This window comes from Kribbella sp. NPDC051718 (assembly GCF_040681515.1).
Classification (GTDB): Bacteria; Actinomycetota; Actinomycetes; order Propionibacteriales; family Kribbellaceae; genus Kribbella.
Map to the genome: position 1 here is coordinate 791,071 of NZ_JBFAYZ010000002.1, position 57,671 is coordinate 848,741.

General features: G+C 67.8%; 40 protein-coding genes and 1 tRNA gene (2 of these 41 only partly in view). 13 read left to right on the forward strand and 28 right to left on the reverse strand.

Annotation, left to right across the window (positions count from 1 at the left end):
- A protein-coding gene (locus tag AB0M15_RS10430) for a methyltransferase domain-containing protein (RefSeq protein ID WP_363816072.1) crosses the window boundary here: on the reverse strand, positions 1–501 show its 5' portion. The gene continues 282 nt to the left of window position 1, outside the view; 501 of the gene's 783 nt are visible here — the first part of the coding sequence; it begins with the start codon at positions 499–501; its stop codon lies off the left edge, out of view.
- 86 nt (positions 502–587) lie between these two features.
- Between AB0M15_RS10430 and AB0M15_RS10435 the strand changes: the two genes are divergently transcribed.
- Positions 588–1,457, forward strand: coding sequence for an aminoglycoside phosphotransferase family protein (locus tag AB0M15_RS10435; RefSeq protein ID WP_363816074.1), 870 nt, complete (start codon positions 588–590; stop codon positions 1,455–1,457).
- On the opposite strand, the gene AB0M15_RS10440 is transcribed toward AB0M15_RS10435, so the two are convergent.
- From AB0M15_RS10440 to AB0M15_RS10450, 3 genes are all read right to left on the reverse strand, one after another.
- Entirely contained in the window at positions 1,454–2,896 is a 1,443-nt protein-coding gene (locus tag AB0M15_RS10440) for an alpha/beta hydrolase (RefSeq protein WP_363816076.1), read from the reverse strand. The two genes, AB0M15_RS10435 and AB0M15_RS10440, sit on opposite strands and share 4 nt — an antisense overlap.
- A gap of 105 nt (positions 2,897–3,001) precedes the next feature.
- Complete coding sequence (locus tag AB0M15_RS10445; protein ID WP_363816078.1) at positions 3,002–4,375, reverse strand: alpha/beta hydrolase; 1,374 nt, start codon at positions 4,373–4,375, stop codon at positions 3,002–3,004.
- 152 nt (positions 4,376–4,527) lie between these two features.
- Positions 4,528–4,890: a nuclear transport factor 2 family protein gene (locus AB0M15_RS10450; protein ID WP_363816080.1), complete on the reverse strand. Its 363-nt coding sequence runs from the start codon at positions 4,888–4,890 to the stop codon at positions 4,528–4,530.
- Positions 4,891–5,005: 115 nt separating this feature from the next.
- On the opposite strand from AB0M15_RS10450, the gene AB0M15_RS10455 reads away from it, so the two are divergent.
- Entirely contained in the window at positions 5,006–5,797 is a 792-nt protein-coding gene (locus AB0M15_RS10455) for a helix-turn-helix transcriptional regulator (protein ID WP_363816082.1), read from the forward strand.
- 83 nt (positions 5,798–5,880) lie between these two features.
- Here the strand turns inward: AB0M15_RS10455 and AB0M15_RS10460 are convergent, their stop codons facing one another.
- Both AB0M15_RS10460 and AB0M15_RS10465 read right to left on the reverse strand, forming a co-directional pair.
- The gene (locus AB0M15_RS10460) at positions 5,881–6,873 is read right to left on the reverse strand and encodes a hypothetical protein (protein ID WP_363816084.1); all 993 of its coding nucleotides are present in this window, start codon (positions 6,871–6,873) and stop codon (positions 5,881–5,883) included.
- Positions 6,870–7,388, reverse strand: a complete 519-nt coding sequence (locus tag AB0M15_RS10465) for a SigE family RNA polymerase sigma factor (protein ID WP_363816086.1) — start codon at positions 7,386–7,388, stop codon at positions 6,870–6,872. The genes AB0M15_RS10460 and AB0M15_RS10465 overlap by 4 nt, the downstream gene beginning before the upstream one ends.
- Positions 7,389–7,576: 188 nt before the next feature.
- Here AB0M15_RS10465 and AB0M15_RS10470 point away from each other — a divergent pair, with 188 nt between their 5' ends.
- Entirely contained in the window at positions 7,577–8,785 is a 1,209-nt protein-coding gene (locus AB0M15_RS10470; protein ID WP_363816088.1) for a hypothetical protein, read from the forward strand.
- A 58-nt stretch (positions 8,786–8,843) separates the two neighbouring features.
- Here the strand turns inward: AB0M15_RS10470 and AB0M15_RS10475 are convergent, their stop codons facing one another.
- From AB0M15_RS10475 to AB0M15_RS10500, 6 genes are all read right to left on the reverse strand, one after another.
- Positions 8,844–9,314, reverse strand: a complete 471-nt coding sequence (locus tag AB0M15_RS10475; protein ID WP_363816090.1) for a hypothetical protein — start codon at positions 9,312–9,314, stop codon at positions 8,844–8,846.
- 83 nt (positions 9,315–9,397) lie between these two features.
- A complete protein-coding gene (locus AB0M15_RS10480) occupies positions 9,398–9,916 on the reverse strand; it encodes a hypothetical protein (protein WP_363816092.1) in 519 nt (172 codons plus the stop codon).
- Entirely contained in the window at positions 9,913–10,461 is a 549-nt protein-coding gene (locus AB0M15_RS10485; protein WP_363816094.1) for a SigE family RNA polymerase sigma factor, read from the reverse strand. Before AB0M15_RS10485 ends, AB0M15_RS10480 begins: the two co-directional genes overlap by 4 nt.
- Before the next feature lie 371 nt (positions 10,462–10,832).
- The gene (locus AB0M15_RS10490) at positions 10,833–12,176 is read right to left on the reverse strand and encodes a GGDEF domain-containing protein (RefSeq protein ID WP_363816096.1); all 1,344 of its coding nucleotides are present in this window, start codon (positions 12,174–12,176) and stop codon (positions 10,833–10,835) included.
- A 165-nt stretch (positions 12,177–12,341) separates the two neighbouring features.
- The gene (locus AB0M15_RS10495; RefSeq protein ID WP_363816098.1) at positions 12,342–13,883 is read right to left on the reverse strand and encodes a helicase HerA-like domain-containing protein; all 1,542 of its coding nucleotides are present in this window, start codon (positions 13,881–13,883) and stop codon (positions 12,342–12,344) included.
- A 66-nt stretch (positions 13,884–13,949) separates the two neighbouring features.
- The gene (locus AB0M15_RS10500) at positions 13,950–14,654 is read right to left on the reverse strand and encodes a L,D-transpeptidase family protein (RefSeq protein ID WP_363816100.1); all 705 of its coding nucleotides are present in this window, start codon (positions 14,652–14,654) and stop codon (positions 13,950–13,952) included.
- Positions 14,655–14,785: 131 nt separating this feature from the next.
- Here AB0M15_RS10500 and AB0M15_RS10505 point away from each other — a divergent pair, with 131 nt between their 5' ends.
- Both AB0M15_RS10505 and AB0M15_RS10510 read left to right on the forward strand, forming a co-directional pair.
- Positions 14,786–15,079: a type II toxin-antitoxin system VapB family antitoxin gene (locus tag AB0M15_RS10505; RefSeq protein ID WP_020388608.1), complete on the forward strand. Its 294-nt coding sequence runs from the start codon at positions 14,786–14,788 to the stop codon at positions 15,077–15,079.
- 24 nt (positions 15,080–15,103) lie between these two features.
- A complete protein-coding gene (locus AB0M15_RS10510; protein WP_363816102.1) occupies positions 15,104–15,667 on the forward strand; it encodes a LytR C-terminal domain-containing protein in 564 nt (187 codons plus the stop codon).
- Positions 15,668–15,670: 3 nt separating this feature from the next.
- On the opposite strand, the gene AB0M15_RS10515 is transcribed toward AB0M15_RS10510, so the two are convergent.
- The 5 genes from AB0M15_RS10515 to AB0M15_RS10535 all read right to left on the reverse strand — a co-directional run bounded on the left by AB0M15_RS10515 (position 15,671) and on the right by AB0M15_RS10535 (position 18,831).
- Complete coding sequence (locus AB0M15_RS10515) at positions 15,671–17,179, reverse strand: potassium/proton antiporter (RefSeq protein ID WP_363816104.1); 1,509 nt, start codon at positions 17,177–17,179, stop codon at positions 15,671–15,673.
- A 340-nt stretch (positions 17,180–17,519) separates the two neighbouring features.
- A tRNA-Ser gene (locus tag AB0M15_RS10520) sits at positions 17,520–17,610 on the reverse strand.
- A 13-nt stretch (positions 17,611–17,623) separates the two neighbouring features.
- Positions 17,624–18,058 carry a tRNA adenosine(34) deaminase TadA gene (gene tadA, locus AB0M15_RS10525; RefSeq protein WP_363816593.1) on the reverse strand — a complete coding sequence of 145 codons (435 nt, stop codon included), beginning with the start codon at positions 18,056–18,058 and terminating at the stop codon, positions 17,624–17,626.
- A gap of 28 nt (positions 18,059–18,086) precedes the next feature.
- Positions 18,087–18,566, reverse strand: a complete 480-nt coding sequence (locus tag AB0M15_RS10530; RefSeq protein ID WP_363816106.1) for a tRNA adenosine deaminase-associated protein — start codon at positions 18,564–18,566, stop codon at positions 18,087–18,089.
- Between the two features lie 94 nt (positions 18,567–18,660).
- Positions 18,661–18,831 carry a hypothetical protein gene (locus AB0M15_RS10535; RefSeq protein WP_363816108.1) on the reverse strand — a complete coding sequence of 57 codons (171 nt, stop codon included), beginning with the start codon at positions 18,829–18,831 and terminating at the stop codon, positions 18,661–18,663.
- Positions 18,832–18,977: 146 nt separating this feature from the next.
- On the opposite strand from AB0M15_RS10535, the gene upp reads away from it, so the two are divergent.
- A complete protein-coding gene (gene upp, locus AB0M15_RS10540) occupies positions 18,978–19,619 on the forward strand; it encodes a uracil phosphoribosyltransferase (protein WP_363816110.1) in 642 nt (213 codons plus the stop codon).
- Between the two features lie 70 nt (positions 19,620–19,689).
- On the opposite strand, the gene AB0M15_RS10545 is transcribed toward upp, so the two are convergent.
- The 3 genes from AB0M15_RS10545 to AB0M15_RS10555 are packed head-to-tail and all read right to left on the reverse strand — an operon-like array spanning position 19,690 to position 38,587.
- Positions 19,690–20,514 (reverse strand): SGNH/GDSL hydrolase family protein, encoded by an 825-nt coding sequence (locus AB0M15_RS10545; protein ID WP_363816112.1) that lies wholly within the window; start codon positions 20,512–20,514, stop codon positions 19,690–19,692.
- Between the two features lie 36 nt (positions 20,515–20,550).
- A complete protein-coding gene (locus AB0M15_RS10550) occupies positions 20,551–23,088 on the reverse strand; it encodes a right-handed parallel beta-helix repeat-containing protein (protein ID WP_363816114.1) in 2,538 nt (845 codons plus the stop codon).
- A gap of 25 nt (positions 23,089–23,113) precedes the next feature.
- Positions 23,114–38,587 (reverse strand): hypothetical protein, encoded by a 15,474-nt coding sequence (locus AB0M15_RS10555; protein ID WP_363816116.1) that lies wholly within the window; start codon positions 38,585–38,587, stop codon positions 23,114–23,116.
- A gap of 153 nt (positions 38,588–38,740) precedes the next feature.
- On the opposite strand from AB0M15_RS10555, the gene AB0M15_RS10560 reads away from it, so the two are divergent.
- Both AB0M15_RS10560 and AB0M15_RS10565 read left to right on the forward strand, forming a co-directional pair.
- Positions 38,741–39,652 carry a hypothetical protein gene (locus AB0M15_RS10560; RefSeq protein WP_363816118.1) on the forward strand — a complete coding sequence of 304 codons (912 nt, stop codon included), beginning with the start codon at positions 38,741–38,743 and terminating at the stop codon, positions 39,650–39,652.
- A 47-nt stretch (positions 39,653–39,699) separates the two neighbouring features.
- Positions 39,700–40,008: a hypothetical protein gene (locus tag AB0M15_RS10565; RefSeq protein ID WP_270134663.1), complete on the forward strand. Its 309-nt coding sequence runs from the start codon at positions 39,700–39,702 to the stop codon at positions 40,006–40,008.
- Between the two features lie 153 nt (positions 40,009–40,161).
- Here the strand turns inward: AB0M15_RS10565 and AB0M15_RS10570 are convergent, their stop codons facing one another.
- The 3 genes from AB0M15_RS10570 to AB0M15_RS10580 are packed head-to-tail and all read right to left on the reverse strand — an operon-like array spanning position 40,162 to position 46,228.
- Positions 40,162–44,655 carry an FtsK/SpoIIIE domain-containing protein gene (locus AB0M15_RS10570; protein WP_363816119.1) on the reverse strand — a complete coding sequence of 1,498 codons (4,494 nt, stop codon included), beginning with the start codon at positions 44,653–44,655 and terminating at the stop codon, positions 40,162–40,164.
- Positions 44,646–45,722: a hypothetical protein gene (locus AB0M15_RS10575; RefSeq protein WP_363816121.1), complete on the reverse strand. Its 1,077-nt coding sequence runs from the start codon at positions 45,720–45,722 to the stop codon at positions 44,646–44,648. Before AB0M15_RS10575 ends, AB0M15_RS10570 begins: the two co-directional genes overlap by 10 nt.
- Complete coding sequence (locus AB0M15_RS10580; protein ID WP_363816123.1) at positions 45,719–46,228, reverse strand: sigma-70 family RNA polymerase sigma factor; 510 nt, start codon at positions 46,226–46,228, stop codon at positions 45,719–45,721. Before AB0M15_RS10580 ends, AB0M15_RS10575 begins: the two co-directional genes overlap by 4 nt.
- 365 nt (positions 46,229–46,593) lie before the next feature.
- Here AB0M15_RS10580 and AB0M15_RS10585 point away from each other — a divergent pair, with 365 nt between their 5' ends.
- Positions 46,594–47,463 carry an RICIN domain-containing protein gene (locus AB0M15_RS10585; RefSeq protein ID WP_363816125.1) on the forward strand — a complete coding sequence of 290 codons (870 nt, stop codon included), beginning with the start codon at positions 46,594–46,596 and terminating at the stop codon, positions 47,461–47,463.
- A gap of 22 nt (positions 47,464–47,485) precedes the next feature.
- On the opposite strand, the gene AB0M15_RS10590 is transcribed toward AB0M15_RS10585, so the two are convergent.
- Both AB0M15_RS10590 and AB0M15_RS10595 read right to left on the reverse strand, forming a co-directional pair.
- On the reverse strand, positions 47,486–48,400 hold the full coding sequence (locus AB0M15_RS10590; RefSeq protein ID WP_363816127.1) for a 1,4-dihydroxy-2-naphthoyl-CoA synthase: 915 nt from the start codon (positions 48,398–48,400) through the stop codon (positions 47,486–47,488).
- 29 nt (positions 48,401–48,429) lie between these two features.
- Positions 48,430–49,443, reverse strand: a complete 1,014-nt coding sequence (locus AB0M15_RS10595) for a LacI family DNA-binding transcriptional regulator (protein ID WP_363816129.1) — start codon at positions 49,441–49,443, stop codon at positions 48,430–48,432.
- Between the two features lie 147 nt (positions 49,444–49,590).
- On the opposite strand from AB0M15_RS10595, the gene AB0M15_RS10600 reads away from it, so the two are divergent.
- Complete coding sequence (locus tag AB0M15_RS10600) at positions 49,591–51,603, forward strand: Xaa-Pro dipeptidyl-peptidase (protein WP_363816131.1); 2,013 nt, start codon at positions 49,591–49,593, stop codon at positions 51,601–51,603.
- A gap of 44 nt (positions 51,604–51,647) precedes the next feature.
- The gene (locus tag AB0M15_RS10605; RefSeq protein WP_363816133.1) at positions 51,648–53,963 is read left to right on the forward strand and encodes a glycoside hydrolase family 95 protein; all 2,316 of its coding nucleotides are present in this window, start codon (positions 51,648–51,650) and stop codon (positions 53,961–53,963) included.
- Positions 53,964–53,969: 6 nt separating this feature from the next.
- Here AB0M15_RS10605 and AB0M15_RS10610 read toward each other — a convergent pair whose 3' ends face one another.
- Positions 53,970–54,737 (reverse strand): hypothetical protein, encoded by a 768-nt coding sequence (locus tag AB0M15_RS10610; RefSeq protein ID WP_363816135.1) that lies wholly within the window; start codon positions 54,735–54,737, stop codon positions 53,970–53,972.
- A gap of 67 nt (positions 54,738–54,804) precedes the next feature.
- A complete protein-coding gene (locus AB0M15_RS10615) occupies positions 54,805–55,737 on the reverse strand; it encodes a helix-turn-helix domain-containing protein (protein WP_363816136.1) in 933 nt (310 codons plus the stop codon).
- A 286-nt stretch (positions 55,738–56,023) separates the two neighbouring features.
- Here AB0M15_RS10615 and AB0M15_RS10620 point away from each other — a divergent pair, with 286 nt between their 5' ends.
- Both AB0M15_RS10620 and AB0M15_RS10625 read left to right on the forward strand, forming a co-directional pair.
- On the forward strand, positions 56,024–56,353 hold the full coding sequence (locus AB0M15_RS10620) for a PadR family transcriptional regulator (RefSeq protein ID WP_328332275.1): 330 nt from the start codon (positions 56,024–56,026) through the stop codon (positions 56,351–56,353).
- Positions 56,350–57,627 carry a hypothetical protein gene (locus tag AB0M15_RS10625; protein WP_363816139.1) on the forward strand — a complete coding sequence of 426 codons (1,278 nt, stop codon included), beginning with the start codon at positions 56,350–56,352 and terminating at the stop codon, positions 57,625–57,627. The genes AB0M15_RS10620 and AB0M15_RS10625 overlap by 4 nt, the downstream gene beginning before the upstream one ends.
- A 20-nt stretch (positions 57,628–57,647) precedes the next feature.
- Here AB0M15_RS10625 and AB0M15_RS10630 read toward each other — a convergent pair whose 3' ends face one another.
- Positions 57,648–57,671, reverse strand: partial view of a GNAT family N-acetyltransferase gene (locus AB0M15_RS10630; RefSeq protein ID WP_363816140.1) — the 3' portion only. Its footprint extends 693 nt past the window's final position; 24 of the gene's 717 nt are visible here — the last part of the coding sequence; its start codon lies beyond the right edge, outside the window — the gene reads right to left on this strand; it ends in the stop codon at positions 57,648–57,650.

Consider the following 57,671-nt stretch of genomic DNA (forward strand, 5'->3'; position numbering starts at 1 on the left):
GAAGGCGGTGAGGATCCGGCCCATCCGCGCGTCGTCGGTGGAGCGCCAGACGATCGAGCCCCAGTCGGTGTCGAGCAGGACCACGCGACCGGCGGGGCGTAGTACCCGGCGGATCTCGTTCAGAGCACCCGGTACGTCGTCCAGGTACTCGAAGACCTGGGTCGACACGACGACGTCGAAGCTCTCGGCGCCGTGCGGGATGCGCCCCGCGGCGGCCAGCTCCAGCTCCAGCGTCGGCCCGCCGTCCACCTTCGCGCGCTTCCCGGCGATCGCGAGCATGCTGTCGCTGATGTCGATCCCGCAGACCCGCCCGTCCGGGCCGACCTCCGCCGCCATCTCCGCGGCCAGCAGTCCCGGCCCGACGCCGACGTCCAGCACCCGGTCACCCGGCCGGAGCGCGAGCGCGGTCCGGACCACTCGTCGCTGCTCGATCACGTCCGGTGTCGTGTAGACCGACTCGATCTGCCGCGACACCTCCGGATCGAACTGCAGGTTACTCATACCGTTCCGCCCATGCTCCACATCATGGAGTGCCGAACCGGTAAACGGGGAGACCATTTGCCCACCAGATCGCTACGGTTGCCCAAATGATCGAGCTGCCTGACGCCTTCCTGGCGATGCCCCGTTGGTGGACCGAAGGCCGCGAATGGCTGGCCGGACTGCCTGCGGCGGTCGATCAGCAGTGCGAGATCTGGGGGCTGACGATCGACGGCCCTGTCTCCCACGGGTCGAACGCGATCGTTGTCAGGGTCAGCCGCGACGGCGAGCAGCTGGTACTCCGGATGTCCCCGCCGGGCCCCGACCTGCCCGAGCACGCCCGGGCGCTCCGCTGGTGGGACGGCCGCGGGACGGTCCGGCTGTACGACGTCGACCTCCCGCGCGGCGCCATGCTGCTGGAGCGGCTCGGCGACTCCTTGCTCGACCAGCCCCTCGGCGAAGCGATGGCCGTCCTCGGTCGGTTGATGCGCCGCACCGCCGTCCCCGCGCCCGCCGACGCGCTGTCGACCGCAACCAACGTGAGCAACCGTGCTCCCCAGCTGCAGCCGGACTGGGAGCGCCTCGGCAAGCCCTTCGACCGGGCCCAGCTCACTGAAGCGCTCCGAGTCACCAAACAGCTGTCCCACACGACGAGCGATCTCGCCGCCAACGGCGACTTCCACGCCGAACAGGTACTACGGGGAGCCCGCGAACCGTGGATCGTGGTCGACCCCGTCCTCTACCGCGGCGACCCCGAATGCGACCTGGCCCGCACCCTGCTCACCCGCGTCGACGAGATGGCCGATGGCGCCGAGATCCGCCAGCACTTCGACACGATCGTGCGGGAAGCCGAGCTCGACCCCGAGCGGGCGAGGAACTGGGTGGTGTACCGAGCGGTCGACTACTGGCTCTGGGAACTCGCCCACGGCCTGACCATCGACCCCGAGCGCTGCCGCCGAATCCTCCAGGCCGTCATTTAGCTGCAGGTGGACCGCTTGGGCGGCAACCGCCCGTCGAGCAGATAGTCAGCGATCGCCGCACGAGCACAAGGCGAGTTGAAGTACGCCGTATGCCCGATCGCGTCATCAGCCAGCAACAGGTGGCTGCCCCGGAGCTGATGCGCCAGCCCACGCGCGTTGCTCACCGGCGTCGACGGGTCGTGCGTCGTCGACGTGATGAGGATCGGCGGAGCGTCCTTCACCGGCGTCGGCTGCCACGGGTTGCTCGGCTCGATCGGCCAGCCGGAGCACGCCGCGGTCATCGCCCACGCCTCGACGGCGGCACCAACCCGCGGCGCGACGGCCTTGGCCAACGCGATCCGGGCCTTCGCATCGGCGTACCCCTTCAACTGACCGGGGAAGTCCATGCATGACACCGCGGCGTACGCCGTCTCGTAGTCGCCGAGATAACTCACCTGCGCGAACAGCGTGCCGTCACCCTTCACCGCCTGGGCGATGCCCTCGGCCAGCGGCGGCCAGGGATTGCCGATGAAGTCGGTCCTCGGCAGCAGCGCCGGCAACGTCATCCGCATCGTGTCGCCGGTGACCGGCGGGTGATCAGGCACCTGCAGCGGAGTCTTGTCGGCCTTGGCGACCAGCTTGTCCCAGACGGCGCCGACGTCCTGCCCGTGCAACGCACAAGAGGTGTCCTTGTCACACCACGCGGCGAAGCGGTCGAAGGTGTCCTCCATGCTCATCGCTTCCTCGAGCGTGAACCTGGTCGGCGACTGTGCGTGGTCGACGATCCCGTCCAGGACCATCCGGCCGATGCGGTGCGGGAAGAGTTGGGCGTACGTAGTGCCGAGATAGGAGCCGTAGGACAGACCGATGTAGTTGAGCTTCGGTTCGCCGAGGGCGGCCCGGATCGCGTCCATGTCGCGGGCGGCAGTGCGGGTGTCGAGGTTGCGCATCAGGTCGCCGTGTTGCTTGAGGCAAGCATTGCCGGTCGCGCGGCTGGAGGCGACCATCGCGTCGTACTCGGCCTTGTTCTTGGGAAACACCGGTACGCCGGGGCGCAGGATGGGCCCACAATCCAGGGCAGTGCTGAGCCCCGCACCCCGAGGGTCGAAGCTGATCAGGTCGTAGCGATCCCGATAGTCCGGGAAGGTCACATCGGCCAGGCCCTCGGCGAAGATCGACGCCCCGGCGCCACCGGGACCGCCGGGGTTGAACGTCAACGAGCCGAGCTTGTGCGCCTGATCCTTCGCGGGCACCCGAGCGACGTAGATCTGCGCCTTCACCCCGTCAGGCTTCGACCAGTCCAGCGGGACGGTCAGATAGCCGCACTGGACGACGCCATCCGGTTTGCACGCACTCCAGTTGATTCCGGCCGGCTTGGCGATCGCGCTGCCGGGCACCGAGACGAGAGCGGCCGTGGCGACCACCGTTGCCAGAACTCCTTGTTTCCAACGCTTTTCCATACCGTCGACCTAAGCTCAGGGATGGGTCAGTGGACATCCCCCATCCGTCGGGCCGCCGGACCCGACGAAAGTCGTACACGACCCCTGACCCACCCCTGACCTAAATCAGCAGGTAGAGCGCTTGGGCGGGAGGTTGCCGTCGATCAGGTACGACGCCATCGCGGCCTGGGCGCATGGCGCGTTGAAGAACGTCGTATGGCCGTACGCCCTGGCGACGAGCACGTGGCTGCCCTCGATCTGGCGAGCCAGCCCCTTGGCCTGCGGCAACGGCGTCGATCCATCGACCGTGGTGGACGTGATCAGAATCGGCGGGATGCCCTTCACCGGCGTCGGCTGCCACGGGTTGCTCGGCTTGATCGGCCAGCCGGAGCAGGCAGCGGTGATCGCCCAGTCCTCGACGGCCGCACCGACGCGCGGTGCGATCTTCTTGGCCAGGTCGATCCGGGTCCTTGCATCGGAGTATCCCTTCAATTCGCCGGGGAAGTCCATGCAGGACACCGCGACGTACTCCGTGCCGGGATCGCCGACGTAGGTGAGCTCAGCGAACAGCGAGCCGTCCCCCTTGGCCGCAAGCGCGATCGCCTGGGCGAAGCCGCCCCAGACATCGCCGGCCCGATCGACCCGCGGCAGGAAACTCGGCAGGCTCATCCGCATCACGTCGCCGGTGACCGGACCGTACCCGGGCACCTGCAACGGCGTCTTGTCAGCCTTGGCGACGACCTTGTCCCAGACCGCGCCGGCGTCCTGACCGTGCAGTGCACACTTGCTGTCCTCATCGCACCAGGAGACGAACTTGTCGAAGGACTTCTCCATCGCCTTCGCCTCGGCCAGCATCAGCGCGGTCGGGCCCTGCGCGTGGTCGAGGATTCCGTCGAGCACCATCCGGCCGACGCGGTGCGGGAAGAGTTGCGCGTAGGTAGTACCGAGGTAGGAGCCGTACGAGACGCCGAGGTAGTTGAGTTTGGCGTCGCCGAGTGCGGCGCGGAAAGCATCCATGTCGCGGGCGGCTGTGCGGGTGTCGAGATTGCGCATCAACTCACCGTGCTGCTTCAGGCATTGCTGACCCGTCGCACGACTGGACGCGACCATCGCGTCGTACTCGGCCTTGTTCTTCGGAAACACCGGTACTCCGGCGCGCAGCACCGGCCCACAAGCGAGCTGGCTGCTGCCGCCCGACCCGCGCGGGTCGAAGCTGACCAGGTCGTACCGATCCCGGTACTCCGCGAACAGCTCGTCAGCCGCCCCGTTCGCGAAGGCCAACGCACCCGGTCCACCGGGCCCGCCCGGGTTGAACATCAACGATCCGAGCTTGTGCTGCTGATCCTTCGCCGGCACCCGCGCCACTGCGATGCCGATGGTGGCGCCACCCGGCTTCGCCCAATCCAGCGGCACGGTCAGCTTGCCGCACTGCTCCACCCCACCCGGCTTGCATTCACTCCACTTGATCGCTGCCGGCGCGGCCGTTGCACTATTGGGCACCAACACTGCCCCAATGGTGCCCACGGCAACGACCATTGCCGAAAGTCCTTTGTTCCAACGTTTTTCCATACCCTGAACCTAAGCGTCAGGTCCCGGGACCAGTATCCGCCCAAACCCTGACCGGCCCCTGAATCCAGGGGCCGGTGCCACCCTCAGTGGGCCGGGGCGAAGTCGAGGAAGCCGATCACCTCGGCGATCTTGCCGTCCTCCGTGAGGGTGACGACATCGGTGCCGCCGGCGACGGGCTGCTGGCCCGGGGCGGCCAGGTGCCACGACCAGCGCAGGTGGTTGTGGTGCTCCTCGACGGTACCGGTGAGAGAGAAGGCGTGGCCGGGGAACATCTGGTGGGCGGTCTCGACCATCTTGGTCAGGCCCTCGTGGCCGGTGACCTCGAAGCTCGGGTCGGTGAAGGCGCCGTCGGGGGCCCAGGTCTGCTCGATGACGGCGGCCCGGGCGTCGGCGTCGGCCTCGTTCCACATCGCGAAGTACTGGTTGGCGATGGTGCTGGCGTTCATGGGGTTCTCCTCGGTTCGGTCGTTCTCGATGACCAGAAGCCTGCCGCCGGATGCGGTAGTGGTCGATGACGTCGGAGGTAATGAGGGTGACCACCTCAGCGGTTACCGTCGGGGCATGACCGCGACGATCGACGAGACGTTCCAGCGCCCGGTGGGTGAGCTGCTGCGCGGCTGGCGAGAGCGCCGACGGCTCAGCCAGCTGGACCTGGCCAACCAGGTCGAGGTGTCCACCCGGCATGTGAGCTTCGTCGAGACAGGACGGTCGAAGCCGAGCCGGGAGATGGTGCTGCGGTTGGCCGAGCATCTCGAAGTACCGCTGCGGGATCGCAATCAGCTGCTGCTGGCGGGCGGGTACGCGCCGATCTACACCGAGGCGTCGCTGCACTCACCGGCGATGCTGGCGATCCGGGAGGCGCTGCGGCGACTGCTCAAGGCGCACGAGCCGTACCCGGCCTTGGTCGTCGACCGCTGGTGGAACATCGTCGAGGCCAACGCGGGCATCGCGTTGTTCACAGAAGGCGTCTCGGCAGAGCTGCTCAAACCACCGATCAACGCGCTGCGACTCACCTTGCACCCCGACGGCCTCGCGCGACGGATCGGCAACCTCCCCGAGATCCGCGCCAGCGTCCTGACCAGCCTCCACCGCCAGGTCGCCAGCACCGCCGACCCCGACCTCCAGGACCTGTACGACGAACTACGCCGGTACTCCGGCGGCGAACGCACCGACCTCGCCGCAGCCACCGAGGTCGTAGTACCGATGAAGCTCCAGCACGGCGATCACCAACTCTCCCTGCTGACCACGATCGCCACCTTCGGAACACCCCTGGACGTCACCGTCTCGGAGCTGATGATCGAGTCCTTCTTCCCCGCCGACGAGAAGACCGCCGAGTACCTCCGGGAGCGTTAGAAGCGGCAGATGGAGCCACCGGCGAGTAGAGGTCGATTCTCTCGTCTCGCTGGTGGCTCCATCGGCCTTTTCGGGGGGAAGGCCTACCGGTTGAAGGAGGGTGTACCGGTGGGCAACGGGTTGTGGGGCTTGCCGGGCCAGCTCGGGGTGGCGGTGGGCCACGACGGCTTGGGCAGGGTCGGCTTGGTGGTCGGCACCGGCGGCAGGGTCGGCTTGCCCGGGAGGGTCGGCTTGGTGGTCGGCACCGGGGGCAGGGTCGGCTTGCCGGGCTTACCTGGCAGGGAAGGCACGGTGGTGGGGACCGGCGGGAGCTGCGGCTTCTGCGGCTTACCGGGGAGGGACGGTGCGGCTGTCGGGACCGCGGCCTGAACGCACGGCGGTACCGGCGGGTGGGACGGGGTCGGGACCGGCGGCAGAGTCGGCTTGCCCGGGAGGGTCGGCTTCGTCGTCGGCAGGGAGGGCTTGCCCGGCAGAGTCGGCTTGGTGGTCGGTACCGGCGGCAGGGACGGCTTACCCGGGAGGGTCGGCTTGGTAGTCGGTACCAGCGGCAGGCTCGGCGTACCGTGCTTACCCGGCAGGCCCGGCTTGCCCGGCAGGGAAGGCGCAGTGGTCGGGACCGGCGGGAGCTGCGGCTTGCCCGGCAGGCTCGGCTTGCTGGTCGGTACCGGCGGGAGGGACGGCTTGCCCGGCTTCCCCGGCAGGGAAGGCGCGGTGGTCGGTACCGGCACGTTCGGCTTCTTCACCGGCGGTACCTCGACCTTGATGCTGGCCGAGACCTCCACCTTGCCCGGTACCTTCGGCAGGCAGGTCGGGTCGACCGACGGGGTGTCGGTGGGGACCGTGACCGGCACCGGCGGCTTACCGCCACCGGCGAGCAGGTTCTTCACGTCGGCAGGTCCCCCGACCGCGGCGGACACTGTAGCGACAGTGCCGGCGAGGGCAGTCACGCCCGCCGCGGCCAGTCCTCGGCGGATCCAGGCGAGCCGGCGGCCACGACGCATCAGGTCGGCCGGGTCGGGCTGCCAGGGCTCCAGGTCGTACTCGAGCGCGCTGCGCACCCGCTGCTCGTCGGTCATACGTTTCCTCCAACAGTGGTGTCGATCAGGTCGGGTGCCAGACGCAGCTTGGCCAGTGCCCGGGACGCGGTGCTCTTGACGGTCCCTGGAGCCATGCCGAGCAACTCGGCGGTCTCGGCCTCGGAGAGGTCCTGCGAGTAGCGCAGCGCGACCACGGCCCGCTCCCGGACGGTCAGACCCGCCAGGGCCGCGAGTACGGCCTCCCTGGTCTGCACCTCCGCGGAGAAGTCGGCGACCTCGCGCTGGTCCCAGTCGTTGTCGACCGGGTCACTCGGAACCTCGTTGGACCAATGCCGGCGAGACGCTGACAAGAAGCGGTTCACCAGCACCCGGCGTACATAGCGAAGTGGGTCACCGTCGAGCCGGTGCCACTTCGGGTAAGACCGCATCAACGCTTGCTGCACGAGATCCTCGGCGGTGTGCCGATCCCCGCACAACATCTCCGCGAACCGGAGCAATCGGGTCGACTGGGCCCGCACGAAATGCTCGAAGTCGGCGTCCGCGGTCCGGGTCATCGATTCTCCTCAGCTTCAGCCTCTGTCACACCCGTACAAACCCGCTGAGTCACCACTTAGGTTCTGTTCGTCACCAACTAATCTTCAGAAATTTATTCACGAGCTATACACGGAGACGGTTTGTTTGTCACATTGGGTGCACCGGGTGGCTGCACCCGGTGACCTTCACCGCCCCGGAGGTACCAGTCATGCATCTCACCGCCAAGCTGCGAACGGCTGCCTGCCTGGCCGTCGCCATCGCCATCACTCCGCTCGCGCTCGCGGCCGGACCCAGCTCAGCAAGCCCCGTCGACCCGGTCAAACCGGCTGCCCAGCCTGTGGACGGTTCGACCAACGTCCGCGTCGACGGGCAGCGGATCATCCTCGGCGACGCGCCGGCCTCGATGGGCTCGGTCGAAGTCCGGCAACGGTCGGGCATCGCCAACCTCGCCCCGATCCGATTCGCCTCGGCCACCTCAGCCGTCGTGGTCAACTACGTCGCCGGTACGCCGGACTTGTCGACGGCTGAGGTCGACGTACGGGCTCTGGTCGAAGACCGGTGGTCGGAATGGACATCGGCCAAGGCAGGGCAGCCGACTGCGTTGCCTGGCGCCAGCGATCAGGTGCAGCTCAGGATCATCGTGATCGCGCCGCCGCAAGGTGGTAGCCCGTGGATCAGCGATGTGAGTGTGCAGCCCACGGACAAGGCGTCCGCCGGCCGGATGGCGATTCAGGCGGCTCCGTTGAAATCGCATGTGTTCGCGACTCGCGAGGGGCTGGTCGGTGGTACGACCGCCAACGGGCATGTCATCGCCAGCCGGGATCACTTCGTCGCACTGCCGTCGCGGCGGGGGCTGGCGAACAACGGATCGGGCAACTACACGGTGAAGGTGTGCACGGCGAGCCGGTGCGCGTTCGAGCCGGTGTGGGACGTCGGGCCGTGGAACACGAAGGACGACTACTGGAACCCGAGTGCCACCCGGGAGATGTGGAAGGACCTCGCGCAGGGCAAGCCCGAGGCGCAGGCGGCGTACCAGAACGGCTACAACGGCGGGAAGGATCAGTTCGGTCGTACGGTCGCCAATCCGGCCGGGATCGATCTGGCCGACGGGGTCTTCTGGGATGCGTTGAAGCTGACGGACAACTCGTGGGTGGACGCGACGTACCTGTGGACGGGTGATGGTGGGCGCGGGACGGTGTCAATCACGTCCGGCTATTTGAATGTCCGCAACTCGGCCAGCTCCACTGGTGCTGTTGTCGGGATGGCGGGGAAGTCGGCGCAGGTGACGGTCGAATGCCAGACGACCGGCCAGAGCGTGACGGGATCGCAGGGCACGACCAATGTGTGGCTGCGCGTCCATACCGGGATGTATGTCTCGAAGGCGTGGATCTCGGCTGGTTCGTTCGGCGCCTGCTGATCCCGCTGTGTTCCGAAGTACCGGAGTGCTTGTGCTCCGGTTCTTCGGAACTAGAAATTCACTTCCCGGGCGCGCTCGGGGGCTGTTGCGGAGTGGGTACATACCTCGGCGCCTGGCTCGGCGTCTGCGGCGGCTCCGGGGTTGGCCAGGTGCTGGGAGTCTGCGCGGGCGGCTGCGGGGTCGGCCACGCGCTCGGTGTCTGCGCAGGTGGCTGCGGAGTAGGCCACGCGCTGGGCGTCTGCGCCGGTCGCGGGGTGGGCGCGTTGCTGGGGGTCTGCCTTGGTGTTTGGGTCGGCGGCTGTGGGGGCGTCGCTTGGCTTGGTGTCTGCGGAGGGGGTGGCGCCTGGCTCGGTGTCTGCTGCGGTGTTTCGGTCGGCGGCGTCGGGGCGTTGCTCGGCGTCTGGGCGCTCGGCTTGGGCGTGTTGCCCGGACCACCGTCCGCGGCGGCCGAGGCAGCCAGCGCGCCACCCGCGAGCGCCACCACCGCCACCCCGCCCGCCACGAGTTGCTTGATCAGGGTCTTCGTCATTTGTTGCCCTCCGCAAGGTTTTCTCACTGTCGGGCTCAAGGACGCGACCGGCCACCGGAAGGTTCTCCCGGAGCGGTAAGCGATCAGGGAGTGCCCGGCGTCTGCAGCGGTACCGGTCTGCTCGGCGTATTGGTCGAAGGCGCGGATGGCGGCTCGGGCGTATTGGTCGAAGGTGCGGCCGGCGGCTCAGGCGTACCGGCCGGCGGCGTTTCGGGTGGCGCCGGGGTATGGGCGGAGGGCGTGAAGGGCGTCGGTGTGTTGTTCGGAGGTACGACCGGCTGGTTGGTCGGCGGCTGAGATGGCTGACCGGGCGTCGGCGTACCGGGGTTCGGCGTGCTTGGGGTAGGACTCGGGCGCGGAGTGCTCGGCGTCGACGTACTGGTCGAAGGCGTGACCGGCTGCTCGATCACCGGGCTGCCACTCGGCCGCATTCCGACGATCACACTCACCGCGACCACAACCAGTACTCCGCCCGCGGACGCCCCGCCGGCCACGATGCCGCGCCGGCGTCGGCGGTGTGCCCCGGCGATCACCTTGGCCGGGTCGAGCGGCTCGATGCCACCCGGTGGACGCAAGGCCTCCCGCAGGTCGTCGTCGATCATGACTGCTCACCCACATAGCTGCCGCTCAGCTCGGGAGCGGCCCGCAACTTCTGGAGGGCCCGGGCATTCGCGCTCTTCACCGTTCCGACCGCGATGCCGAGGACGGCCGCGGTCTGCGCCTCGGTCAGATCCTCGACGAATCGCAGCACCACCACGGCCCGTTCCCTTCTCGTCAGCGTCGCCAGCGCCTCGGCGATCGCGATCCGGTGCTCCACCCCGGCGCTCGGGTCGTCGGCGTACTGCAGCGGCAGCGAGTACCCGGCCTGCTCATCCATCTCGGCGGTGCTCCCACTCGGCCGCTCCCTCCACAGCCGACGGCGAACCCACGACAGATGCTGATTGACGACTGCCTGCCGGACATACGCGAAGGGGTCGCCGAGCTCGATCCGGTCCCAGCGCAGGTAGGCCTTCTCCAGCGCCGTCTGCACCAGATCCTCCGCCAGCCCCGCATCCCCACACAGCATCCGCGCAAAATGCACCAACCGCGCCGACCTGGCCAGCACAAAGGCCGTGAAGTCCTCGTCGCGACCCACCGCCCCCTGCATCCACTCTCCCGCCCTCAGCCACCACGTCCCACCCCAAAAGACGCCCCCCACCACCGAAAGGTTCTGCTGCCACCAAAACCTCCCGCAGAACCCCACGCGCCCCGCGACCACTGACGGCCCGCCGGATCGGCCGGAGTCAGCGGCACCGGGGGGTCCACCAAACCCAGCAGAGCCAACGGCACGCACGTCCACCGGACCGGGCAGAGCCCGCGGCGCCGGGGCCTGCCGCAGTCTCCGGCGCCGGAGACCTGCTGGTCGCAGCGGTGCCGGAGCTCCACCGGAGCAGGCAGGGCGGAGATCTGCTGGCGTTAGCGGTGCTGGAGATTCCGCCGGAGCCGGGCGCAGTCCGCGGCGCCGGAGGTCTGCTGGGGTCAGCGGTGTTGGAGGTCTGCGGGGGTTGGGCGTGGGAGAGGCGTCGTGGCGGCTGGCTCGGAGTGGGGTTGGCGCGGGGGGAGGCGGAGGTCGGCGGCTAGGCGGACTCGGTCTCGGCCGGCGGCCTTGGCGGCGTACATGGCTCGGTCTGCCCGGAGGAGGAGGTCGTCGACTGTGCTGCCGTCGGCCGGGTAGACGGAGACGCCGATGGAGACGGTGAGGCGGAAAGTGTCTGGGTCCAGGTCGGGGTCATCCAGGACGCCGGCGCACATGGCCGCGAGCGGCGACGCGGCGACTGCTGAGCGGAGGCGGTCGGCCGTGACGATGGCGTCGTCGAGGTCCGTGTCGGGGAGGGCGATGACGAACTCCTCGCCGCCGAACCGGCCGATCACGTCCTTGGTACGGATCGCCGAGCGCAGGATCGTCGCGACCGCGCGCAGTGCTTCGTCGCCGACCAGGTGGCCGTGCCGGTCGTTCACCTGCTTGAAGTGGTCGATGTCGATCAGCAGCACAGCCATCGGCTCGCGCTGGGTGCGGGAGGTCCGGAGCATCTCCTCGGTCCGGCGACGCCACCAGTCGACCCGGCCGAGACTCGTCTTCGGATCGGTCTGCGCCTCGCTCTCCAACTGACCGAGCAGCAACGCCCGCTGAGCGGTCAAGGTGATCGGGATCGCGACGAAGGCGAACCACGGGCTGACCAGCGTCGCCGCCGCGAGCAGAGCGCCGAGCGTCCCGGCCGTCGCATCGACGCACAGATCGTCCTTGTCGCCGATCGCATCCTGCCGGCTGCTGCCCGGCACGATCAGCGAGATCGCCAGACCGCAGAGCAGGGTGTCCGCCGCGAGGTAGGCGAGCGCGCCGGCCGCCATCGAGACCACCAGACCGAGATCGCCGCCGCCGGTCAGATCCAGGGCCGATCGATAAACAGCATGAGCGGCACCGACGGCGAGCACGCAGACGCCGGTCGAGAAGACCCAGCGATAGGGGATGCACTTGCCGGCCCGGATCCGCCACCAGCTCCGCAAGAGGAGTACGACGATGATCGCCAGGGCCGGCTGGAGGATCAACGCGGCCGCGATCATCCAAGCGGGCGCGAGGTCCTTGTGCAGGGCTCCACCGCGCCGACGCCGGCTCTCGACCCGGCGCGCACCCTCGACCGAGATCAGCGCCGAGACAGTCAGCGCGAAGACGATCTCGAGTCCGCGCCACGACTGCACCCCGGAGAACGCCTCGGCGCCGTACGCGATCGCCACCAGGTCGACGAGCACGACCATGCCGAGCGCTGGGACCGACAGCGTCCACAGCGCCCAGGAACGTACCGCTCGCCTACTCTGCGCGACCATTGCCTCTCACGGTACGTCGAGTGAGGGTTTGGTCCCAATCCGCTACGGCGTGCTGTGGATAACCAGTTGGAAACGAAAATCACTCGTTGAGAAGTCAGTCGTTTGATCAAGGATCAATGATCGACGTACGCACGGTGACTATTGCACCACCGTCGAATAGTGCGGTCAGCGTTTGCGGCGGGCGGCGCCGAAGAGGCCTCTTACGATCTCGCGGCCGGCGGTGCGGGCGAACTGTTTGAAGGCTGAGGAGCCGACCACCTGCTCGACCATGGACTTCTCGTGCTTCTGGGCGCGCGGAGCGGGGGCCGCCTTGGGCTCGGGGGCCCGCTTGGCTTCTTCTTCGGCTTGCTGGGCGCCGGCCTGGACCCGGGCGGCGAGCTTCTCGTAGGCCGATTCGCGGTCGATGACCTCGGTGTACTTCGCGTTGCCGGCGGAAGCCTGCACGGCAGCAGTCAACTGCTCGGCGGAAGCCGGTGCCATCAGCGACTGCGGTGCCCGCAACCGGGTCCACGCGACCGGAGTCGGCGCGCCCTTCTCGTTCATCACCGTCACGATCGCCTCGCCGATGCCGAGCTGCGTCAGCACCTCGCCGAGGTCGTACGACGAGTTCGGGAAGGTCGACACCGTTGCCTTGAGAGCCTTCGCGTCGTTCGGGGTGTGCGCCCGCAGCTGGTGCTGGACCCGCGACCCGAGCTGCGCCAGTACGTCGTCCGGCACGTCCTTGGGCGTCTGGGTGACGAAGAAGACGCCGACCCCCTTCGACCGGATCAGCCGCACGGTCTGCGCGATCGAGCTCAGGAACGCCTTCGACGCGTCCGCGAACAGCAGGTGCGCCTCGTCGAAGAAGAACACCAGCTTCGGCTTGTCCACATCGCCGACCTCGGGCAGATCGTGGAACAGGTCCGCCAGCAGCCACATCAGAAAGGTCGAGAACAGCGCCGGCCGGTCCTGCAGGTTCGGCAGCTCGAGCAGCGACACGACTCCCTTGCCGTCCCGCTGCTGCATCAGGTCGGCCGTGTCGAACTCCGGCTCACCGAAGAACGCCTCCGCACCCTGATCCGCGAACCCGATCAACGACCGCAGGATCACCCCGGCCGTCGCCGCCGACAACCCACCGAGGTCCTTCAGGTCGTCCTTGCCCTCGTCGCTGGTCAGGTGCGTGATCACCGACCGCAGATCCTTCAGGTCCAGCAACGTCAGACCCTGCGAGTCGGCGTAGTGGAAGATCAGCCCGAGCGAGGACTCCTGTACTTCGTTCAGCCCGAGCACCTTCGACAGCAGCACCGGCCCGAAGGACGTGATGGTGGCGCGGATCGGAATCCCCGTGCCCTGCCCGCCGAGCGCGTAGAACTCGGTCGGGAAGCCGGTCGCCGTCCACTCCTGGCCGATCGTCTTGGTCCGGTCGAGCAGCTTGTCGCTCGACTGCCCCGGCTGCGAGATGCCGGACAGGTCGCCCTTGATGTCGGCGGCGAAGACCGCGACCCCCGCAGCTGACAGCTGTTCGGCCATCAACTGCAGGGTCTTGGTCTTACCTGTACCAGTGGCGCCGGCGACCAGGCCGTGCCGGTTCACCATCGAGAGCGGGATCCGGACCGCCGCGTCCGGTTTCGGCGTACCGTCCACCAGCAGCGCGCCCAGCTCGATGGCCGGCCCTTCGAACGCGTACCCCTGCTTGACGGTCTCCACGACGTCGGCTGTCTCGGCCATCTCAGCGTGCCTCTCGAACGTACGAAGGGAAAGCTTCCCCGTGCGTTCGAGATGCTAGTGGGATTGTCAGCGGATGACGACGACCCTGACGGAAGTCGCCGCGAAGGACCAGATCGTGGCCGACATCGAGGCCGAGACCCGGATGCAGCCGTGTGAGGCCTTGGAGTTGGTGCCGAGCAGCCAGTCGGCGTGGATCTGGGCGCCGTTGCTCTTGTACGTCGGGATCTGGTGGAAGCCGATCCCGCACGGCGCGAACCGGACGAAGTTGTTCAGATAGAGCCGGCCGCCGTCGGTGTTCTTCCGGATCCGGGCGGCCCGGCCGCACTTGGCGCCGCTCGTGTACGTCCCCGGCTTCAGGTACGTCGGGTTGTCGATGATGCCGCCCTGCCGCACCACCTTGCCCTTGGCATCGACCAGCCAGACCCAGTTCTGGCCCTGGCTGATCACGATCCGGCGACCTGTTCCGGTACGCCGGGGGACCGCGCGCACGTCACAGCGCTTGGCCGTGGAGGCCAGCAACCGGGCGTACGTCGTACTGTTGATCGCGCCGGTCTGGCTCAGCGCGTTGGCGGCCTGGAACCGCACCGTGGCCGCACTCGTCATCGCCCCGGCCTTGCCGTCGACGGGTCCAGGTGTGCAGCCGAGCTTGGTCAGACGGGTCTGGGCCGCCTTGGTCTGGGTCACGGTGAGCGCGTCGGCCGGAATCGTCGTACCGGCGACGACCACCGCGAGAGCGGCCGTCCCGACGCCTATTCGGGTCAGAATCCTCATTTTTCTCCCCCAACTAGTCCTTAACCCCATGAGACGCCCGAGGACCCCTTCTGGTTGAGTGCTCGGCGCGTCTTTTTCCGGTGACATTCCTGACCTCTCACCGACCCTCCTTCCCGGCTAGACTCCGGTGGGTGATCTTCAAGCGCGTCGGCGAGGAACGGCCTTACCCGGACCACGGGTACAAGCCGAAGGACTGGTCTGTGCTGCCACCGAGGCAGGTGCGGCTCGACCAGCTCGTGACGACGAAGGGCACCTTGGACCTGAACGCGCTGCTCGACGAGGACTCGACTTTCTACGGTGACCTGTTCGCCCACGTGGTCGAGTTCAAAGGCGAGATGTACCTCGAGGACGGTCTGCACCGCGCCCTGCGCGCGGCGCTGCAGCAGCGTTTGGTCCTGCACGCCCGGGTCCTGGTCGTGGACTGAGTCGATGAGTCGGGGGACTGTCAGATGAGCGCCTTCCACCCACAGCCGCGCCCACACTCGCGCATCCAGTGGCGGACGCCGATCACCATGGTGGTGCTGCTCGGCGTGCTCGTCGGCGGCGGCTGGTGGGGCTGGAACTCGCTGACCCAGAGCAGCGCCGAGCCGAACTGTGTCGACACCAAGATGGCGAACGACCGGCTCACGCCCAAGCAGGTCTCGGTGAACGTCTACAACGGCGGCGCCAAGGCCGGTTCCGCGGCTGCCGTCGCGACCATCCTTCGCAAGCGCGGGTTCCACGTCGCCAAGGTCGCGAACGAGCCGAACGGCGACAAGATCAGCGGCGTCGCGCTGCGCGGCACGGAGGCCAACGGTCCCGAGATGCGGCTCGTCGCCGGCCAGGTGAAGGGCAAGGTCAAGCCCACCGCCGACAAGCGCGCCGACCACACCGTCGACCTCGTCCTCGGCCAGGGCTACCCCGGCCTACGCGACCAGGGCATCCCGTCGATCACCCTCCCCAAGAACACCACCCTCTGCCTGCCCAGCATCCGCCCCACCCAGCCAGTCCCCTCCGGCCAGAACCCCAACTGAGTTTCAGAGCTGTTCGCGGCCTCGTTCGCCGAACCAGCCGGCTAGGCGGCCTGCTCGGCTGACGGCTCGGAGGCGGCGGACTGTGGGTTCCCGGAGGGCTGAGGGGGCGACGACGAGTACGGCGTCGCCTGCGCGGAGTACCGTCCGGCGCTCGGGGACGAACGCCTTGTGGTCGCGGATCACCAGCGACACCGACACGCCCGGCGGCAACCGGAGCTCGCCGATCTCGACGCCGGCCAGCCGCGACTCGCTCGGGATCAGTACCTGCAGCATGTCCGCGCCGAGCGACTCCAGCGGCGCCACGTCGATGTCGACCTCGTGCGCCGCGTTGTCGTCGAGCACCTTCAGCCGCTTCGCCAGCCACGGCAGCGACGGGCCCTGCAGCAAAGTGAAGAGCAGGACGAGTACGAAGACGACGTCGAACACCCGATCCGCCTGCGGCACCTTCTCCGCCAGCGGGATCGTCGCTAGCACGATCGGTACCGCGCCCCGCAACCCCGCCCATGCGACGAAGGTCTGCTCCCGCCACGGGATCTTGAACCACGACACCGACAACGTCACCGCCGCGAACCGCCCGACCACGGTGACCGCGATCCCGATCACCAGCGCGAGCAGTACGTCGTTCAGCTGGATCCGCCCCGGCGACGCGAGCAGCCCGAGCATCACGAACAGCCCGATCTGCGCCAGCCACGCGAACCCGTCGACGAACGACCTGGTCGCCATCCGGTGCGGCAACTCGGCCCGCCCGAGGATCAGGCTGGTCACGTAGACGGCGGCGAACCCGGACACGTGCAGGAGGACCGTGCCGCCGGCGTACGAGACGAAGCAGAGCGAGACGATCGCCAGCGGGTACAGACCGGCCGAGCCGAGCGCGACCTTGCGGAGCAATCCGACGGCCGCCCAGCCGATCACGAAGCCGAACAGAGCGCCGACCACGAGCTCGTAGACGACCAGGCCGGCGAAGTACGGCAGACCGTGCTCCTTGAGGCCGTCGGTGCTCACCAGAGTCACCAGAAGGACCGTAGGAGCGTCGTTGAGGCCTGACTCGGCCTCCAGCATCCCCCGCAGCCGCGGACGGACGTTGACGCGCCGCAGCACGGAGAAGACGGCCGCGGCGTCCGTGGGCGAGGTGACAGCACCCAGGAGTACCGAGATCTGCCAGTCGAGGCCCAGTACGAAGTGGGCGACACACGCGACCACGCCCACGCTGATCGCTACGCCGAGGGTCGCCAGTACGACGCCCATTGGCATCACTGGGCGTACTTCGTTCCAGCGGGTGGTCAGACCGCCCTCGATCAGGATGATCACCAGCGCCGCAAACCCCAGCGCATGCGCCAACTGAGCGTCCTCGAACTGGATCCCAGCCCCGGACTCGCCCAGCAATAGCCCCATCGCCAGATAGATCAGCAGCGACGGCAGCCCCAGGCGGCCGGACAACCGGACGGCAATGATCGCCACCAGCAGCACAGCAGCGCCGGCCAGCAGAATCCGGTCGAGATCGGTGACGTCCACAGCGGCCCTCTACTTCTCCGGGTCGGGGATTGCAGCTTAGTGGAGCCATGCCTCCGGCAACCAATCAAAAGCAGAAACCCCACGCACCCGTTCACAGGACCCGCTCCGTCGCGGTGGTCCTGCAGCCGCCGGTTCGCCATCTGCCGAGGCATCCGCACCACACCCCATCGCGCCCTGCGGGCTCCACGTCCCGCGGGCTCCACGCCTTGCGGACTCTGGGCAATGCGGGCTCCACGCCCTGCGGTCTCCGGGCCGTGGCTGGATCGGCGGAGCAAAAACGAGGACCCTGACGCATCACACAGCATCAGGGTCCTCGGTGTTTCTACCACCCGGGGGTGGTTGGCGGTGGCGGAGGGATTTGAACCCTCGGAAGGGGGGTACCCTTCACGCGCTTTCGAGGCGCGCTCCTTCGGCCGCTCGGACACGCCACCGCCGAAGAGGCTATCAAGACCTATGGCTTGTGAAGAAATCGCGTAGCCTCGCGCCCGCTTCGTCGGCCATCACGCCGCCGATCACCTCGGGGCGGTGGTTCAGTCTGCGGTCTCGTACGACGTCCCAGAGGGAGCCCACCGCGCCTGCTTTTTCGTCGTACGCCGCGAAGACCAGGCGCTCCAATCGGGACAGCACGATCGCCCCGGCGCACATCGTGCAGGGCTCCAGGGTGACGACCAGTGTGCAGCCGGTGAGGCGCCATTCGCCGACGTGCTGGGCCGCCTCGCGGATCGCGAGCACCTCGGCATGCGCGGTCGGGTCGCCGGTCAGCTCGCGCTCGTTGTGGCCGCGGCCGATCACCTGGGCGTCGGCGTCCACGACGATGGCGCCGATCGGTACGTCGGCGCTGCCGTGCGCCTTCTCGGCCTCTTCCAGCGCCAGCCCCATCAACTGGGCATAGGCGCGGTGTGCGGGGTTAGCCAATTGCTTCGATCGCCTCGTGGAACCGGTCGCCGAAGCCGAGCACCTCGGCGATCTCCTCGAGCATCTCCTCGGGATAGAGGTCGACGTCGTCGATCAGCGCGCCCAGATCCATCGCGGTCATCCCCAGGTCGGCGACGATGCCCAGGTCACCGGCCGGGACCTGCTCGTCGTCGTCATCGGCCAGCGGGATGTCGAGCTCGTCCACGACCTGCTTGGCCAGCGGCCACTCGGTGGCGGCGGTGACGTCGGAGATCAGCAGCCGGGCCCGGCCGCCGACCACCCGGAGCAGGATGAAGAAGTCCTCGTCGACCGAGATCATCCCGAGCACGCCCTGATCACCGGGATAGCGGCGCAGCGCCGAGACGAGCGCGGACAGGTCCGGTTCGCCCCGGAGTACCAGTGGAGCGACCAGCCACTCGCCGTCCTCGCTGTAGGCGGCGACCGCGAAGTCGAGGTCAGTGGTGGTCGTCATCGGCCCAGCCATGGGTTCGGACACCTTTGCATGGTCGCAGACTCGCAGCGTACTTTGCGCCTTTTTTCTGTTTTTTCTACTGTTGTTCGCACGCTCAGTGGTGATATGTGGCCCGGCGCATGGCGGCCCGGATCTGCCGGACCCGGGTGCGGCGGGGAGCCACCCGGGCGCGCAGGGCGCGGGCCTCGTCCAGTTCGCGCAGAAAGGCGGCGCGGCGGCGGAGCCGGTCGAGCTGTTCGGGTGACTTGCCGGTGGGTTCGGGCACGGCGACACCGTCCAGGGTCGATTCGGCTCTACCGATTTCTGGGGGGCGCCCCGGGGCGGGGGCCAACTGACCTAAAACGACTGCCTTTCCATCCTAAAAGGGCACAGAGTTTCCAGTGGCGAATCGCCGACGGTAGCGTTCACGGCATGCAGATCCTCGTCGTGGACCATCCACTGGTCGCTCACAAGCTCACCACCCTGCGGGACGAGCGGACGGATTCGCCGACCTTCCGGCGGCTGACCGAGGAGCTCGTCACGCTGCTCGCGTACGAAGCGACACGGGACGTCCGGACCGGCCCGATCAGCGTCACCACCCCGGTCGCCGAGGCCGAGGGCATCAAGCTGACCTCGCCGAAGCCACTGGTGGTCCCGATCCTGCGCGCCGGGCTGGGCATGCTGGAGGGGATGACCCGGCTGCTTCCGACGGCCGAGGTCGGCTTCCTCGGGATGATCCGCAACGAGGAGACCCTCGCCGCCTCGACGTACGCCGAACGGCTGCCGGAAGACCTGCATGGGCGCCAGTGCTACGTCCTCGACCCGATGCTGGCCACCGGCGGCACCCTCGCGGCGGCGATCCAGTTCCTGGTCGACCGCGGCGCCGACCACATCACCGCGATCTGCATCCTGGCCGCTCCCGAGGGCGTCGAGCGGATCGAGCGCGAGCTGGCCGACCTGGACATCCCCTGCACTCTCGTCATCGCCGGTATGGATTCACACCTCAACGACAAGGGCTACATCGTCCCGGGCCTGGGCGACGCAGGCGACCGCCTGTACGGCGTGGCGCAGTAAAAGAAAAAGAGGTTAGGGAGAGGGCCTGGGCGACGCAGGCGACCGGCTGTATGGCGCGGCTCAGTAGGCCTTACGAGGCCATTAAGTCGGCCAGGGCGCGGTAGCCGGCGTCCGACGGATGCAGGTCGCCGTCGCGGCAGAGCAGGGTCAGGGCGCAGAGGGCGGCACCGGTGTCGCCCTCTGGGTTGAAGATCGGCATCGGATCCGCGAACCGGGCCCGCTGTCCGGCCGCTGCAGCGGCCATCGCGACATTGAGCTGCCGGATGATCGGGTGGGTGAGCGGAAACGCACCGACGTTGCCGTCGAAGGCGCCGAGCACCACGATCCGCGCATCCGGCGCGGCCCGGTGAAGCCGCTGCAGGATGCCGGACAGGTTCGCCGCGATCCGCGCGATCGCCGCCGGCGCACCGTCCAGGATGCACTGCACGCTTCCGTTGCAGGAGGCAATGAACTCGTTGGCGTCGTTCCCCCACAGGGACAGCGTGACCAGATCGACCTTGCCCCGATGGTCGCGGAGGAAGTCCACTGCGGCCGCCTGCTGCGGCCCGGTGAACACATCGTGCAACGGGAGACCTGCCCCCGCCCACGGGCACTGCCCGGTCGCGAAGGTGGTCGTCGATTCGCCCGGGCAGCCGTAGTTCACCAGGGTCGGCCGCCGCTGCCCGTGCTGAAGACCGGCAGCCAGCAGATCGGCGTACCCGGTGTCGAACGCCTCTGCCGGAAGCCCGACCTTGAACCGCTGGAAGCCGAAGGCCAGCGAGTCGCCCAGCGAGAGATAGAAGCGCTCACCAGCTCGTTGCTCACTCTCAGCAGCCGATGCCGGGCTGCTCGTGAGCAGCAGGACGAATGCCGTGACGACGGCGACCAGAGCCGCCGATCTCCGTGCTGCAGCCATGAGTCGCAACCTCCCCCTTCGCGTACAAGTACTTTCTCAGGAGTTGGCGGTGTAGTCGATCGGTAGGTCGGCCGCCTCCAGCGAGACCAGCTGGTCCGGGGTGGGGGCGGTCAGGGTGGCGAGACGGTAGGCCTGGCGCTCGGTCATCTGCTGGAAGATCTGGCGTGCCGACCGGCCGTTGCCGAAACCTTCGCCCCGCGGCAGTACCTGGAACATCTCCGACAGCGCCCGCCGGGCGTCCTCGGACAGCTCGTACTGGTGCTCGCGGGCGTGGTACTCGAAGATGTCGACCAGCTCGGCAGGCGTGTAGTCGTCGAACAGCAGCGTCCGGGTGAATCGCGACGACAGTCCCGGGTTGGACCCGATGAACCGGCCCATGTCGTTCACATAGCCGGCCACGATCACGACCAGGTCCTCGCGATGGTCCTCCATCATCTTGACCAGCGTCGCGATCGCCTCGGCGCCGAAGTCGTTGCCGATCCCGATCGGCGCCAACGAGTACGCCTCGTCGATGAACAGCACCCCACCGAGCGCCTGGTTGACCGCGGCTTGCGTCTTCGGACCGGTATGACCGACGTACTCACCGACCAGCGCCGTCCGATCGACCTCGACCAGGTGCCCCTTGCGCAGCAGCCCGAGCGCCTTCAGCACCCGCCCGTAGAGCCGCGCGACCGTCGTCTTGCCCGTTCCCGGGTTCCCGGCGAACACCAGGTGCCGGCTCAGTGGCGGCGCCGGCAGCCCGGCCTCCTGCCGCATCCGGACCGCCTGCATGAGGTTCACCATCGACTGGACGTCGCGCTTGACCCGCCCGAGCCCGATCTGCTCCTCGAGCTCGGCCAGTACGTCCTCGAGCTTCTCGTCCTCGGGCGGCATGCTTTCGTCCAGCGTCCCCACCGGTCCGACCGGCACCGGCGGAGCACCACCTGTACCGGCCGACGCGGCGGCAGGAGTAGCCGGAGCCATCGGTACGCCGTCCACCGTGCAGTCCTCGAAGACCGGGTTCGCGCCCTCGTCCTGGCCGACCGCGCCATCGCAGTCACGGATCCGGACGTGCCGTAGTACCGGCGTTGAAGCCTTGCTGAGATGTAGAGCCGGGTACTTCGCGCCGACGATATCGCAGTCCGTGTACGACCCGGCGGCCTTCTCGGCGATGTAGATCCCGTTCTTGGCCACCCCGATGACCCGCAACCCGGTCACAGTCGGTGTCACGCCCGACCAGACGACCAGCCCCGACCCATCGCACTTCTCGATCGTGCTGCCGGTGATCTCCGCAGTCGCGCCGGTCCCGATGACGATCCCGGCCGCCTTCGTCCGGCTCACCCGTACTGCGTCCAGCTGCACATACCCGGACCCCGACAACTCGATCCCGGTCCCGGTCGTCCCGGCCACCGAACACGTCTCCAGGCTGGTCGCGGCTGTCGACTCCAGATGCACACCGATCGTGCCCCCGGTGATCCGGCAGTCCTCGGCCCTCACCGTCGCATCGTCCACGACCGACAACGCGGTCAGCCCGATGTCGGTGATGCCACACGCATCCAGCTCGACCTTCGACGTACCGGTCGCGTGCACCCCGTGCTCCGCGCCACCGCGGATCAAACTGTCGACGAGCTTCACCGAAGCCGCACCGGTCAGATGGAACGCGCTGTACTTCGACCTGTCGACCCGGCAGTCCGTCATCGTCGCCTGGGCTCCGTCCGAGATCAGCAGCCCGTTGGCCCCCGAATCGGACACGGCACAACCCCTGGCCGTCACGGACGCCTGATCCTGGATCACGAACCCACTGGCCTGCGTGTCCCGGAACCGGCAGTCCACCAGCTCGACCCGCGCCGACCCGGCCGCATGGATCGCAGCCGATCCGGCCTTGTCGATCGACAGCTCGATCAACTGCGCGGTCGAGGCGTCCTCGAGCAGCAGGCCGGCCATGCCCGTCTGGCGTAGCACCGAGTCGGTGAGCTTCACCCGGCTGTCGCCGCGCAACCGGATGCCGTAGCCGACCGTGTCACTCATCCGGAGCCGGTTGGCCTCCAGGTAGGCGCCACCCGACAAGACGATCCCGATGCCGTCGATCTTCTCGATCGTGGAGTCCTCGACCTGCGCGCGGACCCGGCCGGACAGGTGCATCGCGGCCAGTCGGCCACTGCCGAGCTTGGAGCGGCGGACGAGTACCGAGGTCACGCCGTACCCGCTCAGGTCCGAGCCCTGGCCTTCGTTGCCTCGGGCATGGATCCGGCTGCCGGTGACGACGCAGTCCTCGATCAACAGCCCGGCCCCACCGGCGACCCCGATGGTCGGCGTCTCGCTGTCGTCGGCAGCCCGGACGTACAGGCCGCGCAGTACGCACTCGAGCCCTTCGACGACGATCGCCGGCACGCCGCTGCCCGCGACTCCGACCACGTCGACACTGCCCTGGCCCTGCTCGGCGACGATCACCAGCGAGCGGTCCAGGACCACCTGCTCGGTGTAGCTGCCGGGCGAGACCACGACGGCGTCACCCGGACTGGCGGCCTTGACCGCGTCAGAGATCCGGCGGTACGTCCCGCGGCCGCCCTTCGGGGCGACATACCTCGTCGTCACTGGCTCTCCATCGGTTCGTACCCGGTCACGGCGCTCCGGTCGGGCTGGCGGACGGCTGCGGCTGGGGCTGCGGCTGCGGCTGCGGCTGTTGCACACCAGGTGGCAGGATCACGCCGCCGCTGGTCACCTGCGGCTGTGGCACGTTAACACTGGGCGGCAGGGTGAGCGGCCGGGACCACGGCGGGTCCATCGACTGCCGGATCGCCGGGCCGAGCAGTGACATCGTCAGGCCCTTCTCGAACAGCTTGGTCCCGAAGCCGAACGCCAGGTCGGCGACGCCGCCCTTCTGCCAGTACCGGCCGATCCCGATCCCGCCGCCGATCGTCTTCAGCATGCCGAGGCTGTTCGCCACCGCGTAGCCGGTCGCGACCGACATCCCGCCCTCGGCCATCGCCTGCCAGCCGGTCAGGTGCACGGTCTTGCCGTCCGGTCCCTTGACCCCGAAGATCGCCGCGTTCATCGTGCCGTTCACGAACGCGGTCAGCGGCAGCATCATCATGCCGAAGCCGTAGTCGAAGGTCCCGCCCCGCCACTTGGCCGCGGTGGTGTTGCCGGCCCACTCGACGCCCCAGGTGGCGCTGTTGTTGTTCGGCCGGTTGGTGGCCAGCTTGCCACTGTCCAGGTTGCCCATCGTCTGCTTCAGGTCGCGCAGGCCGCCGCCGAGCCGGGTCTCGGTCAGTGCGGTACCGGCGACAGTCTTCAGCGTCGTACCGACGGCCGCGTTCATCAGGGCCTTGAGCGCGTCCTCGCCGGTGAACGGCTTGTTCTGTGCCTCCGCGATGATCGCCAGGATGATGACGCTGGCCGCGTAGTCCATCACGAACTCGGTGGTGGCCGTCAGCAGCATCTTCTGGGTCAGCAACCGGGAGTACGAGACGTAGTTGGACTCCATCCGCAGCGGGTTGCTGCCGACCTGCAGGCCCTTCGGGTCGAAGGTCCAGTTGGACTGCATGTGCCACGGCTGCCGCTGGGCGTCGCCGATCCGCGCGTTCCAGCCCCGGAACTCGGTCATCGAGCCGCGGAAGTCGAACTCGTTGCCGGTCAGCACCAGTCGGTTGTCGCGCAGCTCGAAGACCAGGCCGGTGTCGGACCGCTCGCCGATCACCCGGCCGTCCTGGCCCCAGATCTTCCACTGACCGTGCAGCTTGTCGGTCTCCAGGTAGTTCGTCCCCGACAGCGCCCGTTCCCGGACGATCTTGTCGATGTCGAACTCTTTCCACTGCGCCAGGTCGGAGTTGCCCTGAGCGTCCACGGTGTACTCGCGCACCCGGACCGGCCGGTCGCCACCGATGTGCTGCGGGGTCTCGAACCGGACCTGGTCCGGTACCGCCGAGCCGTTCGGGGTGACGTCGCGGAAGTGCGTCGACTGACCGTTCCACTGGTTCGACCAGCGTCCGGTGCCGTTGCTCCAGCGCCGGTCGAAGGTCATCGCCGGGTCGACCCGCTGGCCGAGCTTGTCGAACTCGGCGGCGTGCCAGTTGTTGTTGCCCGACTTCCACGACTCGACGTACCGGCCCTCGTCCAGCATGTGCCGGTCGCGGACCAGGTTGCCTCTGGCGTCGAAGTCACGGAACGAGTTGTCCCAGCTGATCGACTGGTCGCGGGAACCCTTGAAGTGGAAGCGTTCGCCGCCGACCCCGGTCGGGTTGCCGTTCAGATCCAGTTCGCGCCAGGTCCAGCGCGACCCGTCGGCCGGGCCGGTCGCCTCGATGTAGCGGGTCGGCGGGTTGTGCCCGTACGGCGGAATCTGGTGCGACGAACCGACCAGGTTGCCGTGCGCGTCGCGCTGCACCCAGATGTGGGTGTTGCCGGCCTCGGGGAACTCGCGGACCTCGCCACCGGGGTGGCTCTGCCGGACCAGGATCCAGTCGGGTCCACCCTGCGGGTGCGGGCCCATCGACGGTTTGAAGTCCTGCCAGCTGTTGTTGGTGTTGTCGAAGACCCGCCAGCCCTTGGTGCCCTCGTTCTCCCAGGCCGCGACCGGCCCGCCGTTCGGGTTCGGATGCGCGTCGGTCAATCCCTCGACCTGGTCGCCGACCTTCAGCTTCGTACCGTCGTGCAGCTTGCCCTCGAAGCGGACGAACCGGCCGTCCAGCCCGACGTCGACGAAGGACTCGTCGCCCGCGACGTACCGGACGCCGTGGCCCGGGTTGTTCGCGCCGGTCGTCTCCCAGCGATAGATCTGGTACCGCGCGTCGTTGGCGACGTGCGACACGTTGCCTTCCGGCACCGGGTTGCGCTGGATGTAGTCGCGGAACCAGACCGGCGGCCGCTGCTCGCCGACCCGGTGGGCGCTGAGGATGTTGTCGTTGGGCAGCTTGGTCCCGCTGCCGACCGGCTTGCCGACCTTGCCCTGGATCTCCCAGCTGCCCGGCCGCTCCAGCCCTCCTGCGCCGGTCTCGAGCTTGAACTCCTTGTACTGGTTGGCGTGGTCCGCGCTGTTCCAGGTGCCCCATTTCTGCTGGGCGATGTCGTCAGTGGTCTGCCCAGGGAGCCTGACCCGGTCGATGAAGCCGTCGCCGAGCTTCTCCCAGGTCCGCTGACCCGACCCGACCAGGCCGCCGTCGGCGTCGAACCGGTGCCAGGTCCAGTTCCCGTCGGCGCCGCGGGTGGCGATCACGTGACCCGTGATCTCCTTCTCCGCCTTGCCCAGCGGGCCGATCTCGCCCGCGATCGGGTTGGCGTACTTCTGCAGGCCCTGCTGGTAGTGGTGCACCTGGCGGCCGTTGTGGTCGACGTCCATCCACGAGTTGCCGCTGGTGTCGAACTCCCGCTTGCCCCAGTTGCTCACCCCGCCGGCGTTGTCGTACGTCGCCCAGGTGGTCCGCCGGTTGAAGGTGCCGAAGCCGAGCGTGTCGGTCTTGCGGAAGCTGTCCATGATCTCGCCGCCCGGCAGCCACCGGCGCTCGAAGACCTGGACCTCCTTGGCCGACGAGCTGATCAGCTTGATCTGGCCGTTGCCGACCCCGGTCACCTCGACCTTGCCGTGCTGGAAGACACCGTCGGCCCTGGTCCCACCGGTCCTGGTCCAGGTGCTGTTGGCCCGGTCGACGACGTACCGGAACGGCGTGGCCTGACCGTTGTTGAGCACAGGGAAGCCTTGTTCGGTGAGGTTTCCGGCCCGGTTGTAGACGTGATACTCGCCGTTGCGTGGACTCCCGTTCAGCTGGATCTCGACCCGGACGTTGCCCTGGGCATCGACCGTCGCGTGGTACCGGTTCGGCATCGCCGTACCGGCGTTGTCGACGAAAGTGACAACCCCGTTCTGGTCCCGGGTGACCCGGCCGCCGAGCTGGCTCGCGCCCAGCCCGTCGAGGTCGGTCAGCTGCCGGATCGGCACGCCCTGCAGGTTGAAGACGTCTTCGCCCCCGACCCGGCCGACCGTGATCTCGCCACGGGCCGCGTCGAAGTTCACCTGCCGGCCGACGATCGGCGCGTACTGTGCGTCGACCCGCTGTGCCCCGGCCGTACCGATCTCGAGGAAGCCGTCCTCGCCGTGCAGCGTGACGGGGACACCGTGCGCCTGGTGAGCGCCGTCGGCGTCGTACACGTGGTAGTTGCCGCCGTCGATCGCGCGGTAACCGCCGTTGCCGGTGAGCTCGACCGTGCCCGGGCCGGGCGCGTCGGCACCGGTCCGGATGCTCACGTTGCCGTGCACATCGTGGACGACGATCAACTGCTGGCCAGGCTGCACACCCGGCTGGTGCAGCGGGATCCGCCGATCGATCGCGAGACCCGCGTCGTCGAAGGTCCGCGCGATGCCGTTCGCCGGGTCGGTGAGCCGGAATCCGCCGCCCTGCAGGACATCCACCTGATGCGGCAACCGGGCACCGAGGTCGTCGATGAAGGACAACGTGCCGTCCGTACCCCGGTACAGGAAGGTCTGCCCCTGGAAGTCGGCGTGCGCCACCCGTACGCCGGTGCCCTCCAGCAGACCGTTGTTGCCGAAGTACCGGATGTCGCCGAGGTTGTTGTCGACGACCATCAGCTGGCCGTTGCCCAACCGGGTGACCTGCGTGTGCGGGACCGGGGCGCCGTTGACGTCGACGACGCGGAGGCCGCCCGTCCCGTTCGGCTCGGTGAACAGCGCGCCACGAAGGCCCTGCGGGTCGGTGAGCCGCAGGCCGTCCGCGATTTGCACGCCATCCACGCCGTACCGCGCACTGTTCCCCTGGGCTGTGCTGACCCGGAAGCCGCCGTCCGGCAGCAGATCGACCGTCGTCCCCGGCACATGGGTGCCCTGCAGGTCGACCAGCCGCGCGCCGGTGACTCCGTCGACCTCGACGAACCGGTCGCCCCGGAGCCCTTGCGCGTTGAGAACGGACACCCCGTCGCCGAGGTGCGTGCCGTCGCCGGCGTACCGCTGCATGCCGCCGTCGGCGTCGTAGATCCGGAAGCCGCCGTCGTCCAGCCCGCGGACCGCGAAGTTCTCGGCGCCGTCGCCGAGCACATGCAGCCCGTCGGCATCGCGGGTCACGAACCGGTCGGTGGTCCCGTTCAGCCTGAAGTGCACCTCGGTCAGCGTGCCGCCGCTGTCGTAGTGGATCGTCCGGTTGCCCTCGACCACGTGATAGCCGGTCGTGTTCGCCTCGGGCCTCGACCAGTAGCCACCGGCGCCCACTCCGCGCGGGCGCTCGTTGACCGACGCGATCCGCAGGTCGTCGAGCCCCTGCAGCAGTCCGTCGGCCGACAACCCGGGGTGCTGGGCCTCGAAGGTCTGCTTGGCCAGTACGAACTTCTCCTGAGCGGCATGCAGGTCGAACTGCGCCCGGTCGCCGATCGACAGCCCGTTGGAGGTGCTCGCCGCGTTGGGGCCGTTCTCGTCGCCGTACCTGGCCGCGGCGGCGAAGTCGTCGTACGTCTTCTGAACCGCCTGGAAGTCGTCCATTCGGGTCAGCACGAGAGCGTCGGAATCGCCGAGCTGCCGGAACAGGTTCGCCCGGGCAGCCATGTCGCTGGTCCACGTCTGGCTCACCTGCGTCGCGGCCTGGCGCCAGGACAGCGGATCGATCTTGCCGGCGAAGACATCGCTGTTGTGCAGCAGCCCGGACTTCAGGTCGGTGGCGAAGTTCATGTACTCCGAGCCACCCCACTCCCGGCCGAAGAACCGGACGCCGCCCAGCCTGGCATCCACCGCGACCGCGTCCGACAGTTGCGTCACCGTGATGGTCAGCTCGTCGGCGCTGCCCGGCTTGACCACCTTGATCGTGTTGACCAGTCCGTCGGTACTGACCGTCGAGGTGGCCGTCACGTCCGCCATCCCGTGGAACTTGCGCAGCCCGTCGACCGAGAACGCCCGGCCGAAGTCGTCGAACGCCTCCTTCGGCGCGAAGCCGCCCCACTCCTCGTGGATCAGGTCGTCGTAGACGCCCTGCGGCAACTGCTCGGCCCGGACCGGGATGATCGTCAGCCCGTCCTCGACCCGGTTCGGGCCGGTCCGGACCAGGTTCGTCGGCGCGAGCGTCACCTCGAACTGGTGCGGGTTGACCGGCGCCGCGTCCCCGAGCCCGAGCTCGTAGTGCGGCGGGTACGCCGAGGCCAGCTTCGCGTGTCCACCCGGTACGTCGATCTCGAACACGACCCGGTTCGCCTTGTCACCGTTCTGCGCCCAGGTGTGCTGGAACTCCATCCCGTTCGACGTCGACGACGGCAGCCGCTCGACGAAGTTGTCGGCCTGTGCGGCCAGCGGATCGAGCGACATCCCGCGGTACAGGGTGACCCGGGCGTTCGGTCCGTGGAAGGCGAGATCCGTGCTGATCCGGACGAAGTCGTCGACCTTCTCCACCAGCGCGTCGGCATCGGTGTGCGCGAGGTCGACGAAACCGCGGTACCCGCGCTGTGAGGTGAAGGAGCCGTCGCGCACGTCGCCCATCAGCTTCATCACGTTCGCGTCGACCGAGGCCGCCGCCAGATGGGTCCGCGACAGCTCGACCGAACCGGTCCACCGGGCAGCCGCGTCCAGATCCGTCAGGTGCTGCGGTACGGCCGGCGGATGCGCGTTGCCGGTGAGACCCTGATCCAGCTGGCGGAACACTCCGGTCGAGCGGTCGTAGCTCAGCGCGCCACCCGGCGAGGCGATCGTGATCGAGTCGCCGTTCGCCTTGACCGGCCAGTTCCCGCCGAGTCCGTCGTCGAACGCACCGGCGTAGATGTTGCCGGTGAAACCGTCCTCGCCCATCGTCAGCACCCGGCCGCCGAGAGCGCCGTGAGTCAGCTGGACCGACTCGCCGGTCAGCGTCAGCGAACCGTTGCGCATGACCCGGTACTCCCACGTGTGCATCGTGGTGACGCCGTCGGCGCCGTACTTGGTCAGCGTCAGCTCGTTGCCGAGCTGGTTCAGGTGGATCGACTGGTCGAGGCCGCCGATGATCTGCGCCTGACCGCCCTGCACTCTGATCTGCACCTGCGACGGCAGGTCGTGCATCTTGGTCGGGCCACCGGCCATCGGGTTCATCCGTACGCCGCTACCCGACGGCTGGCCCGTGTCCCGCCCGGCCGCCACGATCCGCGGCCGGTCGCCGAGCGAGCCGGTCAGCAGGTCGTCCAGCTGCTGCTGGACGGAGTCGAACTGCATCCCGTGCTTGGCCTCGAAGGCATCCCGCACCGTGTTCAGGTCGTGCTGAGCCGCCCTGTAATCGGTCCAGGCCTGGTCTTCGAGCGACTTTCCGCCGGACGTCCCGGCAGGGTTCTCCACCAGGTCCTCGTACTTGTTCGCGGCGGCGAGGTAGTCGTCCTGCGCCCGCTGCACCCTGGTGAAGTCGTCCAGCCGGGTGGTCAGCTTCGCGTCGGTGTCGCCGACCTTGCGCAGTACGTCCATCCGGGCCATCCGGTCGGCGTCCCAGACCGGCGCCTTCTCCGTCGTCGGGGTCGCCGCGGCGTTCTTCCACGACGCCGGCTCCATCCGGCCGGCGAAGAGGTCGCTGTTGTGCAGGACGTTGCCGCGCAGGTCGGTGGCGATGTGCTTGAAGTCGGTCTTGCTCCAGGTCTGGTCGAACGTGGTCATCCCGTCGGCCGTGACCGTCACGCGGACCGAGTCGGCCTCGGCGTCCCGGAGTACGTTGATCTTCAGCTCGCCGTCGAAGCCCGGCTTGCTCGCGGTGACGGTCAGGTTGTCCGGGCCGCGCTTGACCGTCGTGGTGCTGACGTCCTCCAGGCCGGTGAACTTGCGCAGGTTGTCCCGCTCGAACGACTTCGCGAAGTCGGTGAAGGCATCGCCCGACTTCATCCCCGGCCACTTGGCGTTGATCAGATCGCTGTACGCCGACGGCGCGATCGCCTCGGCCTTGACCGGGATGATCGTCATCCCGTTCTCGAGCCGGTTCGGGCCGGTCCGGACGAGCGTCGTCGGGGCCAGCGTGACCTCCCACTGGCTCTGGTTCCAGGCGCGTGCCTCGTCGAGGCCGGCCTGGTAGCCGGGCGGGTAGGACATCGACAGCTTGCCGTGCCCGGCCGGTACGTCGATCTCGAAGACGAACCGGTTGCTCGCGACGCCGTTCTTCGCCCACTCCTCCTGGAACTTGATGTTGTTGGAGGTCGAGCTAGGCAGCCGGTCGACGAACTCGTTCGCCTTGGCGCTGGCCGGGTCCATCGAGACACCGCGGTACAGGGTGATGTCCCGGTCGCCGCCCTTGAGCAGCAGGTCGCGGGTGACGTCGGAGAAGGTCTGCACCTTGCCGACCAGCGTGCCGTCCTCGAGCGCGAGCGGGTTCACGTACCCCTCGAAGCCGCGCTTGGAGGTGAAGGAGCCGCCCATGACGTCCTTCATCAGATTCTCGACGGCCTTGTTCTCGGCGGCCGCGGTGAGATGCGTGCGCGACAGGTCGACCTGGTTGGTCCAGCGGACCGGGTCGCCGTGGATGTTGCCCGGCAACGTGGGTGCGGGCAGGTGCGACGTACTGGTCGGTGCCGGGCCGTGGAACGAACCGTCCCGGCCGTAGCGCAGCGGGCCGCCCGGGGTGGCCACGAACAGCTCGTCGCCGACCACCTTCATCGGCCAGACGCCACCGTCGTTGAGCGTCCCGTCCAGCTGGCCCATCAGGCCCTTGAGGTTGGCGACCTCGCCGGCCAACGGGCCATCCGCCAGGTGGATGGTCTGGCCGGTCAGGTTCGGCCGGCCGAAGCCCTGCCGGAAGGTCCAGGTCGACAGGGTCTCGCCGCTGGATCCCAGCTGGGTGACGGTGATCTCCCGGCCGTTGACCGAACCGGTGAACTCACCAGCCCGGGTGCCGGTGAAATGCACCACACCGTTCTCGACCTGGTAGGAGACACCACCGCCCGGTACTTCGAACGCCCGGCCGGCGCCCGGCCCGCGCGGCCGTTTCACCACTCCGCCGAGGTCGGTCTTCAGTTGATCGGCGTCCATGTCGTACTTGCGCTTGAAACCCGCCCTCGCGGTGTCCAGGTCGGCCTGCGCCACGTCGAGATCCATCCGGACCTGGTCTCCGACCGAGATACCACCGGTCGACGGGCCGTCCGGCCGGGTGCCGTGCAACTGGACGTTGTCGAGCGCGTGGCTGAGGTTCCGCTCGCTCTGCTGGAACCGGGAGAAGTCCTCCATCTTCGCGTCGACCATCGCGTCGGTGTCGCCGGGCTTGCGGAAGACGTTCGCCTTCGCGGCCAGGTCGGCGTCCCACTGCGGGCTGAACGAGGTGGGCTTGTTCCACTCGGCCGGTTTCGACATCCCGATGAAGACGTCGTTCTCGTGCAGCGTCCCGGCCCGCAGGTCGGTGGCGATGCTGCTGAACTCGGTCTGGCTCCAGTTGCGGTTCAGCGTGGTCTTGCCGTCGGCGGTGACGGTGACGTGGACCGAGTCGGCGTACTCGTTGCGGGTGATCTTGATGGTCATGTCGTGGCCCGGCAGGCCCGGCTTGCTGACGGTGATGTCGCGGACCATGCCGTCGGTGCTCAGCTTGGACGTCGCCGTGACGTCGGACATATTGCCGAACTTCTGCAGGTGGGCCTGGTCGAACGCGCGGCCGAAGTCGTCGAACGCGTCCGCCGAGGACATCCCCGGCCAGCGCTCGCTGATCAGGCTGTCCAGCTGGCCGGGCGGGATCTGCCTGGCCCGGACCGGGATGACAGTCAGCCCGTCCTTCACGAAGGAGTCACCGGTGCGCTCGAGCACGGTCGGCGACAGCGTCACCTCCAGCTGGTCCGGGTTGAAGGCACGCGCGTCCTTGAGGCCCTGTTGGTAGCCCTCCGGGTAGGACAGCGCCAACTTGCCGTGCGCGGGCGGTACGTCGATCTGGAACACGACCCGCTTGCCGGGGTCGGCGCCCTTCGCCCAGGTCTTCTGGAACTCCCAGTTGGTCGACGTCGAGACCGGCAGCCGCTCGACGAACTTGTTGCCCTGGGCACTGGCCGAGTCGATCGCGATCCCGCGATAGACCCTGGTGGGAGCGATCGGCCCGTCGAACAGCAGCCCTTCGGCCACCTCGTTGAAGGTGTGCACGTCCTTGGTCAGCTTCGTCAGGCCGGTCTCCAGCACGTACGGGTCGATGTACCCGCCGAAGCCCTTCTGCGAGGTGAACCTGCCCTCGTAGGCCATCTGCATCATGTCGCCGACGTCGTCCCACTTGTCGGCGGCGGTCAGGTGGGTGCGGGAGATGTCGGCCTGCGCCGTCCACCGCGCGAGGTCGTCACCCTCCAGGTGGATCGGCGGAATCGGGTCCGCCATCTTGCCCTTGACGCCGGGCTCGACCCGGACGAAGTTCCCGGTGCGGTCGTACACCTGCGTACCGGACCTCGAGGGCACGCTGTACTCGCCCTCGCCGCTGTTGTACTTGACCGGCACGTTGTCGCCGAGATCGTCGACCGCCCCACGACCGAACGAGCCGCCACTCCACTCCGCAGTGAGCGCCCGGCCGTCGAAGACGTCGCCGCCGCCGCGCAGGACGAGCTGGTCGGTCTTCATCATCGGCCAGCCGAGGTCGTTGAGTTCGTACTTCAGCGTCCGCAGGACGTTGCCGTCGGCATCGACCTTGGTGACCGTCAGCTCCTTGCCGTCCAGGACGCCGCGGAAGTCGTCGACACCGTCGCCGAGGAAGTTGACCGAGTTGCCCTCGATCTTGAACATCCCGTCGGTACCGGAGATCGGCATCGGCCGGCGCATCCCGGCGCCGGGCAGCCGCGGCCGGTCCTTCAGCGAGTCGAGCAGCAGGTTGTCCAGCTGCTGCTGGATCGCGTCGACCTTCATGCCGTGCTTGCCCTCGAAGGCAGCCTTCGCGTTGGCCAGATCGGTCTCGGCCGCACTCAACTGCAGGTGCGCCTGGTCGCCGATCTCCGGCCGGGTCGAAGCGCCGTCGAGCCGGCCACCGTGCTGGGCGATGTCGTCGAGCGCCGCCTTGACGTTGCCCTGGGCGTGCTCGACCCGGCTGAAGTCGGCCATCCTGGCGTCGACGACGGCATCGGTGTCACCGACCTTGCGGAAGACGTTGGTCTTCGCCGCCAGGTCGTCCGCCCAGCCCTTGTTGAACGCCTCGATGTCGTCCGCCCACGCCTTGTTGAGCGAGGCGATGTCGTTGTCCCAGTTGCGATTGAGCGAGGCCAGGTTGCTGTCGAGGCTTTCGTCGACCGCCTTGCCCTTGCCCTTGACATCGATGTGGACCGGCGGCGCCGCTTCCTCGGCCCAGCGCGCGGGCTGCGGCAGGTTCATGAACTTCTCGTTGTTGTGCAGGACGCCGCCGCGCAGGTCGGTGGCGATGTTGCTGAAGTCGGTCTTGGTCCAGGTCTGGTCGAACTTGTTCGCGCCGTCCGAGGCGACGGTGACCCGGACCGAGTCGGCCTTCGGGTCGCGCATCACGGTGATGGTCAGGTCGTCGCCCTCGAAACCCGGCTTGCTGACCGTCACCGTGTGGGTCAGCCCGTCGGTACTGGTGACCGCCTTCGAGGTGACGTTCTCCAGATCGGGGAACTGCTTGAGCGCGCCCAGTTCGAAGGACTTCACGAAGTCGCCGAACGCCGTCTCCGAGGACATCCCCGGCCACTTGGCGGTAATCACCGACTCGTACATCGACGGCGGGATCTGCTCGGCCTTGACCGGGATGATCGTCATCCCGTTGTCCAGCGTCCGGTTCGGGCCGGTCCGGACCAGCGTCGTCGGCGACAGCGTCACCTCGAACTGGCTGGCGTTGATCTCCGGCGCGTCGCCCTTCACCGCCTGGTACCCGTCCGGGTAGGCCATCGACAGCTTGCTGTGCCCGGCCGGTACGTCGACCTCGAAGACGACCCGGTTGGCGTTGACGCCGTTCTTGGCCCACTCGTCCTGGAACTTCATCGTGTTCGAGGTGGAGATCGGCAACCGCTCGGTGAACTTGCCGGCCTGCGCGCTGGCCGGGTCCATCGACAACCCGCGGTACACGGTGAGGTTGTCCTCGGGCCCCTTGAAGGCCAGCTCCTTGGCGAAGTTCTCGAAGGTGTGCACCTTGCCGACCAGGGTGCCGTCGCGCAGCGCCGACGGGTTGACGTACCCGTCGAAGCCCTTCTTCGAGGTGTACGAGCCGCCCGCGACGCCCTTCATGAACAGGTTGAGGTCGTTGTCCCCGGCCGCCACCGTGAGGTGGGTCCGGGAGATGTCGGCCTGCGCGTTCCAGCGGATCAGGTCGTCGCCGGTCAGATGGCTCGGCGCCGCCGGCCTGGGCAGGTCGTGCCCGGTCGACGGCCCGACGCCGTGGAAGCTGCCGGCCTTGTCGTACACCAGCGGGCCCTGCGGCGACGGCACGATCAGCCCGTCGTCGGTGAACTTGACCGGCAGGTGGTTGCCGCGCAGGTCCGTCACCAGCGCCTTGTCGAACTGCCCCATCGCGCCCTGCAGGCTGATCGGCTGACCGTCGAACAGGCCGCCGTTCAGCGGGAAGGATTCGCCGATCTGGTTCGCGCGCCCGCCGAAGCCCAGCGAGTACGTCCAGGTGTGCGCGGCCTGGCCCGCCCCACCGGTCTCGGTGATGGTCAGCGTCCTGCCGTTCAGCGTGCTGCTGAACGCGTCCGCCTTCGGCCCGCTGAAGCTGATCTGGGTGCCGTTCAGCTCGAACTTCATCCCGTTGCCGTTGGGCAGGTCGAAGCTGCGGCTGACCCCGCCGAGCAGGCGTGGCCGCTCCTTGAGCGAGTCGATCGTCAGCTTGTCGAGCTGTTGCTGCAGGTTGTCGACGCTGAGCCCGTGCTTGCTCTCGAAGCTCGCCTTGGCGTTGGCCAGATCGTTCTCGGCCGCCCGCAGGTCGATGTGCACCTGGTCGCCGACCGCCGGACCGGTCGACGGCCCGTCCAGCCGCTCGCCGTGCACGGCCACGTTGTCGAGCGCGTTGTCGAAGTGCGACTGGGCCCGCTGGACCTGGCCGAAGTCGGCCATCTTGGCGTTGACCATCGCGTCGGTGTCACCCGGCCGGCGGAACACGCCCGCCTTGGCGGCCAGGTCCTTGTCCCAGGCGGCGCTCAGGGTCTGGTTCTCCAGCTTGCCCTGCGCGTTGTAGTGGAACGTCAGGCCCTTCTCGTCGATCAGCTGGATGCCGCCGTTGCCGAGCTTGGTGATCTTGATGCCGGGGGTGATGTCGCCGGTCAGGGTGGTGGCGCGGAACTCGCCGCCCTTGGTGACGACGATGTGGTCGGTCGGCCGCAGTACGCCGTCGGTCTTGGTCAGCCGCAGGCCCTGGTCGATCACGATGCCGCCGCTGTCGAAGCGGGTGGTCTGGCCGGTGGCCGTGTCGGTGAAGCGAAGGTTGCCCCCGGCAAGCACGTCCATCCGGCCGTCGGGCCCGCCGCCGTACAGGTTGTAGCTGCTCATCCCGCCCTCGGTCCGCTCGACCTTGACGTAGGCGCCGGGGCGGTCGGTGAGGCCGTGCAGCTGGATCTCGGAGCGGCTGGCGATCGTGTTCGTGCCGTGGCCCGAGTTGCCGATGTCGGCACCCTTGGCCAGCGAGTAGCCCGGGTCGTGCACACCGGGGTTGTGCATTCCCGGGTTGTGCAGCCCTGGGTTGTGCAGGGCCGCGTTGTCGAAGCCGTTGAAGCCGGGGGTGTTGACGCCCGGGTTGCTGTGCACTCCCGGCGCGGGCTGCGGGTGCAGCGGGACCAGCTGGGTCTCGGGCATCGCGGCCTTGGCGTCGAGGCCATGCCCCGGTACGCCGACGTTGCCCGGCAGGTTGGTGCTCGGCAGCGGCGTCCCTTGGCCGGTGTTGTGCACCGTCGTCGGCTGGACGTGCAGATCGGTGGCCCGGCTCGGCAAGTTGATCGGCTGGACGTTCACCGACGGCACGGTCGGGGCGTTCTGGGCGCCGGCCAGGCCTGGGTTCTCGACCTTGATCGTCGCGGGCGCCGGGGGCTTGAAGTCGGCGCCGCCGTTCAGGTGGACGTTGACGTTGACGTCGGTACCGGCGGGCTTGGCGGTGTGGATCGACGGCGGGGTGACGCCCTGCGTCGTCGCGCCGGGGTTGTGGACGAGGTCGAGCGCGGCGTTGATCCGGTCGACGGCGGGCGGGTTGAGCGCGTGCAGGCCGTTGAAGTTCGCGGGGCTCGGGGCGTTCAGGACCTCGTCGATGCTGAGCTTGAAGTGATTGGTCTGGAAGCCATGGGCCGCGCCTTCGCCGATCGACGTACCGAAGTGCGGTGAGACGGCCGGGGCGTTGTTGCGGATCGCGGAGCCGGTCAGGTCGCTCAAGCCGGCCGAGTTCGCGTTCGGGGTCGGGACGTGCAGTGAGCCGACATTGTTGAGGCCGGGCGACTGGACGTTCACGTTGTTCATGTGGAGTGAGTTGCCGAACTCCGGCGTACCGACGTGTGGCGACGGGATGTTGGCGACGACGCCGTTCGCACCCAGGTTCGTGTTGACGTGTACCGAGGGCGGGGTCGCGCCGGTGGCGACGTGGATCGGCAGGACCGGCGTACCGACCGCGGGCTGGGTCAGGTTGGCGACGACGTTGGACGGCATCTGCGGCGTACCGACGTGGGCCGAGGGGATGATCGAGCCGCCGGGGACGACCGGGACGTTGGTACCGGCGTTGCTCGGGATGTGGATGCCGCCCGGCGTAGTGACGGTCGGGGTGTGCACGCTGACGCCAAGGTCGCCACCCTTCACCGGGGCGAAGTTGCCGGTCGGGATGTCGTCGATGGCGATGCTCACGTGGCCCGCGTTGAACCCGGCGCCGGAGACCTCGCCGAGGCCCTTGATGTTGAGCGGGATCATCTCGGGCGGGTTCATCATCGTGTGCAGGAAGTTGGTCTTGCCGCCGAGCGCGCCACCGGTGGTCTCGATCGGGATCCCGGCGATCGACTTGCCGATCGCGCTCGTCATCGGCATCCCGAACACGTTCTTGCCCTGGATGCCACGGCCGATCACGCCGACCTTGAGGGCCTGGGTGAAGGCGCCGAAATCCGTCATCCCGGCCAGCCGGAAGGCGCGGATCTCGTCCGCCGCCACCGGCAGGAAGATCCGGGTCCACTGCAGGTTGCCGAAGTGCGCCTGGACGAACTTGAAGGTGTTGCCGAGTCCGGTAGCGAAGCCTTTGCCGACGTTCGCCAGCCCGCGGAACAGCGTGCCCGGCAGGTTCGCGAAGCCGGTTCCGAGGTTCTTGATCCCGTTCAGCGCGATCTTGCCGAAGTTGTTGCCGAAGTTCGCGGCGTTGAGCGGGAAGTTCCGGATGTTCTTGACGACGAAGAGGCCGGTCTCCTTGATCGCGATGTTGGCCAGCATCGGCATGCTCTTCAGCCCGGCCAGCAGGCCGTTGAACAGGAAGTCCTTGCTGAACACGTTCTTGAAGGTCTGGACGATGCCCTTGACGCCGGCGCCGATGCCCTTGCCGATCGCCTTCACGATGCTGAAGATCGGCAGCGCCTTGGTGGTCGGCGCGATCAGGCCGAGACCGGCCAGGAACAGGTCCAGGAAGCTGGCGTCACCCTTGGCGACGTCGACGATGGTCTTGATGAACAGGGCCAGGTTCACGCCGAGGGCGATCAGCGCGATCGGGCCGCCGAAGATCAGCGCCGGGATGATCAGGATGATCGCCAGCCACTTGAAGGCCTCCCAGAACACCTCGCAGTCCGAGATCGGCATCTTGATGTCCGAGACACCGTTGATCCGGCCGGCGTAGCTCGAGGCCTGCTCGGACTGGTACGTACCGGCAGCCTCGGCAGTGGTCTTGTGGGTCTCGCGCTCCGGATCGTCCGCGGCCAGCCCCCGCCCGGCGTTCAGCGCGGCGTCGGCCTTGGCCTGCTGCTCGACGACCACGCCGCTCCACTCGCGCAGCGCGGTGGCGGACGACTCGAAGGCGGAGGCGACGCTCTCGACGTGCCCGCGCAGCCGGCCGTCGACCTTGCCGCGGAGGGCGTCAGCGGTCTGCCCGACGAACACGGAGTCGTCGTTCTTGTTCATCACGGCCTCGATCGCGGTGATGATCTCGCGCGCCTTGCCGCCCATCTTCTGGAAGCCGTCGGCCAGTGCCTTGATCTTCTCGGGATCGCCCGGCGTGGGGTCGCCCCCCAGACCGATCGCATCCCAGTCGCCAGGCCGCGGCATCCGAACCCTCCCTCACGCCGACAGTGGTCCCTCCGGAAAGTCCACGCCTCAGAGCGCTCCGAGGTTCAGATCCGGGCCGGAAAACTATTTCTGAACCTCTTCGCGGGCCGCGACGTGGACTGGGTGGAACCGTTTGGACAGCGGAGGTGCCCGGTGCCGGACAAACTGAAGATGAACTACAACCTGCTGAACGACGCCAAGCGCGATCTGCATCAGCTGGCCGACGAGTTGATCCCGTCGATGGACAACGAGGTCTTCCAGAACCTGGGCGACGGCACCGACGACTCCATCCTGGGCAGCAGCGACATCTCCTACGCCGTCTACACGCTGCACTCCAACGCGTCGTACACGATGGGCAAGGCCAAGGACGGCCTGACCAAGCTGGGCGACTCGTTCGGCTCGGTCGGCGAGGCGTTCCTGCAGTTCGACGCCGAGATCGCCCAGGGCATGAACGCCACCAACAGCAGCCTGGCGCTGTCGAACTGGCAACGCAACAAGGACCAGTGGGACCACAAGCAGTCGCACCTGAGTGAGTGCACCGGCGACAAGCAGCCCGAGTTCTGCAGCGCCACCGACCCCGGCCCGGCCCCGCTGGACCAGACCATCGTCACCGACCGGGGCAACATCCACACCCACCTCACCCTCGATGACAAGGGCAACGTCATCAAGGAGGAGACCACCGTCACCTACGACGGCAAGACGTACACCTCGACCACGACGTACGGCGACAACCGCAACCACATCGTCACCGACTCCACCTACCCCGACGGCAGCACGGTGCACAACGACACCCAGATCCACGTCGACGCCGACGGCAAGCCGAACGGCTCCCACAGTTCGTCCAGCAGCACCGACACCGACGGGAAGGTGGACACCACCACCACCGACCTCAACAAGGACGGCAGCGGCACCCAGACGGTGACGAACTCCGACGGTACGAAACACGTCTTCACCCGGACGCCGGACGACTGGCGCGGTACCAGCCAGCCCTGGGTGGAGACCCCCGAAAGCATCGAGGACAACAAACCGCCGGAAGAGGACTACACCTACACCGGCGGCTACTGACTGTTCGCAGTACCCGTTCACCCCAACCCAGAAAGCGAGCACCCGCCATGGCCTACGACGGCATCAACCTCGACTACGGCAAGATCGTCGAGGTCTGCAACCTGATGACGAACGCCCACGACCAGATCTCCCCGATGATCGAGAACCTCCGCACCCGTGTGAACACCCTGGTCGACGACGGAATGGTCTTCAAGCAGTCCAGCGAGGTCATCCGCAACACCTACAACAACTTCGACACCAGCCTGAAGGCAGCAGTCAAGGGCATCCAGGACTTCTCCGACATGTTCAAGTCCATCAAAGAAAACGCCGAACAATTCGACCAGGGCATCAGCGCCAGCCTCAACCAGTCGAAGTAACCCCCGCACCACCTCGAAGGACCCCAGGGCGGCCCTGGGGTCCGTCGCATGTCAGGCGCCTGCCTGTGGCGGGCTTGAACACCAAGCGGTGGGCTTGAACAAGTAGTAACTTGTTCAAGGTCGCCGCAAGGTGTTCAAGGTCGCCAGACGAGGTCAGGCGCGCAGGGTGGTGAGGGGGATTTGTACGGCTAGGGGGGTTGAGCCGGGGCCGGTGGTCCAGGCTCGGCCGGTTTTGGGGGTTGCTCGGGTGATGTTGTGGGAGAGGCGGACGCCGATCAGGTCGCCGTCGCCGATCGAGCGGGGCTCGATCAACAAGCCGCGGCGGGCTCGGCGGGCTGCTGTGGGCCAGCCGCCCATGCCGGTTTGGAAGCCGTCGGTGGAGGCGGCGAAGACCAGGCCTACGTTGTTGTCCCGGCCGGAGATGACTATTTCTTTCAGGAGTTTGTCGGCTGCGGCCATCATGACCAGGTCGGCGTCGTCGATCATTACTACCTTGGGGCCGGGGATGGCGTCGAGGGTGGCTCGGAGCATGTCTTCGCCGGGGTCTGCGTGGGTCATCAGGACGACCTGGGGGTGGCGTTCCAGGGTGCGTAGTGGGGTTTCTCTGGGGGTGATGAGTACTACTGAAGTACCGCCGGCCAGCAGGGAGACCGCCAAGGAGGACAGGGCGTTGCTGCGGCCTGAGCCGGGTGGGCCCAGTACTGCGAAGGACGACGCGACTCCGCTGAGATCGACTCCCAGGGCGCCGGCCTCGTCGCCGCCTAGGCCGATGAGGCCCCATTGGGGGCGTCGGTCCGCTTCCGCGACCAGCTCGTATGCCTCGGCGAACTCCACCGACGAAGGCAACTCGGCGACGGCGAACGGGCGTCGGTCCGCGGGGACCTTCGCGTCGCGCTTGCGTGCCTCCGCGGCGATCTCGCGAATCGCGTCGACCTGGGCGGTACCGCCGCCCTCGGCCAGTACGGCGATCTGCGTCTCGGTCCCGGTCAGCACATGCCAGCCCCGACCCGGCCGCACGTTCGCCGGTACCTTCGTCAGCCGCAACCCAGCAGCCTGGTAGTCGGTCCGATCCGCCTGCCGCAACAGCAGCTTGTGGTCGTTGTGCGACGCCAACCGTCCACCCAGTAGCGACCGCTCCGAGGTGGCCACGACGTGTACGCCGACACCGGCGCCCTCACGCAGCAGCCGCATGACGTCCTGCAGCACCTGCCCCTGGTCGTGATCGTCCAGCATCGAGGACAGCGCGTCCCAGCCGTCGATCAGCACCAGGATGTGGGCCGGCCGCGATCCCTTGGGCAGCAGCTTCCGCAGCTCGGTCAGGCCGGTCGCATTGTGCTTCCCGGCCAGCTCCTGCCGCTCGGTGATCTCCTGGTTCAGCCGGCGAAGTACCCGGCTCATCCGTTCCATGTCGTGCCGCGAGACAACCGCCCCGCAATGCGGCAGCGTCTCCACCACCGCGAGCCCACCACCAGCAGCGTCGATGCCGTAGATGTGCAGATCCGCAACGCTCATCGTCTTGGCCGCAGACCCAGCCAGCGTCCGCAGCATCTGCGTCCGCCCCGATCGCGGCGCACCGATCACATACAGATGCCCAAAGGTCTCGAAGTCCACCCCGGCGACCCGCTGCTGCTGCAACGCCGGCAGATCCTCCAACGCATACGGCGCAAACAGCGGCTGCTTCGAAGTATCCGGAAGATCGCTCAGCAGCAACTGCCCACTCAACGCCGGCTGCCAAGGCTTCGGCTGTACTGCGAAGTCCTCCAGCTGATCAACAGCCGACCGAACCGCCTCAACCAACGCCATCAAGTCCGTGACAGCCAACGTCGCCGGCGTATCGTCCACCTCGACCGGCGCATCATCCTTGGCAACCGCCCGACCAAGCGACTCCCACTCCAGATCGAGAACCCGGACGCTCGACGGCTCAGCCGGCGCCTGCTCGATCAGGTCGTCCGCAACGTTGCGCTCGGCACCGACCCACGCCGTCTGGAACAAGTCAGCCAGCCGCGGCCCGCGCCGGATCAGCGCCCGCCCCGGAATGTCCGGCGTGATCGAGGCTGCCTCGTTGACATCGACGATGTCCTGCGATTCCGCCTGATCCGTCACCCGCAACGCGATCCGCAGGTTGGTGTTCGCCCGGATGTCACCGGTCACCACACCAGCCGGCCGCTGCGTCGCCAAGATCAAGTGGATCCCCAGCGATCGCCCCCGCTGAGCGATGCTGATCAACCCAGGAACGAAGTCCGGAATCTCCCGTACCATCGCCGCGAACTCATCGATCACCAGCACCAACCGCGGCAACCGCCCCAGCGACGGATCAACCAGCCGCTTGGCCTGGTAGTCCACCAAGTCCTTGGCGTCCGCATCGGCCAGGATCCGCTCCCGCCGACGCAGCTCGGCCTCCAGCGACTCCAGCACCCGCTCGACCAGGTGCGAGTCGAGGTCGGTCACCATTCCCAGGGTGTGCGGAAGACCGGCACACTCCTTGAACGCACTACCGCCCTTGTAGTCGACCAGAACGAAGGTCAACTCATCCGGCCGGTTGACGACAGCCAACGACGCGACGAGCGTCTGCAGCAACTCCGACTTGCCGGATCCCGTAGTACCGGCGATCAACGCGTGCGGTCCATCCGCCACCAAGTCGAGGACGAACTTCCCGTCGAAGTCGGCGCCCAGTACGAACGAAGTGCTACCCGGCCGTCGCTCCCACCGAGACAGCAGCTCCCCAGCAGTCGGCGGCTCAAGGTCGAGTTCCTCGAGCAACTTGACCATCTTCGGCAATCCGGCGTCGTGATCAGGACTGACATCCCGCACCGGCGCCAGCGCCCGGGCGATCTGCTCACTCCACTCCGGCGTCACCAGATCCGCGCGCACGTTCTTCTGGTCCGGCAACCCGGGCCGCTTCACGGTCAGCGTCTCGAGCCCGGTCGCGATCACCGCGCCGCACTCCTCCGGCAGCAACCGCTCATCGCGATCCAGGCAGATGCTGTACACCCCGACAGCCGGCCCGTCCGTCAGCACCTGAATGAATCCCGGTACGTCCCGCAGCCGCCGCGCACCATCCGCGATCACGACCACCTCGGGATCGCTCAACGGCTCTTGTTTGTTGCTAGAGGCCTCGATCCGCCGCTGCCGCCCCTGCACTTGCGAGATCAACTCGGTGACCCGGGCAACAGTCGTCGCATCGTCATTGGCGATCAGTACCGCCGCCGGCGACCCCTCAGGACGCAGATGCGGCAACCACCGCACCCAGGCCCAGTCGTCCATCCGATCCGACTCGGCCAGTACGACGATCCGCAACTGCCGCGGCGAATGGAGCACCGCCGCCTGCACCACCAGCCACCTGGCCAAAGCTCGCGATTCGGCATAGTGCCCAGCAACGCCGATCACCCCGTGCCCGCGCAGCGGCACAGCGACGGGCGCATCCGGGATCGTCCACCGAATCGTCCGGTGGTTCTCCTCACGGCCTTGGTCGTCGAGCTCCTTCAGCGAAGCCTGATCAGCAGTCCCGAGCCGCAGCAGCAGGTAGTCGGGGTCATTCCGCCGACGCTCCCACAGCCGGCTACCCGGCCGCATCGCCAACTGGGCAACGCGAACCGGGTCCGGCGCGGTCACATTGCGGATCAACCGCTCACGCGTCACCGCGACATGGATCTCTTCCTCCAGCGCAGCCCGCCGAGCGTTGTACCGGCGGATCGCCTCGAGGTGCTCGGCCCGGTTGCTCTTCCGGCCGCTGAAGTAGTTCATGCCCATCATCAGCGGGCTGAGCATCGTGAAGACCAGGAAGTAGTACGAGTTGAACAGCCCGACCATCACCATGCCCAGCACGACCGGCGCGAGCACGACCGGCCAGGGGAACGGCCGTTTCGCCGGTGGCGGCGGCGGATTGGGCAGCCGCAGCTTGTTGTCGTCCAGGTGCGGCGCGATCCGCGGCGGCCGGTTGTAGTCGAGCCCGAAGCCGTCGTCCGCAGCCCTGATCGCAGCGACCGGCTCCAACGACCCACTGCAACGCAGCAACACCGACCCGACTGAGAGGTCTTCCTCCGGCGGCCACTCATTGACCTGCCCGACCGGTACCTCACCAGGATCGCTCGCCGGCGACGCCTGGTCCGTCGGGTTCAACGCATCCTCGACCCGGATCGCACTCGTCGCGGCGTCGTCCTCCGGCGGCCCGATCCGCCGGCTCATCACCTTGCCGTGCATCGGCTCGGTCTGATGCCAGTACGTCTCGCCCGACGGCCCGACCGTCACCCACAACCCACGGGGAGGTACGCCGCTACCGCTGAGCTTGATCGAGCACAACGGATCCGACCCGATCTCATGGCTGCCCGGCCCGATCCGCCAAACCCGCCCAGCCTCCGGCCCCGACACGGCGTGCAACTCGACCACGACCGGAGCAGCACCAGCCGAGCTCTGCACCAGGTTCGGCACCTCGGCCGGGGCGCCGACCCCGAGCACACCACCGTCTCGTACACCCGAGCCAGCCAGCGGCGCACCCGCGTCAAGCCTGCGATTCCCAACAAACAATGACAGTCCGGGCCGCCCGAGTCCCTCGGCGAACCCACCTACAGACAGCCCACGCGGCAGCCGGACAACCCGATCGGTACGCCGTTTGCCCTGCTGCTCAACGGTTGTGAGGTTCAGTTCCACGACGGCGCCTTCCCATCAGACGCCGGTTCGCCCGCATCACCAGCAAGCACAGAGACGCCGGCAACACCCACCGGCAACTCGAGGTCGCCCAGATCATCCGCGCCGGCAACCGGCCGAAGAGGTCCACGTGTCTCGAAGTCGTGCGGCGGCATCCGCAGTACCGACTTGGCGACCGCGCGAGCCAGCGGCAGCGGATCGATCTCCAGCCACGACGCCGCACCATGCAGCCGCAGCCCGCGATCAGGAGTCGTCTCCATCAACCGCGAGCTACCCCGGCCGACGCCAAGACTGACCAGCCGTACGCCGGTGGGCACCGGCCGGTCGAGTTGCTCGGCACCGATCACGAACCACGCACCACGGCGCTGGATCGCATCAGCCAGAGGCATTCCGTCATGCTTGCCATGAATCCCGTCAGCGACCTCGACCGCACCGGCGGGAAGTCGCACGTCGAGTTGCGCGGCCAGTGCCTGGACGACGGCACGCGCCGTCCGTGGTACGCCGTACACGGACAGCGAAGGCGGCCCGGCCAACAGGTCGATCATGATCGCGTTCTTCCCACTGCTGTCGGTCCCGAGGCAGGCCAGCAGCGGCGTCTGCGGCGGGACGTACCCACCCGGCGCGGAGTACCCGGCGAGATCCCGGCGCTCGATCCACCACAACCGTGGATCGATCTCGTCCTTCTCCCACGGCGCCGGCAGCGGCCGCTCAGCCGCGATCCCAGCGACCAGTACGCCGATCCGCTGCTTGGCCAACGCCAGAGCGTACGGCGTCATCGCCGAGTCGATCGCCGCCGCGAAACCCATCGCCTGCTCCGCCTGCGCCCAGCCGGCTTGGTTGCGCAGGATCCGGCTCAGGAAACGTACTCGCAGGCGATAGCGGATCCGGGCCGCGATCGGGTCGTAGAACGCGTGAACCGTCCGGCTGAACTCACGCTTGATCCAGCGGAACAGCCGCTTCCAGCCGCCGAGCCGGCGGACCAGCAGGTTGAGCAGGACGAGCCCCAGCAACACCAGGCCGGCGTATCCGAGCATCTGGCGGACACCACCGCCCCCTTGCATTGCGGTCATGCAGCGGCCTCGCCCCATCCGCGACGCAACAGATCCCCGCGCAAGGTGCGGACGGCCGTGTGGGTACGCGACTTCACTGTCCCGAGCGGGACGTTCAACGCCATGGCGACATCTTCACCCGGGTGGCCGCAAAGATGAACTCGGGTGACCACTTCGCGGTGCGCGGGCGACAGCCGGCCCAGCGCCTCGACCAGCACCGTGCGCTGGGTCACCTGCTCGGCCGGGTCCGGCTCGCTGGTACCGGCCTCGAACTCGTCCTGGCACAGCCCGACCGGGATCGCCCGGCTCTCCCGCCGGTGCAGGTCGATGACCAGGTTGCGGGCGACCCGGAACAGCCACATACGGATCGGCCGGCTCTCCCAGTCCAGGCTCTCGGCCTGGATCCAGGCCCGCAGCAACGTCTCCTGGATGACATCCTCGACGGCAAACGTATTCCAGCCGAGCAGTCCCTTGACATAGCGGCGCAGGGTCTCGCGTTCGGCCAGACAAAGCTCGATGGCTTTCATCCGGCTCGCGCTGATCTCGTCGATGTCGGGACCTCGATCTGGGGGCGGACGGCCTGAGATTCAAAGCTTGAACTTAGTGGAGAATGCAACCAATTACGCTGACTGTAGGTGAACAATCAGCAACAATCCAGTCTCTGACCGTAATGAGAGCGTGACTCACGGATCCGTTGACTCCAGCCCCCGGTTCGGGAGATTCTCGTGGTGGCCATGCCCTGACAACGAGAGGCAGAGCCACCTCCGCCCCCACCCATGGAGTTGACGTGCGGCCTTTCCGATCGCCCGGTTCCCGCCGGTCCAGCCGAGAGAATTCGGCTCGGTTCGCCAAGACCTTCGCCCGTCGGCCGCTGCTGCCGCGAGTGGCTCCGATGCCTGATCGCCGGGCCTGGACGACGACCGCGTTCGTCGCCGCTTTCGTGGCCGGCGCGGCCGTCGCCGTACCGCTGATCACCCACCTGGGTGGGGGATCCAAGTCCGACACGGTGGTCGCGGTGGACGCTCCACTCGCCCTCCGCACCCCGACCGGTACGCCGCCCAAGGTGCCGACGGCAACCACTACGGCAACGGCCACCACGACCTCCACCGCCACCGTCACCTCCGCCCCTCGCGTCTCGGTCGCCACCGCCACGGTGACGATGACCGCCCCGGGTGGAAAGGTGACCGTTGTGCAGCCGGGCACCACCGTGACACTGCCGCCGGTGACCATCACCGCACCGCCGGCGGCCCCACTGAAGCCCGCCACTGTGACGGCCACCACAACATCTACGGCCACTACGACGGTCAAGGTGACAGAACCCGGTAAACAGGGCATGGCCGTTGAGGGTCAGGCGTTGCAGCCCCGCAAGGACACCCCGACCACGCTGCAGAGCGAGGGCTCGAAGCGCTGCGTCGACGTCAAGGACGGCCGGGCCGGCTCCGGCAACGACGGCACCCCGCTGCAGGTGTGGGACTGCACCAAGGGCGCCGGCCAAACCTGGTCGTTCAACCCCGACGGCACGGTCCGCTCACTGGGTCAGTGCATGGACCTGGCCTGGGGCTCGATCGCCGAGAACACCCCGGTCCAACTGGTGGCCTGCAACGGCAACGCCGCCCAGCAGTTCCGGGTCACCCAGAAGAACGAGCTGATCAACCCGGCTGCGGAAGGCAAGTGCATCACCGCGGACAAGGGTGACAACGGCGGCCGGCTGTTCCTCCGCCGCTGCACCGGCGCCGCCGAGCAGCAGTGGAAGCAGTCGTGAACGCCTTGTCTACAAGGGTTTCCTAGAACGCGTACGGATAGTCGGACCAGTCGGCGGGCCGCTTCTCCAGGAAGGAGTCGCGGCCCTCTGCTGCTTCATCGGTGCCATAGGCCAGCCGGGTCGCCTCGCCCGCGAAGATCTGCTGGCCGACCAGGCCGTCGTCGATCAAATTAAACGAGTATTTCAGCATCCGCTGCGCGGTCGGTGATTTTGCGCAAACCTTCTTGCCCCAATCGAGGGCGACCGTTTCCAGCTCCGCGTGCGGTACGACTTTGTTCACCATGCCCATCCGGTAAGCATCTTCCGCGGAGTATTCGTCGCCGAGGAAAAAGATTTCCCGGGCGAACTTCTGCCCGACCTGCCGGGCCAGGTACGCCGACCCGAAACCCCCGTCGAACGACGCGACATCCGCATCCGTCTGCTTGAACCGCGCGTGCTCGGCCGAGGCCAGCGTCAGGTCGCAGACGACGTGCAGGCTGTGTCCACCACCCGCGGCCCAGCCAGGTACGACGCAGATGACGACCTTGGACATGAAGCGGATCAGCCGCTGCACCTCGAGGATGTGCAGCCGGCCGGCCTTGGCCGGGTCGATCGTGTCGGCGGTCGTGCCCTCGGCGTACTTGTAACCGTCCTTGCCCCGGATCCGCTGATCGCCTCCGGAGCAGAAGGCCCAGCCGCCATCCTTCGGCGACGGCCCGTTGCCGGTGATCAGCACACAGCCGACGTCGGACGACATCCGCGCGTGGTCGAGCACCCGGTACAGCTCGTCGACCGTCTGCGGCCGGAACGCGTTGCGGACCTCGGGCCGGTTGAACGCGATCCGGACCACCCCCGCGTCCACCGCCCGGTGGTACGTGATGTCGGTCAGCTCGAACCCGTCCACCTGCTTCCAGGCCGACGGGTCGAAGATCTCGGAGACCTGCGCGGGATCAGTCACCCCGCGAGCATATTCAGCAGCGGTAAGGCTCAGCGCCGCTGGGTGCTCTCCCGCAGTACGACCTCGGCCTTGAAGGTCTCGGTCTTCGGCTCGCCGCCCTCGACCGCGAGCTCCAAAGCGCGGCGGCCCATCTGCTCCAACGGCAGCCGGACGGTGGTCAGCCCTGGCCAGACGTCCCGCAGCGTAGCGATGTCGTCGAAGCCGGCCACCCCGAGCTGCCCCGGTACGTCGACCCCATGCGCCCGCAGCGCCGACATAGCGCCGACCGCCATCACGTCGTTGACGGCGAACAAGCAGTCGAGATCCGCCTTGCCCGCAAGGACTTCCAGCGCAGCCGCATGGCCACCATCACGAGTGAACTCACCAGCCTGTACTGCGACCGGCTGCAACCCCGACTCCGCCAGCCCCTCGACGAACCCGTCCTTCCGGTCCCGCGCCGTCGCCAGCCCTTCCGGGCCGGCCAGTACGCCGAACTTGCGCAACCCGAGACCCACCAGGGATCGCGCCAACTCGGCCGCGCCGGCCCGGTTGTCGGGCTCGATCGTGTGGGCCGGCATGCCCGACTGGCTGACCAGGGCCAGACCGGCACCCGAGTTGAGGAACGTCTCGACCTCGGTCGCCGTCCGGGCCAGCCCTTCGGCGTCGGTACGGCGCGAACCGATCATCACGGCGGCCCGGGCACGCTGGGCGCGCAAAGAAGAGAGGTAAGCAATCTCACGGTCGGCGTCACGGAACGTGCTCGCCATCATCACCAGCAGGCCGCGTTCGTCGGCAGCCCGCATCACGCCGTTCGCGATCGCCGCGAAGTACGGGTCCTCGATGTCGTGGACCAGGATGCCGACCACGTTGGTGGACGATTTCGCCAGTGCCTGGGCCTGTGCGTTCGGCGTGTAGCCGAGGGCCGCTGCGGCGTCTCTGACGCGTTCCTGGAGCTCCGGGCGTGGCACCCGGTCCCCGCCGTTCAGGACGCGGGAGGCGGTCGCCACGGACACACCCGCCCGCTGCGCCACGTCGAGCAGTGTCACCGGTGCTCGCAGGTTCATCGCCTTACCCACCTTCCGTGCATCTCCCCCTGGGTGGCGGTCACACTATCGGAAGTGGCGTCATCATCACCGTCTGTGGCTGAGAACTACCGGGCAATGTTTGCAGAACCTGGCTTTGCGGCCCTCGAATGACTAGCCTTCCAAGCCATGACGACCGTCCGCGCCAGGGTCCTCCTTCTGGCTTCGTCCACCGCGTTGGTGTGTCTGGGTACCGTCACGGGTACCGCAGCCGCCGCGCCGCCTTTGGACGGGCCCGCTGGAGTCTTCGCCCCCTCCGAGACCCCGGAGCAACAGAACTCGGCACAGGGCGCCCAGGTGGCCCCGCCGCCGGTGGCTGAGGGAGCAGCGACTTCCTCCGTACCGCCGAACGTGGACCCGCGCACGCACAGCACCAAAGCCGCCTACGACTACGGCAACGCGATCCGCGAGTCGGTCTACGTCGACACCACGATGGACACCGACTCCGACGGCACCGACGACGTGGTCGCGGTCGACATCGTCCGGCCCCGTGAACCCGCCGCGGCCGGCCGCAAGATCCCGGTCATCATGGACGCCTCGCCGTACTACTCCTGCTGCGGACGCGGGAACGAGGGCGAGACCAAGACCTACGACGAGAACGGCGACATCCAGAAGATGCCGCTGTACTACGACAACTACTTCGTCCCGCTCGGCTATGCCGTGGTCGGTGTCGACGTGGTCGGCACCAGCCGCTCGACCGGTTGCGGTGACGTCGGTGGCAAGGACGAGATCGATTCCGTCGTCGCGGTGATCGACTGGCTGAACGGCCGCAACACCGCGCACACCGGCAACGGCGATCCGGTCAGCGCGACCTGGACCACCGGCTCGGTCGGGATGATCGGCAAGTCGTACGACGGGACGCTGGCCAACGGAGTCGCCGCGACCGGCGTACGGGGGCTGAAGACGATCGTGCCGATCTCGGCGATCTCCTCCTGGTACGACTACACCCGCTCCGGTGGGGTGCCGTACTCGATCGACTACATGCCCTGGCTGGGCGACTACGTCGGTCACAAGACACCCGCGTGCGACGCCGTCCGGGCAGACCTCGGCGAGCAGGACGCGGACGAGACCGGGAACTACACCAGCTTCTGGGCCGAGCGCGACTACGTGAAGGACGCGAAGAAGGTGAAGGCCTCGGTCTTCATGACGCACGGCCTGAACGACTACAACGTGCAGACCAACCACTTCGCGCAATGGTGGGACGCGCTCGGCAAGAACGGCGTCAAGCGCAAGATCTGGCTCGGCCTGGAAGACCACGTCGACCCGTTCGACTTCCGCCGCAAGGAGTGGACGGACGAGCTGCACAAGTGGTTCGACTACTGGCTGCAGGGCCTGCAGAACAACGTGATGCGGGAGCCGATCGCGACCGTCGAGACCGCTCCGGACAAGTGGAAGAACTACAGCACCTGGCCGGCCACTCAAAAGACTGTGCCTGTGCCTCTCGCGGCCGGCAAGCTCGGTAGCTTCGGCAAGGGAACGGTCACCATCACCGACGAGCCGAGCCTGACCGAGGACGACATCGTCGCGACCCCGTCGGAGGTGATCGCGGGCCGGCAGATGTTCCTGTCCGCGCCGCTGCCGGCCGCCATCCGGGTCAGCGGCACGGCGACCGTGACGCTGCGGATCAAGTCCGACTCGGCCACCACGCCGGTCACCGCGCGCCTGGTCGAGTACGGCGAGGCTGAGCGGTACGCGGGTATCAAGACGACCAAGGTCCCGAGCTGCTACGGCTCGAGTGTCAGCTACGACGACTCCTGCTACTTCGAGATCGAGAAGCTGACCGAGCAGAGCGACCACGGCATCGTCAGCCGCGGCTGGATCGACGCCGCGCACAGCGCCTCGCTGAGCAAGCCGAAGCCGCTCACCCCCGGCAAGTGGGCCAACATCACCGTCCCGCTGCGCGCCCAGGACGAGGTGATCCCGAAGGGCCGCGTCCTCGGTCTCGCGGTGACCTTGAGCGACGACGACTGGACGACGCCGAACGACTCCGGCGCCACCATCGACATCGACCTGGCCAACAGCAAGCTGAACCTGCCGATCACCGTCGGCAAGATCAACCCGCCGACCGCGAAGGCCGCCCCGGTCGAAGTCACCATCACCACCCCGAGCGAGCGCCCCGACCTGCACGATCCCACCCGCTGATCCGCATACTTACCCTGGTGAATTAATTCGCCTAGGGTTGGGGCATGCTCTCGTACTCCGTAGTTCAGCCGCAGCCGTCCGTCCTTGGTGATGCCGGGCGGCTTTGGTACAGCCGTCCTGCGGAGCGCTGGTTCGAGGCGCTGCCGATCGGCAACGGGCGGCTAGGTGGGATGGTCTACTCGGGCGACCGGGTCGAGCGCATCCAACTCTCCGAATCGACCGCCTGGTCGGGTGCAGCGCGTGAGACGGACGTCAGCCCGACCGCGCTGGAGAACCTGCCGACGATCCGGCAACTCCTTCTCGACGGCCAGTACGCCGCAGCGCAGGCGCTGGCCGGCGAGCACCTTCTCGGCCGGCCAACCGCCTTCGGCACGAATGTGCAACTGCCGGAACTCCTTCTGGACTTTGCGGTCGACGGATCGACAACCGACTATGAACGGTCGCTTGATCTCAGCGATGCGATCGTCCGGACTCGGTTCGAGCGTGGCGGGATCGTCTTCGAGCGGGAGGTCTTCGCCTCGCACGCGGACTCGGTGATCGTGGTGCGGCTGACCAACAGCTCGCCGGTGAACTTCAAGGTCTCCTTCAGTGATGACAAGATCCCCGCGTCGGTTTCCGCGGCCGGCGACATCCTTCAGCTGGCCGGCCATGCGTTCGAAAGCCTGCACAGCGACGGCTCCACCGGTGCCGCCGTCGACATCCGCGCGCGTGTGATCACCGACGGATTAGTTGTTGCCTCGGACAACCACCTGGCTGTCGAGGGCGCCACCTCCGCGACGCTGTTGATCGCCGTCGGCACCGACTGGCTGGGCGCCGACCCCGCTGAACGGTCGGCGCGTCTGGTGGCCAACGAGACCGGCTACCCGACGCTCAAACAGGCACACGTCGACGACTACACGCCGTTGATCAGCCGGGTCGCGCTCGACATCGGACGGACCGGCGAGGCTGTCCGCGAGCTGCCGACGGACGAGCGCCGCGAGTTGCTGGCGAAGGGTGGCGAGGATCCGGAGTTGCTCGCGCTGTACTTCCAGTACGGGCGGTACCTGACCATCGCCGGATCACGTGCAGACTCGCCGCTTCCCCTTGCCCTGCAGGGGTTGTGGAACGACGGGCTGGCGTCGGGTGGGCCGTGGACCAACGACTTCCACCTTGATATCAACACTCAGCAGAACTATTGGGCCGCCGAGATCACGGGGCTCGGGGAGTCTCAGCTTCCCTTGTTCGACTGGATCGACCGGCTTCGCAGCAGTGGGCAACGGACGGCTCGGGAGCTTTACGGCGTACCGGGGTGGGTTTCGCACACGGTCAGCAATGCGTGGGGCTACTCCGCGCCCGGCTGGGGGCTTGGCTGGGGCCTGCATGTGACGAGCGGGATCTGGATCTCGCTGCAGCTGTGGGAGCACTTCGAGTACAACCGCGATCTGTCGTTCCTGGAGACTCGCGCCTATCCCGTACTACGCGACGCGGCCGAATTCTTCCTTGCGTACTTGACCGAAGACCCCGCCACCGGCCTCCTGCTGAGCGGCCCGTCGGACTCGCCCGAGAACTGGTACCTCACTCCTGACGGCGAGCAATGCTCCCTCTCCATGGGAGGCACCTGCGACACCGTACTGATCGAGGCCTTGTTCCGGATCTGCTCCGAAGCGTCCGTCCTGCTCGACACCGACGAGACCTTCCGCAGCCACCTGGAGGCCGCCCGCCAGAAGCTGCCCCCCTTCCAGATCGGCAAGCACGGCCAACTCCAGGAATGGCTCACCGACTTCGAAGAAGCCGTCCCCAGCCACCGCCACACCAGCCATCTGATCGCCCTCTACCCCGAACGCCAGATCACTCCCCGCGAACACCCTTTGCTTGCTGCAGCCTGCGAGACCACCATCAACCTCCGCCAATCCGCCGACGGCTGGGAACAGACCGAGTGGGTCGAGGCGAACCTGATGGCCTACTACGCTCGCTTGCTCAACGGCGACCAGGCCCTCGCCCACTACCGAGCCCTGATCTCCGACGCCAGCGAATCCAACCTCCTCTCCTACTCAGTAGGCGGAATAGCCGGCGCCGCCTCCAACATCTACTCCACCGACGGCAACACCGGAGCCACCGGCGCCCTGGCCGAACTCTTCCTCCAGTCCACCGCCGACGAGATCGAACTACTCCCCGCCCTCCCCACCACTTGGCCCACCGGCCAAATCACCGGCCTCCGAGCCCGAGGCGGCTTCACCGTCGACCTAACCTGGCACGACGGCCGCCTGACCCACGCCCGAATCACCCCCCAAACCCCCAACCAATCCACCCGAATCCGCTACGGCAACGACCTACTCGAACTACTGATCACCACCCCCGTAGACCTAACCCCCACCAACTGACCTCTGCTAGGCCGTTGCTCGCAGGGTGGCGATTGCCATGGCGACCTGGAGGTGTGAGACGAACGTGTGGTTCCCGTCGCCGGAGATGCCGAGGTGGGTCTTGTCGCCTCCTCGGGTTGTCACCTGGAAACCCAGCGAGGCATGGACATTCGCGATCTGGGTCAGGTCCCAGGCGACGACTTGAGGCAGTGGGTTGATGAACAACAGGCGGAGGTCAGTCACCACCAGTGCGCAGTTTTCGACCGTTCGCAGTGGCTCGACGCCGGCGCTGATGATGTGGTGGACACGTTCATGCTGCGGCAGATGCTCATCGAGGAGTTTCAGCGCGTCCCGGCCGGAGCTGCCGAGTTTGGCTTGGACGTTCGCGGGGGCAGCCTCGACAGCTGCGGTGATGTCGTCTCGCACGACAGGTCCTTTCTGGCGCTCAGTGCTCGGCGTGAATTGTGGTGAGGTGGCGAGCAAGGGGGCAGCGGCGGCTGTGACAGGGAAGACCGGCGGCTCTACCTCATCCACTCGAACTTGAGCCGATACAGGCTTAGGTGTTGCCGGCTTCGCTGGCTTTGGCGCCAGATAGGTATCCCAGTCGCGGGTCGATTGCGGCGGCGGCACATGCCTGTACTCCGGTCGCATGGACCGCTGGATCAGAGCGAATCCCCCATAGGCCGCGGCGATGGCCAGGACCCAATAACCTGGTGACGAATTGACTGCTGCCACGATCAGCCGCGCTGTGGCCAGCCAGCAAAACACGCCGAGCGCGATCAGCGTTCCCCTCATGTAGCCCCCCTGCTTGGCTCCTCCGTCTACTACCTGACGGACAGCGCTGCCGGGGGGCGCTCGGCCTTTAGCTGGGGATGCCGTCGGCGATGTACTGCATGGGGTCGCCGAAGCCCAGGTCGGTGATGCCGGCGGTGTGGAAGGCGCCGACCAGGAGGGAGCGGCGGTGGGCGGCGAAGGTGAGGACGTGGGCGACCATTCCGCCGTAGGTGAAGACCCGGGGTGGTTCGCAGGTGGTGTCGACGAAGCTGTCGTCGAAGCGGCCTTCGTCGTTCAGCCGGTTGACCAGCGCGACGAAGCGGGAGCCGGCGTCGGCATGCCGGGCACGGAGCTCGGCGATCGGTGTCGTCACCTCGCGGCCACACTCGGGGACCTGGAACGGCCGGTCCTCGACCGACGCCAGCCACATCTCTTCCTGCCAGACCAGTCGGTCCAGCAGGTACCGGATCGACACGTCGTCGTCGATGCCCTCGACCGACAACTCGATCGGCTTGTCCAGGGTCGCGGCGTCCAGGCGGGCGCCGCGCTCAATCATTTCGCCGGTGAGCCATACGTGGTGCTCAACCATGCGTACCAGTACGTCCATCCCTCTCGTCTCCTTCTGAGCAGGCAGGCGCAAGCCTGCCGGTGGCTGGAAATGAACCCCACTCGGTGCCGCCAGGAAGAACCGCCGCGACGACTCCCGCCGCCACTCCCGCGGCGACATCCCGAACGCCCTGCTGAATGCCCGCGTAAACGCCTCGTGCGACCCGTACCCCGCCTCGACCGCCAGCTCCAGTACGCCGGTATCCCCCGCCAGCAACCGGTACGCCGCCCGCTCCAGCAACAACCGCCGCCGAAACGCCGAAGGCGACTCACCCGCCGCAGCCGCAATCACCCGGTCGCAATGTGAGCGGGACAAGTGCACCCGCCCAGCCAGATCACAGCCAGTCGTCCCAGCCTCATCAAGGCTGTCCGCAACCGCGGCCACAAACCCGGCGAACACATCCGTTGAGTTCATGCCTCCACTGTGCCCGCAAACCCACCCCTCCGACTTGATCGATTTCCCCCAACCCGGGGCCCGTACCTACCGACAGGCAGTACTCCCGTTGCCGACCCGGTCCCACGCTCAGCCAACGATCTCTTCACCGCATTCGACCGACTACTTCCTGTCCCTCGGTACGCAAGGGGAGTGAAACAGGATTGCGGAGTACTCTGCGGTGTGTAGTAGTGTGGTCGGCAGAGCACCGCGAGGCCGGTCTGAGGGGGCCGGGTTCGCGGTGCACCTAGCGGAGGTGGTGGAGGCGATGGATCCGAGTCAGCTGCTCAAGGGCGTGCTCGACCTGGCTGTCCTGGCAGTGTTGCGGGAGGCGGACGGGTACGGCTACGACGTACTACGCCGGCTGCGGGCCGCCGGGCTCGAGGATGTCGCGGATGCGTCGGTGTACGGGACGTTGCGGCGGCTGTTCGCGGCCGGCGCGCTGACGTCGTACGTGCAGCCCAGCGAGGAGGGCCCGCACCGCAAGTACTACGGGCTGAACAAGACCGGCCTGGATCTGCTCGCCGAGTCCACCAAGACGTGGAACCACTTCGCCGACACGATGTCGGTGTTGCTGCTCGAGGAGGCGGCTGCGTGAACAGCACACTGACCGGACCGGTCGCGACCTACCTGGCCCAAGTGAAGGCCGAGCTGAGCGACCTGCCGCCGGGCGAACTGGCCGAGGTGCTCGACGACGTGACCGGCCATCTGAGCGAGGTCGCCGCCGAGTTCGAGGAAGAGCCGACGGCCACCGCCCTGCAGGCCCGCCTCGGCACCCCCAGCCAGTACGCCGATGAGCTCCGGACCGCGGCCGGCTACCCACCCCGCACGAAGGCGCCGAAGCCGGAGCGCACCGGCGCCGAGGCCGCGCTCACCTGGGGAGTCGTCGCCTCGATCGTCGGGCCGCTGTTCCTGCTCATCGGCCTGACGAACGGCATCGACGAGGCCGCCTTCTTCGGTGTGATCGGGCTGATCCTGCTCGCCGGCGCCGCTTTCATGGGCGTGCGCGCCTTGCAGGGCAGGGATCCGCGTATCGTCCTCGACACGCGTCGCGGTCAGCTCGGCGCGGAGCAGATCCGCAACCTGATCGACCAGATCCCGCCGAACGTCAGGCGTGACCTCGTCACCATCGGCCAGCCGGTCTGGTGGGTCGCCCGCGGCATCGTCGGCGGCGGCGCGGTCTTCGCCGTGTCCGGTGCAGCCGCCGTGGTCGTGGTCGGCGCCCTGGCCGGAGCCGTCGTCTCGGTCTGGATCGGCCGCAAGACCCAGCAGGACCGTCGCTGGCTCTGGTACGTCGTACCGCTGAACGTGGTCGCGACCATCATCGTCCCGCTCTGGCTGGCATACAGCTTCGTGGGCGGCTCGGCCGGCCCCTTCACGAACTACCGCAGCACCCCGAGCAGTAGCAACAACTACTACCCCCAGAACGGCCTGGCGCTGGACGGTACTTCGATCAGCAACGTGTACCCGTTCGACGAGCAGGGCCGCCAGGTGAAGGTCCGACTCTACGACCAGGACGGCAAGCCGATCAGCCTGCCGCTGCAGAACTGCGCGGCCAGCAACGGCCAGACCACCGGCGACGACATGGTCAGCAACATCTTCCCGCAAGCCGTCGTGCAGACCGACCAGCCGACCCAGACGGATGCCAACGGCAACGACATCACGCCGTGCACGGACACCGACAAGGCCCCGTTCGTCCCACCGCCAGCCCCGGCCACCACTCCGACCACAGGCCCGAGCGCCGGCCCGACCCCGACACCGACTGCCAAACCGTCGGTCCCGGCCGCGTCCTCCAAGCCAACCCCAACCCCAACAGCACCTGCCACCACCGGCAAGCCAGGCGTCACCTTGACCGTCACGCCAACCCGCTGAACTAATTCAACGCAACCGGGCTACATGTGCGCCGCGGCAACCGC

Bases quoted from the DNA above. Each gene is read 5' to 3' on its own strand.
- AB0M15_RS10435 (WP_363816074.1), top strand. From the start codon at position 588: ATGATCGAGCTGCCTGACGCCTTCCTGGCGATGCCCCGTTGGTGGACC.
- AB0M15_RS10440 (WP_363816076.1), bottom strand. From the start codon at position 2,896: ATGGAAAAGCGTTGGAAACAAGGAGTTCTGGCAACGGTGGTCGCCACG.
- AB0M15_RS10450 (WP_363816080.1), bottom strand. From the start codon at position 4,890: ATGAACGCCAGCACCATCGCCAACCAGTACTTCGCGATGTGGAACGAG.
- AB0M15_RS10455 (WP_363816082.1), top strand. From the start codon at position 5,006: ATGACCGCGACGATCGACGAGACGTTCCAGCGCCCGGTGGGTGAGCTG.
- AB0M15_RS10460 (WP_363816084.1), bottom strand. From the start codon at position 6,873: ATGACCGACGAGCAGCGGGTGCGCAGCGCGCTCGAGTACGACCTGGAG.
- AB0M15_RS10465 (WP_363816086.1), bottom strand. From the start codon at position 7,388: ATGACCCGGACCGCGGACGCCGACTTCGAGCATTTCGTGCGGGCCCAG.
- AB0M15_RS10470 (WP_363816088.1), top strand. From the start codon at position 7,577: ATGCATCTCACCGCCAAGCTGCGAACGGCTGCCTGCCTGGCCGTCGCC.
- AB0M15_RS10475 (WP_363816090.1), bottom strand. From the start codon at position 9,314: ATGACGAAGACCCTGATCAAGCAACTCGTGGCGGGCGGGGTGGCGGTG.
- AB0M15_RS10480 (WP_363816092.1), bottom strand. From the start codon at position 9,916: ATGATCGACGACGACCTGCGGGAGGCCTTGCGTCCACCGGGTGGCATC.
- AB0M15_RS10485 (WP_363816094.1), bottom strand. From the start codon at position 10,461: ATGCAGGGGGCGGTGGGTCGCGACGAGGACTTCACGGCCTTTGTGCTG.
- AB0M15_RS10490 (WP_363816096.1), bottom strand. From the start codon at position 12,176: ATGGTCGCGCAGAGTAGGCGAGCGGTACGTTCCTGGGCGCTGTGGACG.
- AB0M15_RS10495 (WP_363816098.1), bottom strand. From the start codon at position 13,883: ATGGCCGAGACAGCCGACGTCGTGGAGACCGTCAAGCAGGGGTACGCG.
- AB0M15_RS10500 (WP_363816100.1), bottom strand. From the start codon at position 14,654: ATGAGGATTCTGACCCGAATAGGCGTCGGGACGGCCGCTCTCGCGGTG.
- AB0M15_RS10510 (WP_363816102.1), top strand. From the start codon at position 15,104: ATGAGCGCCTTCCACCCACAGCCGCGCCCACACTCGCGCATCCAGTGG.
- tadA (WP_363816593.1), bottom strand. From the start codon at position 18,058: ATGGGGCTGGCGCTGGAAGAGGCCGAGAAGGCGCACGGCAGCGCCGAC.
- AB0M15_RS10530 (WP_363816106.1), bottom strand. From the start codon at position 18,566: ATGACGACCACCACTGACCTCGACTTCGCGGTCGCCGCCTACAGCGAG.
- upp (WP_363816110.1), top strand. From the start codon at position 18,978: ATGCAGATCCTCGTCGTGGACCATCCACTGGTCGCTCACAAGCTCACC.
- AB0M15_RS10545 (WP_363816112.1), bottom strand. From the start codon at position 20,514: ATGGCTGCAGCACGGAGATCGGCGGCTCTGGTCGCCGTCGTCACGGCA.
- AB0M15_RS10555 (WP_363816116.1), bottom strand. From the start codon at position 38,587: ATGCCGCGGCCTGGCGACTGGGATGCGATCGGTCTGGGGGGCGACCCC.
- AB0M15_RS10565 (WP_270134663.1), top strand. From the start codon at position 39,700: ATGGCCTACGACGGCATCAACCTCGACTACGGCAAGATCGTCGAGGTC.
- AB0M15_RS10575 (WP_363816121.1), bottom strand. From the start codon at position 45,722: ATGACCGCAATGCAAGGGGGCGGTGGTGTCCGCCAGATGCTCGGATAC.
- AB0M15_RS10580 (WP_363816123.1), bottom strand. From the start codon at position 46,228: ATGAAAGCCATCGAGCTTTGTCTGGCCGAACGCGAGACCCTGCGCCGC.
- AB0M15_RS10585 (WP_363816125.1), top strand. From the start codon at position 46,594: ATGCCTGATCGCCGGGCCTGGACGACGACCGCGTTCGTCGCCGCTTTC.
- AB0M15_RS10595 (WP_363816129.1), bottom strand. From the start codon at position 49,443: ATGAACCTGCGAGCACCGGTGACACTGCTCGACGTGGCGCAGCGGGCG.
- AB0M15_RS10600 (WP_363816131.1), top strand. From the start codon at position 49,591: ATGACGACCGTCCGCGCCAGGGTCCTCCTTCTGGCTTCGTCCACCGCG.
- AB0M15_RS10605 (WP_363816133.1), top strand. From the start codon at position 51,648: ATGCTCTCGTACTCCGTAGTTCAGCCGCAGCCGTCCGTCCTTGGTGAT.
- AB0M15_RS10610 (WP_363816135.1), bottom strand. From the start codon at position 54,737: ATGAGGGGAACGCTGATCGCGCTCGGCGTGTTTTGCTGGCTGGCCACA.
- AB0M15_RS10615 (WP_363816136.1), bottom strand. From the start codon at position 55,737: ATGAACTCAACGGATGTGTTCGCCGGGTTTGTGGCCGCGGTTGCGGAC.
- AB0M15_RS10620 (WP_328332275.1), top strand. From the start codon at position 56,024: ATGGATCCGAGTCAGCTGCTCAAGGGCGTGCTCGACCTGGCTGTCCTG.